We start from the raw sequence: 42929 nt of genomic DNA on the forward strand, positions 1-42929 counted from the left end.
CCCGCGGGGCCTCGGCGTTACGCCGTTCTGGACAGAAAAACGCGGGGGTTACCCGACGTTGTGTTCGTCGATGGAGAACGCCTTGCGGACGACGGCCTTCTCGATCTGGCCGCTGCGGATCAGGGCGACGGGCACCTTCCGCTTCACGACGGCGCCGTCTTCCATCACCCGCACGGTTTGCAGGTTCCGCTTGAACAGGCGGGGGGTGATGGAGCGGGTCTTCCGGCCGTTACCGCCGAGGTACTTCGGCTTACCGGATTCGACCTTGGCGTTGCCGCGGCCCGGCTTCCGGTCGCCGTACAGCTTCGTGAGCTTGGCCCGCTTGAGCCGCTTGTTTTTCTTCAAAGTGGACATGGGCGGGGGCGCAGAACCGGGTCGCGAAAGTTGGGGCGGGGAGTGTAGCGGCGAGATTACGCTCTGCAAAGCCCCGGGGGTTCCCCGTCGCCGGCAGACGGCGCGCTGCGGGAGCGAGGCGCGCCGCCTACCGGCGACGGCGAGGCGGGGGTATCGTTCCGGCGACTCGCCCCCCGTCTCGGCGAGCGACACTCGCACAGGAAGTCTCCCCGATGTCCGTCTCCGTCCGCCTGCCCGACGGCAAAACCCTCTCCGTCGGCGACGCCGACTCCGCCCTGGACGTCGCCCGGGGCATCTCCGAAGGCCTGATGCGGGCCGTCGTCGTCGCCGAGGTGAACGGCAAACTCGTCGACGCCGCCCGGCCGCTGGCCGACTTCGCCGCCGGCGACGACCCGGTCGACCTCCGGCTGGTCACCGACCGCGATCCGGAGGGCCTCGCCGTCCTCCGCCACAGCGCCGCCCACATCATGGCCCAGGCCGTGATGCGGCTGCACGACGGCGTCGGCCTCGCCTTCGGCCCGACCACGGCGACCGGGTTCTATTACGACTTCGACCTGAAGGAGCCGATCAGCGAGTCCGACTTCCCCGCCATCGAGGCGGAGATGAAGAAGATCGCCAAAGAAAAATTGGCCTTCGAGCGCTTCGACCTGCCCCGGGACGAAGCCGTCGAGCTGGTCGGCGGGATGAACCAGGAGTTGAAGGTCGAGCACATTAACACCGGCCTCGCGGAGCACCCCACGCTGGGCTTTTATCGGCAGGGGGAGTTCGTGGATCTCTGCCGCGGCCCGCACGTGCCGGACACCGGCAAGCTCAAGGCGTTCAAGCTGATGAGCGTCGCCGGCGCCCACTGGAAGGGCGACCAGTCCGGCCGCCCGCTGCAACGCCTCTACGGCACCGCCTTCTTCGACAAGAAGGCGCTGAAGGCCTACCTGTCGCAGGTGGAGGAGGCCAAGAAGCGGGACCACCGCCTGATCGGCAAGCGGATGGACCTCTTTACCATCAACCCGGAAGTCGGGCAGGGCCTCGTGATGTGGCTGCCGAAGGGGGCCACGCTGCGGTACACGCTGGAGGCGTTCCTGCGGGACGAACTGATCCGCCGCGGCTACGAGCCGGTCTACAGCCCGCACATCGGCAGCGTGAAGCTGTACGAGACCAGCGGGCATTTTCCGTTCTATCGGGAAAGCCAGTTCCCGCCGCTATACGACAATCCAGCAGTCCCGATGGTGCAGGACTTAATTCACCTGCACAGGCAGTCGCTAAAAGTGCAAGCCGCTGAGTATAGGCGTCAGAAGCTAGAGAGCCTCCTTACACGCATCGCAGCACTCTCAGATGAAGACAAAGAAGAATATGGCGTCGCCGAGCCAAACGAGGACACTTTGACTGAGGTGGGTTTAGAACAAGACAAGCTATCCATTTTTGCGATGGCAGCACTTCAGTATCTCGGGGTGGACAAGAAGAAATTCGCCAATGCGAAGTTAGATGAACGCTTCGAATTGCTGGAGGACTGGCTGAAAACGCGAGAACGCTTCCTCCTCAAGCCCATGAACTGCCCGCACCACGCGATGATGTATAAGTCGCGGCCGCGGTCCTACAAACAGCTGCCCATCCGCTTCGCCGAGTTCGGCACCGTCTATCGGCACGAGCAGAGCGGCGAACTGAACGGTCTGCTCCGCGTCCGCGGGCTCACCCAGGACGACGCCCACATCTTCTGCACGCCGGAGCAGGTCGCGCACGAGATCGAACAGACGGTCGACCTGGTCAAACTCGTCCTCGAAGCCGTCGGGCTGAACGACTACCGCGTCGAACTCTCCTTGCGCGCCCCCTCCAGCGATAAGTACGTCGGCTCCGACGAGAACTGGAACGCCGCCGAGGCCACGCTCCGCCGGGTGCTGGACGACAGCGGGATGGAGTACACGGAAAGCCTCGGCGAGGCCGCCTTCTACGGCCCGAAGCTGGACTTCCAGGTGCGGGACGCGATCGGCCGCGAGTGGCAGCTCGGCACCGTGCAACTGGACTACAACCTGCCGGAGCGGTTCGAACTGGAATATATCGGTTCGGACAACAAGCCGCACCGCCCGGTGATGATCCACCGGGCGCCGTTCGGCTCGATGGAGCGGTTCGTCGGCGTGCTGATCGAGCACTTCGCCGGGGCCTTCCCGCTGTGGCTCGCCCCGGAGCAGGTCCGCGTGCTGCCGCTCTCGGAGAAGTCGAACGACTACGCGACCGAGGTGACGGAGAAGCTGAAGTCCGTCGGTTTCCGGGCGACGACCGACCTGCAGGACGCCAAGTTGCAGGCGAAGATCCGCGAGGCCCAACTCGACCTGATCCCGTACATGTTCGTCGTCGGCCCGCAGGAGGCGGAGGCCGGGGCCGTCGCCGTGCGGGACCGCATCGACGGCGACCTCGGGGCGATGCCGCTGGACGAGGCGATCGCCAAGCTAAAAGAAGAAGTCGACGCCCGCACGATCCGCCAGATCGCGGAGAAGACGGACTTCGAAGGCTTCGAGGCGAAGAGCGACGTCGGCGGCGACTACTGAGTTGCGTAGGGTCCGCTCCGCGGACCGTCTCGTGACGTGCGGGATTACCGCTCAGGTTTCCACGTGCGGCAGTACGCGGTCCGCAGAGCGGACCCTACGCGGCCCGCTCCCTGACGGTCACGGCTCCATTTCGTAGACTGCTGATGTGACTGCCGACGACCTCACCGCCGCCCTCGCTCCCCGCCTGTCCGCCGACGCGGCGGCGTGGCTCGACGCGCAAAAGGAAAAGATCGCCGCGGGCGAGGAGCGGGCGCTGTACCTCGGCTTCGGCCTCGCCCCCCGCAAGGTGGGCAAGGCGGAGCTGAACGACGAGCGCTTTCCCGGCTGGTCCGTCGATCAGGCCGCCCGCGTCGCCCTGCTGCTGGCCTTTCCGACCGACGACGACCACCGCTGGCTGGTCGCCTTCGACAAGCTGGCCGACGCCGCCGAGGTGCGGGAGCAGGTCGCCCTCTACCGGGCCCTGCCGCTGCTCCCCTTCCCGCACGAACTGGCCGACCGCGCCGCGGAGGGCCTGCGGACGAACGTGAAGGGCGTGTTCGAGGCGATCGCCCACGACAACCCGTTCCCGCTGCACCACTTCAACGACGCCCGCTGGAACCAGATGGTGCTCAAGGCCCTGTTCATCGGCTCCTCGCTCGGCCCGATCGTCGGCCTGCGGGAGCGGATGAACCAGGACCTTCATCTCATGTTGCGGGACTACGCCGCCGAACGTCGGGCCGCCGGGCGGGACGTCCCGGCGGACCTGACCGACCTCCTCGCCGACAAAAGCTCAGGGGGCTGACGCCCCCCGCTCGCCACGCCATGTACATCGACCCCCACGTCCACTGCGTCTCCCGCACGACGGACGATTACGAAGCGATCGCCGCCGCCGGCGTGGTGGCGGTCATCGAGCCGGCCTTCTGGCTCGGCCAGCCGCGGACGAACCCCGGGAGCTTCAAGGACTACTTCTCGATGCTCGTCGGCTTCGAGCGGTTCCGGGCCGCCCAGTTCGGCGTCCGGCACTACTGCTGCATCGGTCTGAACAGCAAAGAGGCGAACCGCCCGGAACTCGCCGAGGAGGTCCTCGACCTCATGCCGCTCTATCTGGCGAAGGAGGGCGTCGTCGCCGTCGGCGAGATCGGCTTCGACGACCAGTCCGACGCGGAGGAGGACGCCCTCCGCAAACAGATCGAGATGGCGAAGGACGTCGACCTCCCCATCATGATCCACACTCCCCACCGCGACAAAAAGCGGGGCACGTCCCGCACGATGGACGTGCTGGAGGACCACGGCTTCCCGCCGGAGAAGGTCGTCATTGACCACAACAACGAGGAGACGGTGCGGGAAGTCTTGGACCGCGGCTACTGGGCCGCGTTCACGATCTACCCACACACCAAGATGGGCAGCGCCCGCATGTGCGCGGTCGTGGAGCAGTACGGCAGCGAGCGGATCATCATCGACAGCGCCGCCGACTGGGGCGTCAGCGACCCGCTGGCCGTCCCCAAGACGGCCCGGCTGATGAAGGAACGCGGCATCAGCGAGGAGGCCATCAAGGCGACGACCTACGAAAACGCCCTCGCCGCCTACGGCCAGAGCGGCCAGATGGCCGCCGACGACTGGCTCAACCCGGCCCCGATCGACCAGCGGACGCTGTACGAGGGCAACAGCGTTCTCCGCGGCGGCCAGGAGCCGCGGATCGAGAAGCCCAAGAAGCCGGACGTGGTGGAGTAAACCCCGCCGTACCCCCCTCTCCCGTGAGGGAGAGGGACTGGGGGTGACGCGCCCTCACCCGCGTCCGACGGCCGTGCAACAAGAGCGCTGCGGAGCGTGCTGGAGCGATCGGGCGTCGCTGCCCCCTCACCCCCGGCCCCTCTCCCCCAAAAGGGGGGCGAGGGGGGAAGGCATGCCGCGCTCACCCGCCCGCGGCGCGGCTCTTCTCGCGTTTGCGGGCGTTCTCCGTGAGGTGCTTTTTCCGAAGGCGGATCGCCTTGGGGGTCACCTCGACCAGTTCGTCCGGGGCGATGTACTCCAGCGCCGCCTCCAACGTCATCTGACGCGGCGGCTTCAGCAGGATCGCGTCGTCCGCCCCGCTGGAGCGGATATTCGTGAGTTTCTTTTCCTTGATAGGATTGACCACCAGGTCGTTGTCGCGGCTGTTCTCGCCGACGATCATCCCCTCGTAGACCGCGTCGCCGGGGGAGACGAACATTTCGGCCCGCTCCTGCAGCTTGAACAGGGCGTAGCCGACCGCTTTGCCGGCGATCTGAGACACCAGCACGCCGTTCTTGCGGCCGGGGACCTCGCCCTCGGCCTTGCGGTAGCCGTCGAAGCGGTGGTGGATCACGGCCTCGCCGCGGGTGGCGTTCAGCAGCTTCGTCCTTAACCCGATCAGGCCGCGGGCGGGGATGTGGAACTCCAAGTGGGTCAGTCCGCCGGCGCCGGCGGACATCTCCGACAGCTGGCCCCGCTTGTCGCCGACGAGCGTCATCACCCCGCCCACGCCCTCGGCGGGGACGTCGATCACGAGGTGCTCGTACGGTTCGTGCCGCTTGCCGTCGACCTCTTTGTCGATGACGCGCGGGGCCCCGACGGAGAGTTCGTAGCCCTCCCGCCGCATCGTCTCGATCAGGATGGCGAGGTGCAGCACGCCGCGGCCGGAGACGCTGAAGCTGTCCTTGTCGCCGGTCTCCTCCACCCGCAGGGCGACGTTGGACTGCAACTCCCGCTGGAGGCGGTCGCGGAGGTTGCGGCTGGTCACGTACTTGCCGTCCTGCCCGGCCAGCGGGGAGGAATTGATCGTGAACAGCATGCTCAGCGTCGGCTCGTCCACCGCGAGACGGGGGAGGACGTTGGGCTTCTCCGGGTCGGTGACGGTGTCGCCGATCTGCGGGTCCGGCAGGCCGGTGAGCGCGACCACGTCGCCCGCCTTCGCCTCGGGCACCTCGACGCGGCCGAGCTTGTCGAACAGCTCGACGGCGGTGATCGACGCCAGCGTGAGCGAGCCGTCGGCCCGGCTGAGCACGACCTTCTGCCCCGGTTTGAAGGTCCCGGACTGAATGCGGCCGGTGGCGACGCGGCCGACGTATTCGCTGTAGGTCAGGCTGGTGACCATCACCGTCGGCGGGCCGTCGTCGATCGCCGGGCCGGGGATGTGCTCCAGCACGGCGTCGAGGATCGGGGCGATCGTGCCGCTGCGGGCCTCCGGGTCGTCGCTGGCGTAGCCCTCCATGCCGCTGGCGAAGAGGTATTTGAAGTCCAACGTCTCGTCGTCGGCGCCGAGTTCTTCGAACAGGTCGAAGGTCTCGCTGAGCACCTCCTCCGGCCGGGCGTTGGGGCGGTCGATCTTGTTGACGACCACGATCGGCTTCAGCCCGACCTCCAGCGCCTTGCCGACCACGAACCGGGTCTGCGGCCGGGGGCCCTCGAAGGCGTCGACGAGGATCAGGGCCCCGTCGGCCATCCGCAGGACGCGCTCCACCTCGCCGCCGAAGTCCGCGTGGCCGGGGGTGTCGATGATGTTCACCCGCACGCCCTTGTAGGGCAGCGAGATGTTCTTCGAGAGGATCGTGATGCCGCGTTCCCGCTCCAGGTCGTTGCTGTCGAGCACGAGGTCGGAGCCGAGCGTGCCCTCGCGGAACTCGCCGCTCTGGCGGAGCAGCGCGTCGACCAGCGTCGTTTTGCCGTGGTCGACGTGGGCGATAATCGCCACGTTGCGGACGTCCTGCCGTCTCTCGGCCGAAACGGGGCGGGCGGTGGAAGAATCAGACACGATCACTCGGAGGGTTAGCCGCGACCGAAGGGAGCGTTCCCCGGCGGCCCTAGCAGGGTGCACCTAGACAAAGAGCCCGCGGCGACAGCCGCGGGCTCGGCGAAGCGGGAGTGTACGACCGCGCCGCGGTCGCGGGAAGGGCCGGGAGCCGTCAGTCCTCGGGGTCCTCCACCGCGACGGCGGTCGTCTTGCTGTTCCGGTAACCCAACCGGCAGGCCATCGCGTGCACGACAAGACCGGCGTCCCGTTTCACCGTGAACGGCTGGGTGTAGAGGCGGGCCGTCGGCTCCTCGTCGCCCAGTCCGTACAGGATCGAGGCGCCGGGGGTGTCGCAATCGATCGCGACCCGCAACCGCATGTCGTCCCCCTCGACCGGCTCGAAGCGGACGGTGGGCGCCTCCGTCTGCGCCCGCTCCCCGTCCGGCCGCATCTCCTCGATGACGACCGGCTCCGGCAGCATGCCGAGGTCGCCGACCTCCACCTGCCAGGCCTCCAGCTCCTCCCGCATCCGCTGCAGGATCTCCGCGTGGGCCGGGTCGGCGGCGACGTTGCGGATCTCGTGCGGGTCGGTCTTCGTGTCGTACAGCTCCTCGACCGGCTTGGTGGGTTCGAAGTACTGCTTCTGGGCCCCCTTCAGCTTGCCGGCGGCGTGCAACCGCCGCATGGCCTGCATCGTGCCGCCCATGTCCATGTAGACAAGGTTCTGCCCGCGGCTGCGCTCCGGCATGTAGTTGCGGATGTACTTGTACCGCTTGTCGCGGACGGCCCGGATCAGGTCGTAGGTCTCGTCCATCCGGTCGCGGTGGGCGAACACGTAGTCCCGCGGCTCGTCCCGGTGGGGACCGGCCAGCGCCCGACCCTGCATGTGCTTCGGCACGCCGACCCCGGCCATCGCCAGGGTGCTGGGGGCGAAATCGACGAAGCTGACCAGCTCGTCGTTGCGCGTGCCGGGCCGGATCGCGCCGGGCCAGCGGATCAACAGCGGCACCCGCAGGCCGCTGTCGTAGATCCAGCGCTTGCCCCGCGGCAGGCCCACCCCGTGGTCGCCCCAGAACACCACGATCGTGTCGTCGGCCAGCCCGTCGGCCTCGAGCCGGTCCAGCACCTTCTTCACCTCCCGATCGAGCAACGTCAGCACGTCGTAGTACTGCGCCCGGTCGGCCCGGGCCTCGGGGGTGTCCGGGATGTAGGGCGGCAGCGGGACGGTCGCCGGGTCGTGGCGGTCCTTGCCGAGCAACTCGTCCATCTGCGCCCGCAGCTTGGCGTCGCGGACCTTGCTCTCGTGGCTGATCGTGAAGTTGATCACGGAGAAGAACGGTTGCCCCTTCGCCCGGCCGGCCCAGTCGTTGTGGTCCTCCCCGTTCTCGTCCCAGGCGCTCGGCGGGGCCGGGAAGTTGTAGTCCGTCTTGGAGCGGTTCGTGGTGTAGTAGCCGGCGGCCCGCAGGTACTCCGGGAAGCACTTCACCTCCGGCGGGGGCACCACGTCGCTGCGCATGTGCTGGGAGCCCATCGCGACCGGGTACATCCCAGTGATGATGCAGCTCCGAGCCACGGCGCAGACGCCGGCGTTGGCGAAGCAGCGGGTGAACGTCGCCCCCTCGGCGGCGAAGGCGTCCAGCGTCGGCGTGGTGGCGTACTCGTCGCCATAGCAGCCGAGGTCCGGGCCGATGTCCTCGGCGCTGATCCACAGAATGTTCGGATGGGCGGCGCCCTCCCCGGCCGCGGCCGGGACCGCGGCGAGCAGCATGAGGGCGACCCACGAAAGCGACCGAGTCATTTCTTCTCCTGCGTCGAGTCCTGCCCGGTCACGGCGGCGAGGGCCTGCTCGGAGCGGTATTGCACGTGGTAGTCGTCATGGTTCCGCGCAGCCTCCCGCAGGGCGTCGGCGGCCGCTTCGGCCGTCGGACCGAGGCGGGCGAGGAAATCGGCGGACGTCACCGCCACCCCGCGGCTGGGGTGCTTCAGGCCTTCGCTCAGCACGGGCACCGCCGGCCCCGGGTCGCCCAGCCGGGCCACGGCGAAGGCCGCGGCGAGGCGCTCGGCGACGGCGCCCTCCTGCATCAATGTGCGGAGAGCCGGCAGGGCGTCCTGCGCGGCGGGGGCGGAGGGAAACATCCCGAGCCCCTCCGCGGCCCAGAACCGGACAGCTTCGTCGTCGCTGCTCAACGCCTCGGCGAGGTGCGGCGCCCCGGCCGCCCCGAACGCCCGCAGGGAGAGAACCGCCCGATTCCGCACGATGCGGTTCTCGTGGGACAGCTCCTCGGCCCAGGTCTCCGCGGTGCGACCGGCCACCGTCGGCGGGTCGCCGACGGCGAACCCCTCCGCCGGCGGCGGGCCGGGGAGCAACAGCGCCGCGGCAAGCGGCAACGAGGCGAACATGACGAATTGCGTCCCGAACGGGGCTGGTGAGAGCGCTGATGATGCCGCCGGGCACGGGTGCGGGCAAACGGGGACCCCGGGTATCCTCGCTTCTCCCGCTTGCCCCATCCGATTGTTCCGATGCCCGCGCTGCTTGCCGCCCTGCTGCTCGGGGGAGCCCCCATTTCCCCCTCGGGGACGGCCGCGGGAGCCGCCGCCGTCCCCGCCGACGGGCGGCCGAACGTGCTGGTGATCTTGGCGGACGATCACCGCTTCGACGCCCTCGGCTTCCTCGGGCACCCGTTCCTGAAGACCCCGCACCTGGACGCTCTCGCCGCCGGCGGGGCCCACTGTGCGAACGCCGTCGTCACCACGAGCCTGTGCAGCCCCAGCCGGGCCTCGATTCTCACCGGCCTCTACGCCCACAACCACGGCGTCACGGACAACTACAACCAGCCCCGCGACGGCCTCGTCTGGTTCCCGAAACACCTGCAAGACGCGGGCTACGAGACGGCGTTCGTCGGCAAGTGGCACATGGGCGACACGGACGCCGCCCAGCCGGGCTTCGACCACTGGGTCAGCTTCCGCGGGCAGGGCACGTACTACCCCGACGGCCGCGGGACGAGCCGCAAGGTGCCCCAGAACAGCGACGGCACGCTGAACGTCAACGGCGAGCGGGTGCCCCAACGGGGCTACATCACGGACGAACTGACCGACCTCGCCCTCGATTGGCTGGAGGAGCGGGGCGGGAAGAACAGGAAGAGGCCGTGGCTGATGTACGTCTCGCACAAGGCCGTGCACAGCGATTTCGTCCCCGCGGACCGGCACCGCGGGACCTATGCCGACGCCCCCTGGTCTCCGCCGCCGAGCTTCGTCCCGACCGACGCCCCCACCGGCGATCGCCCCCGCTGGCTGCGGGACCAGCGGAACAGCCGCCACGGCGTCGGTTTCGCCTACAACCTGTTCCAGTCCGACGGGGACGCCGCCGGCGAGAACGCCTTCGACCTCGCCGCCTACCACCGCCGCTACTGCGAGGCGATCCTCGCCCTCGACGAGACGACCGGTCGGTTGACCGACTGGCTGGAGGAGAGCGGGCAGGCGGAGAACACGATCGTCGTCTACCTCGGCGACAACGGCTTCCAATTTGGCGAGCAGGGCCTGATCGACAAGCGGACCGCCTACGCCGCGAGCGTCCGCATCCCGCTGATCGTCCGCTGGCCCGCGGCGATCCCGGCCGGGTCGACGGTGGAGCAGACGGTCGCCAACATCGACCTCGCCCCCACCCTGCTGGACGCCTGCGGCGTGCCGTGGCCGGCGGGCACGCCCTGCGACGGCCGCTCCTTCCTCCCCCTGCTGCGGGGCGAGGCGGCGGAGTGGCGGGACGCGGTGCTCTACGAATACCTGTGGGAGTGGAACTACCCGCACACGCCGACCACCCATGCGGTGATCGGGGACCGCTGGAAGTACGTCCGCTATCACGGCGTCTGGGACACGGACGAGCTGTTCGACCTGGCCGCCGACCCGCACGAGACCGTGAACCTCATTGCCGATCCGGCCCGGCAGGAGACGGTCGCTCGATTGCGGGCGGAGCTGTTCGATATGCTGGCGGAAACCGGCGGCGAGACGCTCCCGCTGAAGCCGGATCGCGGCGTGGCGTTCCCCTGGCGCCGCCCGGACGGCCCGCCGCCGGGCGAGTTCCCCGGCCGCTTCGACGTGCCGAGCGAACCGGCCGCCGAAACCGTCCCCGCCTGGAGCCGCGGCGTCGAAGCCGCTGAGCCGACCGCCCCCTGACGCCGCGTCCTACCTTCTTCCTTTTCCCCCGGCCTGCCGCCGTACTCACCGCCGCCCTGCCGCGGTTTCGCTACGGCGGGGGGAAGGTCCCCGACGTAGGCGGACGATCCGAGACGGGGGCAGGAGCGACCAAATGACGTCCGCGTCGCCCCGAAGGGGCCGCGACCGGCCCGGCCTCGCCGGACTGGAGAACTGAACGCGTCCGTTTCGAGCCGCTTCGCCGCGAGCCGCACGCGCTCGCACGGCGGGCCGTAAGCCTTCACGCTACGGTGGCCCCCTCCCGACGAGCGCGCCCGCCTCGCCCGCCCATCGACGAGACCTGCGAGAGAGAAGCCATGCCCGTCGCGCGTCACCGCCTCGCCTTGCTGCCGCTCCTTTTCTGTGGCGTTGTCGGGGCGGCGTCCGCCCAAGGGCAGGAGTACGCCCGCCCCACGGCAAACCCGCACCAATCCGCCAGCGTGGCGCTGGCGACGGGCGGAATGGCCGCGAGTTCCCATCCGCTCGTCACGCTGACGGCTCTCGACGTGCTGCGGAACGGCGGCAACGCCGCGGACGCGGCGATCGCAGCGAACGCGGTCAACGGCGTCGTCGAACCGATGAGTTGCGGCGTCGGCGGCGACCTGTTCGTGCTCTACTGGGACCAGAAATCGCGAACGCTGCACGGCCTGAACGCTTCGGGCAGTTCCCCGGCGGCCCTCAATCGGGGGGTGTTCGAGGAACGCGAGCTGACGGAGATCCCGCTGACGGGGCCGCTCCCCTGGAGCGTGCCCGGCTGCGTCGACGGCTGGGCGATGCTGCACGCGAAGTTCGGTCGGGCCGAATGGAGCGAGTTGATCGCCCCGGCCGCGGACCTGGCGGAACGGGGATTTCCCGTCACGGAGGTGATCGCCGCCTACTGGAAGGCGAGCGAGCCGGCGCTCTCCCGGTTCCCCACCTCCGCGAACGCATTGCTCACCGACGACGGTGACGCCCCGGCCGAGGGGGAGGTCTGGCGGAACCCGGCTCTGGCGGCCTCCCTCCGCGTGATCGCGGAACAGGGCGCGGACGGGTTCTATCGCGGTCCGATCGCCGCGGAGATTGTCCGATTCAGCGAGGCGAATGACGGCTTCCTCTCCGCGGACGACTTCGCCGATCACCGTGGAGAATGGGTCGAGCCGGCCTCGACGACGTACCGCGGCAAGCGGGTCTACGAACTCCCGCCGAACGGTCAGGGGATCGCCGCATTGCAGATGCTGAACCTGCTCGAGCCGCACGATTTGCGGGCGATGGGCCGCGGCGCCGGCTGGTGGCACCTGTTCGCCGAAGCCAAGAAACTGGCCTTCGCGGACCGCGCGAGGTTCTACGCGGACCCGGCGTTCAGCGACGTCCCCGTCGACGCGTTGATCTCGAAAGAGTACGCGGCGGCACGTCAGCCCCTCATCGACGGGCACGCCGCGGCCACGGACGTGCCGCACGGGGATCCGAAGCTCGGCAGGGCGGACACGATCTACCTGACGGTCGTGGACGAGGAACGAAACTGCTGTTCGCTCATCCAGAGCAACTACTACGGGTTCGGCAGCAAGGTCGTGCCGGGCGACGTGGGGTTCGCCCTGCAGAACCGCGGCAACCTGTTCAGCCTCGACCCGGACCACCCGAACGCCTTGGAACCCGGCAAGCGGCCGTTCCACACGATCATCCCCGCGATGGTGACCGAACCGGACGGCGAGGACGGCGAACGGCCGTGGCTCTGCTTCGGCGTGATGGGCGGGGACATGCAACCGCAGGGGCACGTGCAGATCCTCGTGAACCTGCTGGATTTCGGGCTGAACCTTCAGGCGGCCGGCGACGCGGCCCGGATCGAACACGTCGGCTCCCAAACGCCGACCGGCCGCCCGATGGACGCGGACGGCGGCACGCTGGTGGCGGAGCCGACGATCCCCGACGAGGTCGTCCGCGATCTGCGCACGCGGGGCCATCGGGTCGTTCGCGGTCGCAACGGCGGCGGCTACCAGGCCGTCCTCATCGACTGGTCCGCCGGCGAGAACGGCGTGCTGCACGGCGCGACGGAGCCCCGGAAGGACGGCGTCGCCCTCGGATACTAATTTCGTTTCCTAATCGCTTTGACTGAAGGGTTCGCATGCTCACCCCCCTGATGATCGCTCTGCTCGCCGCCCCGCAGGGGTTTAACTACGACGAGAAGAAAGTCCCCGACTACGAGCTCCCCCCCGTGCTGGCCGGGGCCGACTCGCCGGAGGACTGGCCGGCCCGCCGGGCGGAGATCGTGCGGCTGTTCGAGCAGCACGTCTACGGCGTCGCCCCGCCGGCGCCGGAGAAGGTGACGTTCGAGGAAACGGAGGAGAGGGGCCCCGGGAACGCCTGGTGGCGGGGGGTGCGGGCGGACTGCGACCTCGGCGACGGCCGGACCTTTTCCTTCCCCTTCCACATCGCCGTGCCGAACGGCACGACGAAGGAGAACCCGGCGCCGGTGATCGTGCTCATCGTGCACCCGGCCCGGGAGAAGCAACTCGGTGCGGATTGGTCCGACGAGGAATTCTTCCCGACGGAGATGCTGACCGCCGCCGGGTTCGCCGTGGCGGCCGTCCCGGCCGCGGAGCTGGCCCCGGACGACCAGCAGACCTTCGACACGAAACTGCTGAAAGCCTACGGCGTCGATCGGGCGTCGAACGACGGCGACCGCCCCGCCGACGGCTGCGGGGCCTTGGCCGCCTGGGGCTGGGGCGCCAGCCGGGTGATCGACTACGCGGAGGAAGCGGCGGACCTGGACGCGTCCCGCGCCGCCGTCGCCGGCCACAGCCGCGGCGGGAAAGCGGCCTGGTGGGCCGCGGCCCGCGATCCGCGATTCTCGATCAGCTATTCCAACAACAGCGGGTGCGGCGGAGCGGCCCTCTCCCGCCGCCAGTACGGGGAGACCGTCGCCCGCATCAACGACAGCTTCCCCCACTGGTTCTGTCCGAAGTTCCGCGACTACAACGGCAACGAGGAGGCCCTGCCGGTCGATCAGCACCAGCTCGCCGCCGCGATCGCCCCGAGGGCGGTCTACGCCGCCAGCGCCTCCGAGGACGCTTGGGCCGACCCGCGGGGCGAATTCCTCAGCCTGGTGGAGGCGAACCCCGCCTTCACGCTGTTCGGCGACGAACCGCTGAGCGCGGACGAGTTCCCGGCCGCCGGCTCCCAAATTATTCGAGGCCGCCGCGGCTACCACCGCCGGCCGGGCGGGCACAACCTGACGCGGCAGGACTGGGAGCGGTTCCTCGCGTTCGCCGGCGGGGTGTGGGCAGAAGAGGAACGCTGAGGCGGTTGCGAAGCGTCCCGGCCCCTCGGAGGGTCCGGGACGCTGTCGGCGCCGCTATGCTGCCCGCATGGCGTCCCTGAAGAAATACGACCCCCGGCTGGAAACGCTGGTGATGGAACTCCGCACCCGGTTCGACGAGGAATGCGGCGCCCTGTCGCCGGAGGATCGCCGTTGGCTGGCCGACCGGCTGCACGCGGCTCCAAACGCCGCCGCCTCATTGGAATACGTCCGCACCCCGACCGGCTTCGCCCGGGCAATCACCGCGACTCGGGCCGACGTGGAACGGCTCTACCGGGCCGCGGGGCTCGACGCGGCCCCCGCGACCGGGAGCTGACGCCCCTCCCGCTCCGCCTTCTCCGAAAGCGTCCGATGATCGCCGCGCTGCTCCTCCTCGCCGCCGGGGCCCCGCCCGCGGACGCCGCCGAGCCGTTCCCCGACCCGGCCCTCGTGGAGACGATGTCCGCCGCGACGCCCCGGTACTACTACCGGGAGGAGGAACTGCCCGAGTACACGCTGCCGCCCGTGCTGGACGAAGCGGACGCGCCGGAGGACTGGCCGGAACGCCGGACGGAGATCGTCAAACTCTTCGAGCAGCACGTCTACGGCGTCGCCCCGCCGGCGCCGGAGGAAATCGGCATCGAGAGTCGGGGCTCGGTGTCGGAGGACACTGATACTGGGGAGCGGACGTCCGAGGAATGGCGGACCGTCTCGCTCACCTGCGAGACGCCGACGGGACCGTTCTCATTCCCGTTCACGGTCGTGTTGCCGCGGGAGGCGACGCCGGGCTCTCCGGTTCCGCTGTTCGTCCTCATCGCCCACCCGGCGCGGATGAACAAACTGGGCGGCGAGGACGGGCGGACCACCTCGTTCCCCTGGGAGGACACCGACTTCTTGCCCTGGAAAGCGATCGTCGAGGCGGGGTTCGCCGCCGCCGTGCTGCCCGCGGGGGAACTGGCCCCGGACGACCGGGAGACCTTCCAAACGAAGCTGCTGGCGGCTTACGGTCGGCCCGAGGGAGTGGGCGAAGGGCGGGCCGACGACGCCCCCGGCAACATTGCGGCCTGGGCCTGGGGGGCCAGCCGGATCGTCGACTACGCGGAGCAAACGGCTGAGTTGGACGCGACGAAGGTCGCGGTGATCGGCCACAGCCGGGGCGGGAAGACCGCCTGGTGGGCGGGGGCGCGGGACCCGCGGTTCTCGGTCGTGATCAGCAATGAGAGCGGGTGCGGCGGGGCGGCGCTGTCGCGGCGGCAGTACGGGGAGACGGTGGGCCTGCTCACGGAGGTCCGGCCGCACTGGTTCTGCCCCCGCTACGCCGGCTACGGCGGGCCGAAGGGGACCTTCGAGGAGGGCCGGATGCCGGTCGATCAACACCTGCTCGCCGCCGCGATCGCCCCGCGAGCCGTCTACGCCGCCAGCGCCGCCGCCGACCTCAACGCCGACCCCTACGGCGAGTTCCTGAGCCTCGTCGAGGCGAACCCGGCGTTTGCATTGTTCGGGGACCCCGCTCTGACGCCGCAGGATTTCCCCCCGGTCGGCGGCGCCGTCGTCCGCGGTCGCCGCGGCTACCACCTCCGGCCCGGCCGGCACGACCTCAAACGCGAGGACTGGGCGCGGTTCCTCCCCTTCGCCGCGGACATCTGGGGCGCGGCCGACGCTCCCGAGCCCGATTGAGTCCGACCGTTCCTCGCCCCTATCCCTGCCCCTCTGCCGTCATGCTCGCCGCCCTGCTGCTCGCCGCCGTCGCCGCTCCACAGGAGTTCAACTACGACGAGGCGAAGGTTCCCGATTACACCCTGCCCCCCGTGCTGGCCGAGGCGGACGCGCCGGAGGACTGGCCGCAGCGGCGGGCGGAGATCGTCAAACTCTTCGAGCAGCACGTCTACGGCGTGACGCCGCCGGCACCGGAGTCGATCGCGTTCGAGACGAGTTCCGAAACGGTGCAGTGGGAGGGCTGGCCGGAGGTCGAGTGGCGGGACGTGACGATCGCCTACGAGACGCCCTCCGGGCCGTTCTCCCAAGGGGTAACCGTCGTGCTGCCGGCGGGGGCCTCGGCGGAGAAGCCGGCGCCGGTGTTCACGCTGATCCGCTACACGCCGCGGAGCCGTCCGCCGATCTCGAAAGACGAACCGGAGCGGGACTACTGCCCGTGGGGGCCGATCGCCGCGGCGGGCTGTGCCGTCGCCGTGGTCTACGTGGACGACGTCGCCCCGGACGACAAGGAGCGGTTCGACTCGAAGCTGCTGAAAGCCTACGGGCTGGACCGGGAGACGCTCGGCGAGCGGCCGGCCGACGGCTGCGGGGCGCTGGCCGCGTGGGGCTGGGGCGCCAGTCGCTTCCTTGATTACTGCGAGCAGGCCGAAGACTTGGACGCCGAGCGGGTCGCGATCCTCGGGCACAGCCGAGCCGGCAAGGCGGCGTGGTGGGCCGGGGCCCGCGACCCGCGGTTCTCGGTGGTGATCTCCAACAACAGCGGCTGCGGCGGGGCCGCCCTGTCGCGGCGCCGCTTCGGGGAGACGGTCGCCAAGATCAACGACAGCTTCCCCCACTGGTTCTGCCCGCGGTTCAGGACCTACGACAACAACGAGGACGCCCTGCCGGTCGATCAGCACATGCTGGCCGCCGCGATGGCTCCCCGGGCGGTCTACGCCGGCAGCGCCTCGGAGGACGGCTGGGCCGACCCGCGGGGCGAGTTCCTCAGTTTGGTCGAGGCGAACCCGGCCTTCGCCCTGTGCGGCGACCCGCGTCTGGCGCCGGAGGACATGCCGGAGCCCGGCGGAGTGGTCACGAAGGGCCGCCGCGGCTACCACCTCCGGCCGGGCGGGCACAGCCTGAAGAAGTACGACTGGGAGCGTTACCTGCAGTTCGCCACGGAACAGTGGAAGAACGCGGCGGACTGACGCTCCCCTCCCGGCCTCCGGGGGCGGGCGTCGACGTTTGCCCGCAGGGCGCTGACGCCCCCGCTCGCCTCACCCTTGGTCGGCGAGCTTCGTGAGGCGGTCGTTGGCGTCGCGGTAGCCGTAGTCGACGCCCAGCACCTCGCTGTAGTGCTTCTCCGCCTCGCGGATCTCCTTCGCCTCCTCGGCGAGGCGGCCGAGGGCGTAATGGCACTTGCAGAACAGGTCCGCCTGCTCGTGGACGTCGATCGTCTCCAGCGCGTTCAGGAACTGCCGCTTGGCCAGCGGGCGCTTGCCGTCCAGCAGGAACGCCTCGCCGAGACTCACGCGGGCGTCGCTCTCGAGGCGGTTGTCGGTGGTGGCCTGTTGGAGCATCGGGATCGCCTTGGCGACCTCCCGGCGGGCCAGCAGGCGGGTGCCGAGGTCGTACTTCACCCGCATGTTCTTCGGGTGGTTCTCCGCCCGGCGGGTGAGGATGTCGATCTCTTTTTCGGTCAGCTGGGCCTCGTACTTCTTGGCCCGCTCCATCCGCTTCTCGTCCTTGAGCTTGCGGGCCTTCTGCTTGGAGGCGTCCACCTCGGCCCGCAGATCGGCCAGCATCATGTCCTCGTAGCGCTCCTTGATGGAGAGGTCGCCGGAGAGTTCCGCGGCCTCCTTCATCGTGGCGGCGGCCTCCTTCAGCTTGCCCTTCTTGAACAGCAGGTCGGCCAGCCGGACGCGGGGATTGGGGTCGTCCGGCTGCTTGCGGATCTGGCGCTGGAGGTCGGCGATCGGATCCTGCCCCGGGCCGTCGGCCCCGCCGCCCAGACCGCTGGCTTCGTCGTAGGCGGTCGCCGCCTGCTGCATCGCCCGGGTGCCCTCGCCCTCGTCGGCCTGGGTCTTGTTGATCATCTTGCTGGTGTGCAGCTGCGTCATCTTCCGGTCGATGTTCGGATCGTCCGGCGTGAGCTTCTTGATCTGCCCCCACAGCACGAGGGCCGGTTCGAACTCCTCCAGTTCCTCCAGAAGGTTCGCGTACCGGGTGAGCAGCTTGACGTCCTCCTTATTGCGCGCGAGGGCGGCGTCGACGGCGAACTTAGCGACCTCGTAGTGCTCCCGAGCCTCGGCCGCGTCGGCGACGGCGAGGTTCATCTCCGTGTCCCAGGGGTCGATTTTGAGCCCCTCCTCGGCGGCGCCATCGAGGGCGGCCCAGTCGCTTTTGCTGCGGGCTTTCTTGATGCGGCCCTTCACGCCCATCAGCTTGACGCCCTTCATCGAGGCGCCGGTGCCGTTGTCGCCGTATTTCTTCCGCTCCGCCCCGCGGAGGCTCTGGCGGTACAGCAGGTTGCCGGGGTCCTTCTGGGCCGCCTGGTAGTACATCTGGATCGCCAGGTCGAAGTTCTGCTTCGACAGCGCGCCGTTGCCGTGCTGCCAACTCTTCTTGGCGATCTCTTTGTCACGGTCGGACGCCATGGTGCGGCACGATTTCTAAACAACAGGACGGGCGGCCACGAATCGTACCACCCGGCTCGCGGCCGGACCAAGACAGCCGGCGCCGCGGATTTCCCCGCGACGCGTCCTCAGCGGGCAGCGAGCGCCGGTCCGGCGGGCGGCCGGGGGGCGGTCGACGTCGGGAAGCGGAGGTGCGGCTCCAGCCGGGCGAACGTCTTCGGGCCGACGCCCTTCACCGCCAGCAGGTCCGGCGGCGCCCGGTACGGGCCGCGATCGACGCGGTCCCGCACGATGCGCTCCGCCAGCACCGGGCCGACGCCCCGCAGCAGGGCCCACTCCGCCGGGGCGGCGTCGTTCACGTCCAACCGACAGGCCGCGGCGGCGTGCGGCGTGGGGTCGTCGCCCGGCCGGGCGGCGAACCCCGCGGCAACCAGCATCGCGGCGGCCAAAACGGCGACCGCCCCGCCCTCCGCCCGGGTCGGGGCGAAGGCGGGGCGGTCGCGGTTCGGGGGCGAAGCGGCGGCGGGCGGTGCGACCGGCATGGCCGGAGCACGTTAGGTCGCCCGCAGAACCGGCGCCGCTGTTCAGATCGGCACTGACCGGCCGTTCCCCGGGGAGAACCTCATTCGGCGGCGGCGGCCTGGCGGATCGCCGGGGCGGCGACCCAGATCTTCAGGCCGACGGTCTGGCCCGCGGGGACCTCCTTGCCGGGCTCGTATTGCTGAACCTGCACCTTGCCGACAAGGGCCCGGGTCTCGGTCGGATCGCCGGCGTATTTCTTCACCACGTAATTGCGGGCGGTCAGCACCTTCTCCGCGGCGGCGTGGGGCAGGCCGACGACGGCCGGCACGACCTGCGGCATCGGCGTGGGGGCGACGCCCGGGCCCTGCTTCGGCACGTTCCCGCCGGCCGGGGCGGGCCCGCCGGCGACGTTCTGCACGATCGACTTGTATCCCCGCAGGTTCGGCTTGAACGGGTCCCCCTGGCCGAAAATCTTGCCGAGCAGGCCGCCCTCGTCGTTCGTTTTCAGGTTGCTGAACTCGTAGACGGTGTCGCTGTCGCCGCTGGGGGCGAACAGCTTCACGCGGACCGGGAGGAAGTCCGGCTTGGACAGTTCGACGTAGGCCCTGCTCCAGTTCTGAGCGTCCTGGGCCTGCAACGGCAGAACCACGAGCATCACCGTACTGCTCGGGTCGGCCAGCCAGCCCCGCACGTTGTCCGCCGGCGGCTCGAACTTCGGCCCGGGGAAGCTGACGCGGAACCGCCGCTTGACGTCCTCCGGCGGCATGCCGAGCAGGAACGGCAGCGGGCCGTTCATGATGTTCTTGCCGCGGTGCTCCGGCGGCAGCGCCGTGACGACGACCTCTTTTTTCGCCTCGTCGATCTGCATCAGCTTCGTGCCGTCGCAGACCCACTTCTTGACGGGGCCGGCGTTCACCTCGAAGGGCGCCTGCCCGGGGCGAGCCCGCGGCACCATCTGGCTTTCCGGGCGGGGATCGAGGTCGATCCGGCCCTTGTCCGGGGCCTCGTAGAAGAACTGGCCGACGCTGTGCGTTTCGGAGCGGAAAGCGTCGTCGGAGAGGACCTGTGTGTGGCGCCCCTCCAGCTTCTGGATGTCCTTCGTCGCGTCGTACCAGGCCTGCAGGGTGGCCTCGAGCGCCGGGGAGAGAGCCTCGACCCGCATCGCCTGCGGGGCCGGCCGGTCCTCCTGCGCGGGCAGCGCGGCGGAGCAGACCGCGACGCAGGCGACGCCCAACGCCGACCGCACGACGACGGAACGACCGGCGGTGAACCGTCCGGCAGAGAACGGCGGGGCGGGCGGGCGGGTCGCGGGGGGCATCGGGCGCGGGTCCTTCGCGGGGGGGCGCCGGGTCATAGGACGCATCCCCGTCCCGACGCCAGCCCCGTTCCCCGCGCCCAAAGCGATCGCCCCCGGCAACTTCGCTCCCCGTCAGTCCCAGGCGCCCGGAACGTGCCGGTTCTGGTTCACGGACTCCACCCGCGGGGCCTGGCCGTCGACGTGAGTGATCACGTTCACGCAGGCGTTGCTCTGCCGCAGGTCCGCGGCCCGGTCCAGCGGCATCCCCAGCAGGGCGGCGAGGTACGCCCGGTTCACCACGTTATGGGCGACGACCGCGAACCGCTCCCCGGCGTGGCGGACCAGCAGTTGCGCGAACGCCGGCGCCGCCCGGGCCAGCACCGCGGCGTAGCTTTCCCCGTGCAGATAGGCGACGTGCCCGGGGTTCGCCCGGAAGGCGGCGTACTCGGCGGGGTGCTCCGCCTCGATGTCGCCCCAGTTCATCCCCTCCCAGCGGCCGACGTTCACCTCGTGGATGCCCTCCGCGGTTCGCACCTCCAACCCGTGCGGCTCCGCGATCGCCGCGGCCGTTTCGTTCGCCCGCACCATCCCGCTGGAGTAGACGGCCGTCAGCGGCACGTCGGAGAGAAACTTGCCCACCGACGCCGCCTGCGCCCGGCCGGTCTCGGAGAGCGGCAGATCGATGCCGTTCCCCTGCAAAATGTAGGGCACCCGCTCGTTCGCCTCCGTGGCGCCGTGACGGATGAGGAGCAGGGTGGTGGCGGGGGCGTCAGACACGGGGGAAGTTTCTCAGAACGGAATTTCAAGGGACAAAACACAAGAAACAGAGGCCCGGACGCGGCGCCGGTCAGTGCGTTTCTTGTGCCTTGGTCATTGATCCTTCGACCGTCGCGAGCTTCGCCGCCACCTGGACGGCCCCGATCATCCCTTCCGGATCCGCCTCACCGGTCCAGGCGATGTCGAAGGCGGTGCCGTGGCTGGGAGAGGTGCGAACGATCGGCAGGCCGAGGGTCACGTTCACCGCCCGGCCCCAACCGATCAGCCGCAGGGCGATGTGGCCTTGGTCGTGGTAGATCGCGGCGACGGCGTCGAAAGCCCCGGCGGCGGCCTGACGGAACAGGGTGTCCGCGGGGATTGGGCCGTGCACGTCGCGTCCCTCCGCCCGCAGCCGCTCCACGGCGGGGGCGATCGTCTCCTCTTCTTCCCCCCCGAACAGCCCGCCCTCCCCGCCGTGGGGGTTGAGGGCGCACACGCCGATCCGCCGGCGGGACGCGGCGATGCGGGTCAGGAACTCGTCCAGCAGGCGACCGGTGCCGGCGACGCGGTCGACGGTGAGCAGGCCGGGGACGGAGGCGATCGAGGTGTGCAGCGTGGCGTGGGCGACCGTGAGGCCGTCCGGGCCGAGCGGGAAGTCGCGGAGGTTCGCCGGGCCGGGGGGGAGGTGCAGCGTCATGCGGACCTCCGCCGGTTCGCCGGGGCGGCCGCAGCGTTCGGCGAGAATTTCCGTGTGTCCGGGGTGCGTCACGCCGCCGGCCGCGAGGGCGGCCTTGTTCAGCGGGGCGGTGACGATCCCCTCGGCCGCCCCGGCGAGGCAGAGGTCCGCCGCCGCGACGAGCCAGTCGTGGGCCGCCTTGCCCGCGGCGCCGCTGACTTGGCCGGGCGGCGCCTCGCGGGCCAGCCCGCCGGTCGGATCGAAGCACCGCACCACGCCCGGCGGGCCGTCGAACAACCCCGCGGGGTTGTTCGCCGCTTCGACCCGCACCTCTTTATTACTCTTTGCCCCGCTCGGGCCGTCCGCGTGCCGCGAGTTCGGGGGGAGAAGATCGAGGGCGCGACGGAGGACGGCGGGGTCGCCGATCACCGCGGGTCGGCAGCAGGCGGCGGTGCGGGCGTCGCAGAGGGCGCCGGCCGCGACCTCCGGGCCGACGCCGGCCGCGTCCCCCAGCGTGAACAACAACCGCGGACGAGCCATCGGGCCGGGCGAAACGGGGGCGAAACCAGCCGGAACCCTAGCCGCGGGCGGCGGCCCCCTCAACGTCCCGGTTCAGGACGGACGTCGGCCGGCGGAGGCTTCGCGCGCGAGGGCGGATCGGAAAATTCCCACGCTGGGGAGGGCGGATCCGAGCGGACGACCCGCGTTCCCGAGGAAAACCGGACAACCGTTACAGAACGCCGGCCGGAGCGGCCGATACGACCCTCACACCCCCCCCGCGCTGCGTGGGGCCGCGTCGGTGGTTCGGAGTCGCGTGGTGCGACACCGACCGACGTGGACCTCGGGCTTTCAGCCGGGGGTTCGCCGGGAATCGAGTCAGGGACGAATCGATGCGGAACAGACTCCGGGGCACACTGCTGTCGGCTGCCGCGGGCCTCGCCGCCGCCGCCGCCCCGACCGGCGTGGCCTTCGCTCAGAACTACCCCGCCGTCACCCCGGGCGTCGAGCCGACGCCGGGACAGCGGTACTCCGTGCCGGCCGGCATGATTCCGCCGGCCGGCCCCGCCGAAATGGCGGAAGCCCTGCCCCCGGGCATGCTCCCCCCGGCGAACGCCGGCGGGACCGGCGGACCGGGCCGCGTGCCGATGGGGCCGGGCGGCCCTATGGGCCCGGGCATGGCGCCCCCGCCGGGTTACGGCGGTCCGCCGGCCGGCCCCAGCCTGCTGCCGGACTCCCTGCGGCCGTACCCGCGGATCAGCCCGTACGACCACAGGTTCGACCAGTTCTTCCACGACGGCGAGCTGTGGAAGCGGACGGCGAACAACGCCCCCCGCCGGTACTTCGGCGGCGCCAGCTATATGCAGGGGAAGTTCCGCGACGCCAACCGCGTCACCATCGGCTCCCGGCGGACGCTGGACGAGGTGATTAACGAACTGTTCAGCCCGCGGGTCTCCGGGGAAGGGTTTAACAATCCTACGACGGCGATCGATACGATCGAGCCCGTCGGACCGCTGGTCATTCTGCCCTGGGTGAAAGAAGCCTTCCTCGTCAACGGGGACGATCTCGAGTACTTCGGGCTCGCCGTCATCCAAGAAGCCGATTCGACCGTGACCGGCTTTCCCGCGAACCGGCCCCGGCTGGTGCCGTTCTACGACAACGACATTGACGAAGAGCTGGACCAGCCGACCAGTACGATTTTCGTCTCGTTCGACCCCGCCACGATCGGCGACCTGGAGGGGATTGACTACGCCCTCGGCGACAACGGCGTTTTCCTGGACCTCCTCGGCTATGAACCCCTGACCGGGGAGGTCTTTTCCAACGAGGATTATCGGGCCCTTCTCCCGAACTACGACCTGCTGATCGGAACGCAGTACGAGGATGCGGACAACCCCGGCATCCGCTTGCGGTTCGGTTGGGAAGAGGCCGACGGCAGCGGCTTCGAGTGGACCGCGGACTGGCTGGCAGAGGACGCGGACGTCTACCACCGCGGCGACGAGGGCAACGCGCGTCGGTACTTCGAGCGACTCGACAACTTCTTCCCCGTCGCGGGCTTTGGCACGCAGGACCAACGTCCCAACCTCGAAACTCGACCGACGCCGCTGGGCGTCATCGTGGTCGACGCGAACCCCGACCTGTTCAACGCCTTTTTCGGACCGGTCAATCGGCCCGTGAACGTGAACGGGATCGTGAACCCCTCCATCGAAAACACGCTCGCCGCGTTCACCTACGACCTGCTGTACGAACTCGAATTCTCCGGCGAACAGGCCGGCACGGATTTCTCCTACGTCTTCACCCCGATGGTCCGTAAAGGTCCGCTGCGGATTCGTCCGTCAGCCGGTCTGCGGTTCAACTACCTCAACGAAGAATTCCGCTTCAACGGCATCGATAGCGGCACCATCTACGTCCAAGACACCCTCGGCGAGTACCAGGCCGTGGGGCCGAACGGAGAATTCTTCCCGACGCCCTCGATCATCGTCGATCCGACGGACGCTGTGAATTTGGTGAACAATGTGAACCTGGCCGGCCAGACCACGAACCTCCCGTACAGCAGCCGATTGGAAAACCAGGTTTCCACCTACCTGTTCGGGCCGCAGTTCGGTCTGCACGGGGACGTCGAAGGGAAGTTCCTCAGCGTGCGGAGCCACGTGAAGGCCGGCGTCGCCGTGCTGCACGAGGAGATCAGCGTGGAGGGTTACGGCTTCAACCTGAATCAGAACGCCACCGGCGAGCTGATGCCGTTCGACGACCAGCAGGAGCACGCCCGGTTCAGCCCCTTCGTGGACGCCAATGTCCGCGGCGAGTTCAACGTCTTCCCCTACGTGCCGGTCCTCAACCGCTTCGGCTTCCTGAAGCGGGCCCGGTTCACGGCCGGCCTGGGCGTGACGAGCTTCTGGGAGGTCAGCCGCCCGCTGGACTCGGTCATCTGGCGGGAGGCCAACAGCGGCAACCCGTTCGTGAACAGCGACCCGGACGACCGCAGCAAGCTGTACTTCACCAACTGGGACCTCGGCGTCACCTGGCGCTACTGAGCCTGACGGAACCGAGGCGGACCCGCCGCCCGGCCGCCCGCCTCCGACACCGCAACCCCGCCCGCGGCCCCGTGCCGCGGGCGGGGTTTTTGGTTGATTGCGTTCCTCCCGCCCGACGCGGGGCCGGTCGGATGCACCCCGCCGCCGGCCGACGTAGACTCCCCCCTTCCCCCCGCCCAACTGAAGACCCAAGCGACCGGAGCCGACCCCTGATGCGTTTGAAAGACCAGGTGGCCGTGGTCACCGGCAGCAGCACCGGCATCGGCCGGGCCGTCGCGGAGCGGTTCGCCCGGGAGGGGGCGGACGTGGTGATCAACTACCGGAAAAGCGCCGACGAGGCCGCGGAGTGCCTGAAGGCCGTCGAGGCCGCCGGCCGCCGCGGGCTCGTCGTGCAGGCGGACATGCAGGACGTCGAGGCCGTCCGCGGGCTGGTCGATCAGACCGTGGAGGAATTCGGCCGGATCGACGTGATGGTCGCCAACGCCGGCGTCGAGAAGGAGACCCCCGTGCTCGAGATCGACGAGGCGCACTGGGACTGGATCATGGACGTGAACCTCAAGGGCGCCTTCTTCGCCGCCCAGTTCGCCGCCAAGCACATGGTCAAGCGGTTCGACGCGGAGGGCGTCGGCGGCAAGATCATCTTCATGTCCAGCGTGCACGAGGAGATTCCCTTCCCGCTGCACGCCGCCTACTGCGCCAGCAAGGGCGGGCTGAAGTTGCTCTGCCGCGGCCTCGCCGTGGAGCTGGGGCACAAGCAGATCACCGTCAACAACGTCTGCCCCGGGGCGATCAAGACCCCGATCAACGCCCCGCTGCTGTCCAACCCGGAGCGGATCAAGGACCTGCTCGCCCAAACTCCGCTGGGACGGATCGGCGAGACGGACGACGTCACCGGCGTCGTCACCTTCCTGGCCAGCGACGAGGCCCGGTACGTCACCGGGAGCAGCTACTTCGTCGACGGCGGCCTGACCTGGCACTACGAAGAGTAGGGTCCGCTCCGCGGACCGCGTCCTGCAGCCGACGATCGCCCCGCACGGTCCGCAGAGCGGACCCTACGAAGCATGTCCGACCGCACCGTCTCCCTGCTGCTCCGGGCGGCGGGCTGTCTGAACCTCACGGCCCTGCTGTTCGCCTTCGGGCCGCGGCGCTGGCTGGAAGGGGGCCACGAACTGTTGCTGGGCAGCTCCTTTCCGGAGGAGCCGGTCGCGGAGTACCTCGCCCGCAGCGCCAGCCTGCTGTACGCCTTCCACGGCTTCCTGCTGATCTACGCCGCCGGCGACGTGCGCAAGTTCGCCGGCTGGCTGCGGCTCTACGGCGGGCTGGCGCTCCTCGCGGGGCCGGCGTTCCTGGCGATCGACCTGTTCAGCGGAATGCCCCCCTGGTGGGCCTGGGGCGAGGGGACGACGCTGGTCCTCGGCGGGGCGCTCGTGCTCTGGCTGATGCGGGGGCGGTAGGGTCCGCGGTGCGGACCGGTCTTCTCAACGACCGTTCTCGCGGATCGCGGTTCTCCGCACACGGTCCGCGGAGCGGCCCCTACGATGGGCGTTCCCGATCCCCTCCGCCGAGCGTGCGTCCATGCCCCTCGTCAACCTGTCCATGAAGCACGGCACCACCCTCGCGGAGGCCGAGGAGCAGCTCTCGCAGACCGTGGCGGAGGTGACCTCCAAGTTCGGCGGGTTCGTTCGAGAGGTGGAGTGGGGCGAGGACCGCCGGAAGGTGAAGCTGACCGGGCCGGGCGTGTGGGTGACGATGCGCGTCGACGCGGAGCACGTGCACGCCGAGGGCGACATCCCGGCGCTGACGGGCCTGTTGGGCGGGGGCGTGAAAAAGGCGTTGGAGGGCGCGATCCGGCGGAAGTTTCCGAAGGCTCTGCCGGAGAAGTGACGCGTCCGGCGGGAAGCGCCCCGTCCCGGGGAGAAGCGAACGCCGGAGGCGGGTATCCTCGGCGACGCGTCGCACCGTTTTCCCCACGTCCCCCGACCGCTTCCCCGATGGCCGACCCCCAACCCTCCGCCGGAGAGTCCCAGAACAAGCCGATCCGGAAGCTGCTGGTCGCCAACCGCGGCGAGATTGCGATTCGCATCTTCCGCAGCGCCACCGAATTGGGCCTGCGGACGGTCGCCGTCTACACCCACGAGGACCGCTTCGCCCTGCACCGCTTCAAGGCGGACGAGGCGTATCAGGTGGGCAAACCGGGCGAGCCGCTGGCCGCCTATCTGGACGTGCCGAACCTCGTCGCCCTCTGCGTCCGCGAGGGTGTGGACGCGGTGCACCCCGGCTACGGATTCCTCTCGGAGAACGCGGAGTTCGCCCGCCAGCTGGAAGCGGCCGGCGTGCGGTTCATCGGTCCCACGGTCGACGTGCTGAAAGGGCTGGGCGACAAAACCAGCGCCCGCGCCCTGGCGAAGCAGGCGAACGTCCCGGTGCTGGAGGGCACCGACGCCGTCACCGACGTGGAGGAGGCGAAGAAGCTCGCCGACGAGATGGGCTACCCGGTGATGCTGAAGGCCGCCCACGGCGGCGGCGGCCGCGGCATGCGGATCGTCCGCAAGCCGGAGGAACTGGCAGACAACTTCGAGGGCGCCCAGCGGGAATCGCAAACGGCCTTCGGCAGCGGGGAGATCTTCCTCGAACGCTTCATCGAGCGGGCCCGGCACATCGAGGTCCAGCTGCTCGGCGACGGACACGGCAACCTCGTCCACCTGCGCGAGCGCGACTGCTCCGTGCAGCGCCGCCACCAGAAGGTGGTCGAGATCGCCCCGGCTCCCAACCTGCCGACGAAGGTCCGCGACGGGCTGTGCGACGCCGCCGTGGCGATCGGCGCCCAAGTCGACTACCGCAGCGCCGGCACCGTGGAGTTCCTCTACGACGCCGACCGCGAGGAGTACTACTTCATCGAGGTGAACCCCCGCATCCAAGTGGAGCACACCTGCACGGAGCAGGTGACGGGGATCGACATCGTCAAATCGCAGATCCTGATCGCCGGCGGGGCGAAGCTTTCCGACGAGGATATCGGCCTGCCCTCGCAGGAGGCGGTGAAGTGCGAGGGCTTCGCCATTCAGGTCCGCGTGACCACGGAGGATCCGGCCAACAAGTTCGTGCCGGACTACGGCCGCATCTCCCACTACCGCAGCTCCGGCGGCCCGGGCGTGCGGCTGGACGCCGGCAACGCCTTCAGCGGGGCGGTCGTCAATCCGTTCTACGACTCCCTGCTGGTCAAGGTGATCGCCTCCGGCCGGCGGTACGAGGACGCCATCAGCAAGCTGATCCGCACGCTGATGGAGTTCCGCATCCGCGGCGTCAAAACGAACATCCCCTTCCTGCTGAAGGTCCTCGACCACCCGACGTTCCGGACCGGCGAGACGACCACCCGGTTCATCGACAGCACCCCGGAACTGTTCGAGTTCCCCGAGCGGAAGAACCGGGCCACCAAGCTGCTGCGGTACCTCGGCGAGACGATCGTCAACGGCAACGAACTGGTGAAGGACCGGCCGCCCGCCCTGCGGCGGGAGCCGGCCCCGGCGCCGACCTTCGACCCGAACGAGGAGATGCCCAAGGGCACCCGCGACAAGTTCAAGGAGCTCGGCCCGGAGAAGTTCAGCGCCTGGATCCGCGAGCAGGACCGCCTGCTGATCACGGACACCACCTTCCGCGACGCCCATCAGTCCCTGCTGGCGACCCGCGTCCGCACGAAGGACATGCTCAACGTCGCCGACGCCTACGCCCACCGGCTCAGCGGGCTGTTCAGCATCGAGATGTGGGGCGGGGCGACCTTCGACGTCTCGATGCGGTACCTGAAGGAGTCCCCCTGGCAGCGGCTCGCCGACCTGCGGGAGGCGGCGCCGAACATCCTGTTCCAGATGCTCCTCCGGGCCAGCAACGCTGTCGGGTACACCAACTACCCGGACAATGTCGTCAAGGAGTTCGTCAAGGAAACGGCCGACGCCGGGTTAGACGTCTTCCGCGTGTTCGACGCCCTGAACTGGACGAAGAACATGCGGGTGGCGATGGAGGCCGTCCGCGAGACCGGCGCCATTTGCGAGGCCTGCCTCTGTTACACCGGCGACCTGCAGGACCCGTCCCGGACGAAGTACGACCTCAAGTACTACGTCGGCCTCGCCAAGGAGCTGGAGTCCCTCGGCGCCAACATTCTGGCGATCAAGGACATGGCCGGGCTCTGCAAGCCGGAGGCGGCCCGGATGCTGATCGAGGCCCTGCGGAACGAGACGGACCTGCCGATCCACTTCCACACGCACGACACTGCCGGCATCCAGGCGGCCTCGCTGTGGGAGGCGGCCGGAGCCGGGGTGGACGTGGTCGACGCGGCGATGGCCCCGCTCTCCGGCGGGACCGCCCAGGTGAACCTCAACACTCTCGCCGAGGCGTTCCGCGGCCGGCCCCGCGACACCGAACTACCGACCGCCGCCCTCACCGAGGTCGCCACCTACTGGCGGGCCGTGCGGGAGTTCTACCGCCCGTTCGAGGCGGACGTGCTCCCGTCCACCGGGGACCTGTACGACCACGAAATGCCCGGCGGACAGTACACCAACCTGTTCCAGCAGGCCCGGGCCCTGGGTCTGTCGGACCGCTGGCAGGACGTGTGCCGGATCTACGCCGACGTGAACCGGCTGTTCGGCGACATCGTGAAGGTCACGCCCACCAGCAAGGCGGTCGGCGACATGGCCCTGTTCCTCGTCGCCAACGAGATGGAGGCCGACGAGGTCCTCACGACCGAACGCGAATTGAGCTACCCGCAGTCGGTGATCGACCTGATCGGCGGGGCGATGGGCCAGCCCCCCGGCGGCTTCCCCGAAGCCGTGATGAAGAAGGTGCTGCGGGATCAGGAGCCCTTCACCGAACGCCCCGGCGCCAGCCTGGAGCCGGCCGACTTCGCCGCCGCCAAGGCCGCCGTGGAAAAGATGGTGCCCGGCGAGGCGACCGACCGGGACACCCTCAGCCACCTGCTCTACCCGGCGGTCTTCAAGGACTTCGCCGCCCACCGGCGGGAGTTCGGCGACACCAGCGGCCTGCCCACCCCCAACTTCTTCTACGGCTTGGAGCCGGGAGAAGAGGTCGCGGTGGACATCGAGCCGGGCAAACGGCTGATCGTGAAGTTCCTCGCGGTCGGCTCCCCGCATCCCGACGGCACCCGCACGGTGTTCTTCGAGCTGAACGGCCAGCCGCGGGACGTCACCGTGCAGGACCGCAGCCTGGAGGCGGACACCGCCGCCGCCGTGAAGGCCGACCCGGCCGACCCGAACCAGATCGGCAGCCCGATGCCGGGCATGGTCGTGACCGTCGCGGTCCAGCCCGGCGACCGGGTCAAGCCGGGCCAGAAGCTGCTCACGATTGAGGCCATGAAGATGCAGACGAACCTCGCCGCCGAGGCCGAAGGCGTGGTGAAGTCCGTCAGCGTCTCCGCCGGCTCCCAGGTCGCCGCCGGCGACCTGCTGGTCACGTTGGAGTAAGGGCGCCACCAGTGCCCGTAAACATCGGCAGGTGGACTCACGACGGCCGCGAACACCTCACGACGTTGGCGGAGGATTCGTGGGACCTTCGTGAGCAGATCGAGGCTCTGGAAGCGTGGCTCGCAGCGCTTCCAGAGCCCCTCGATTCGCCCAGCGGCCACGTGGCGGATATTGGTTTCCACATTCGCCGTGAACAGTCAGGCGGCGGGCCACCCATCACCCTGTGTTTGATGGAACTGTGCTTGGCGTCCAGCATGGAGATCTTTCTTTCGCAGTATGCCGGCGGCGATGAGGAGTGACGGAGCGGACTTCCCCCCCGACGCCGCCGCCCGGCTGCGGAGCGAGACGTTCATTCGCGTCGTCGAACTGCACGCCGAACTCGGCAGCACGAACGATCGGGCGCTGGAACTCGCCGCCGACGCCGACCTCGCCCTGCCGGCGCTGGTCGTCGCCGGCCGGCAGACCGGCGGCCGCGGGCGGGGGGCGAACCGCTGGACGGCCCCCCCGGGGTGCCTGACGTTTACCCTGCTGCTCGAACCGCCGCCGGGCGGAACCGACGCGGCTCTGCTGGCGCCGGTCACCGGGCTGGCCGTGGCGGAGACCGCGGCCGAGCTGACGGACGCGCAGGTCGGGGTGAAGTGGCCGAACGACGTGCTGCTCCGCCCCGCCCCCCCGGTTCCCGGGGCGGAGGTCCCTTGGGGCAAGCTGGCCGGGATCCTCTGCGAGCGACCCCGGCCCGACCGGGTGGCGGTCGGCGTCGGTCTGAACCTGAACTGCGACCCCGCCGCGTTCCCGCAGACCCTCGCCCGCCCCCCGGCGACGTTGCGGGGCGAGCGCGGCCCGCACGACGCCGTCGCCGTGCTGATCGATTTGCTGGTACGGCTCGAAGCGGCGTTCGCGGATCTCGCCGAGGGCGGCCGGCTGGACCCGGCCCGCTGGGCGGCCCGGGACGCGCTGGCCGGGCGGGCGGTGAGCGTCGCCGCCGGAGCCGGGCGGGTGTCCGGGACGGCCTGCGGGGTGACCGCCGACGGCGCCCTGCGGGTCTTCGACGGCCACGCCGCCCGGGAGGTGCGATCGGGAACGGTCGATTGGTGAGGGTGGTCCGCGGCGACATTGATTTTCCCTCGGGAAGGTCTTCTTTTTCTGGCCGGATTCGGCCTCCCCTTCGGCGGGCCGTTGTGCGAAGACGGCCGCACGCCATCCTCGAGGAGCTTGCCATGTCCGTCGCCGTCGCCACCCCGCCGTCCGCCATGGGCGCCGCCGATTCGCCCTCCGCCGCGGGACGATCGGAGGCCCGCAGCTCCTCCTGGCGGAGAAGCGATTCCGCCCAGCGGGGCTGGTGGATCGCCGCGTTCCTGATCCTGTCCGGTCTGGCGGCGGTGCTCGCCTGGGACGCGGTGAAGTACGACTTCATCGCCAAGCGGTTCGGCGTCGTCGAGGACGGCGGCCTGTTCCGCAGCGGGCAGATCTCCGCGGCAATGTTCGTGCCCACGATCGAAGAGCACGAGATCGACACCGTCATTTGCCTGATGGGCAACGACAAGACCGAGCCGGACCACCAGGAGGAGGTCGCCGCCGTCGAGGCGATGGAGGACGTGAAGTTCGAGCGCTTTCCCCTGCGGGGCGACGGCACCGGCGACTTTGAGACCTACTTCAACGCGCTCGCCTCGCTGACCAGCGCCCGCCGGGCGGACCGCAAAGTACTGGTGCACTGCGCCGCCGGCTCCCAGCGGACCGGCAGCATCGTCGCCGCCTACCGCCTGCTCGTGCTCCGGGACGACCCGGCCGACGTCTACGCCGAACTGGGCCGCTACGGTTGGGAGCCGGAGGACGCCGCGATGCTGGACTACCTCAACCAGCACCTCCCCGAGTGCGCCCGCCGCCTGTACGAGCGCGGCCTGATCTCCGAGATCCCCGACCCGATGCCGGTGCTCGGCCCGTAATTCGCGGCGTTCGACCAATCCGCCAGCGTCCCGGCCCCTTCCAAGGGTCCGGGACGCTTCGCTGCGCCGTCAGGGCAGAGCCCCGAACACCTTCGGACGTCGCAGGTCGGCCCACGTGCCCCGCAGCGCCCGGCCGGGGGCGACCCGCAGCACGCCGCTGGCCCGCACGAAGTCCGCCGCCTGCCGCACCGTCACCCGCGGCTTGCCGCAGGCGTAGAGCGGTTCGAGCGTCGGCCGGAACCGGGACTTGAAGTGCCAGAGCCCGCGGGCGTCGAACACGCCGTTGCCCGCCCGAAACCACGCCCGGACGCCCCGCAGCACGAGCGGGTTCTCCCCCGGCAGCGCTGCCCCCGTCACCACCGCCGGGGCGGGGCCGAGGGAGACGGTCCCGATGCCCTCCGCCGCGAGGGCGTCCAGCAGCCCGCGGACCAGCGCCGCGGCCGTGCCGGGAGGGGCGTCCGGCCGCGTGTGGAACGCCCCGAGCGTCCACCGGCGGGAACCGTCCGCCTCCCGTCGCCCCAGCGGGTGGGCGGTGGCGAAGCCGACGATCCGTCTGCCGGCCTCCGCGATCCAGACCCGCCGCGCCTCCGTCGACTCCCGCGGCGGGGGAGCGATGAACGGCCCGGCGGGTCGCCGCTGCGGCTTCGCGGCGAGGTGGGCGGCGAAGACCGCCGGCAGGTCGCCCCACGCCGGTTCGCCGCCCTCCAGCTCCCGCAGCGCGAGCCCGGCCCGCTCCGCCCGCGCGCAGGCGGCCCGAACGGCCCGATATCGCGACCCCGCCCATTCGCCCGGATGCCGGACGACGCATTCGGAGCCGGTCCGCGTGGGCCGGTAGCCGGCGGCGCGGAGCGGGGGCAACTCGGCGTCCGTCACGTTCAACCACAGCGGCGTCACGCCGAACGCCGCGCACCACGAACCGACCGCTGCGATCAGCGTCGGCGCCTGGCGCGGTTCGCACAGCGGTCCGCCGGGGATCAACGCCGTCCCGCCCCCGATCACCAGGCCGACGGCCCCCGGGAGGTCGGCCCGCCACAGCAGTCGGCGGCCCGGTTCTCCGACGAGCAGACCGTCGGCGGTGCGGGCGTGATCGAGGGCCAGCCGGCGGGCCGGCCCGACCGGGTCCTCGCCGCCCCGCGGGTCGGCGTCGCAGACGGCGGGGCGGGCTCGAATCACACGCGCTTCAGGTAGGTCAGACGACCGGTCGGCACCCACTCGGCGACGAGCAGGTCCCCGCCGTTGACGAACGCCGCGTCGTGCGGGCAGACGAACTTGCCGTCCTCCCATTTGTCGACCGCCCCCCGCATCCCGCGGATCGCCCCGACGCCTTTCTTACGCCACGCCGAGTCTCCGCCCAGTTCCGCGACGATCTGATTCTCGGTATCCAGCAGCGTGACCTGGGCGTCGAGGTCCGGCACGACGCGGAGCCCGGACTCGTGCACGTCGGCGAAGTCGCAGGGGCTCGGCACGGTGTTCGCGGCTTCGACCCGCAGGAAGTTGCCGTCCAGGTCGAAGTAGCTGATGCGGTGGTTGGAGCGGTCCGCCACGGCGAGGGCCGGCTCGCGGCCGGGGCGGTCGTCCCACAGCAGGCCGTGGGGGCAGTTCAACTGGCCCGGCTGGCCGCCCTTCTCCGCGAACACGCCGACCAACTCGCCGGCGGCGTCGTACTTGATCAGGTGGCTGGAGCCGTAGCCGTCGCCGACGAAGAACCCGCCGTCCGGGGTGAAGGCGACGTTCGTCGCCATGTAACGCTGGCCGTCGCCGTACTCGTCGGCGTCCGGCTTGGTCCAGCGGCGGACCTCCTCGCCCTTCAGCGTGAACTTCACGGTGCAGGGCTGGGACAGGTCGGTGAGGTACAGGAACTCCTCGCCGCCTTCCTCACGCAGGTCGAGGCCGTGGCCGCCGCCGTGGAACTCCTCGCCCCAGGACCGCAGGAACTTGCCGTCCGGATCGAAGGCCAACACAACCGCGCGCTTCGGGCCGCCCTCCGCCTGGTGACAGACGAAGATCGTGCCGTCCGCGGACTGACAGACGCCGTGCGTGTTGCCCCAGGCGAAGCCGTCCGGCAGCTCGCCCCAGTTCCCGTGCCACTCGTAGACGTACTCGCCGGAGCCGACGGTGACGGACTTGGAGCCGGCTTTGTCGTCCGCATGGACGAACGGCGCCCGAAGCAGGGCGGCGCCGGCGACGGCGGCGGCCCCGGTTTGCAGAGCGGTGCGACGGGAGACGGAATCGGACATACGGCGAGGCGGGCGGAACGGGATCGGGCGAACGCCGGGCCAGCGTAGCGGGGGCTTCGCCGGGGCCAAAGCCGGCCGCGTCGTTCCGACGACCGTTACTTCTTCCCCAGCGCCCGCTTCGCCCGGAAGAAGTCGGTGAGGATCGCCCCGCACTCGCCGGCCAGGACGCCGCCGAGGACGGCGCTGCGGTGGTTCAGGCGGGGGTCGTCGGTGAGGCGGTACAGGCTGTCGCAGGCGCCGGCCTTCGGGTCGGCGGCGCCGTAGACCACCGCGGGGACGCGGGCGTTTACGATCGCCCCGGCGCACATCGGGCAGGGCTCCAGCGTGACGTAGAGGGTGCAGTCCTCCAGCCGCCAACTGCCCAGCGCCTCGGCGGCCTGGGTGAGGGCGATCATCTCCGCGTGGGCGGTCGGGTCGGAGAGCGTCTCCCGCTGGTTGTAGCCCTCGCCGATGACCCGTTCGGTGGTCAGGCCGACGTCCTCCTCCTCCGGGCCGACCGGCGGCGCGTAAACCACCAGCGCCCCGACGGGGACCTCGTCCATCTCGCCGGCGGCCGCGGCGAGGTCCAGCGCCCGCCGCATCCAGCGTTCGTGCCGCGACGGCCGACCGGGGTGGAGCGGTTCGTTCAAAGCGTCTTCTCGTCGGCGGGCGGATGAAGGGGCGGAGTTCCGGCGGGGCGAACCAGCAGCGGGCCGAGCAGGTCCGGCGTGCGCAGCGTCGCCCCGGTCCAGAGCAGCGCCTGCAACACCGCGGCGGGGATCGCCTCCGGCAGGCCCGCCGTGGCGATGCTCGCCGCCATCGCCCCGCCCAGATAGGCCGTGCAGAGGAGGAGGCCCAGCCGGTGCGTCAACGGGACGAGCAACAGAATCGCCGACGCCAACTCGACGGCGCCCAACGGCACGATCAGCCCGGCGAACCCGCCGGCGTCGCCGCTGTCCCCCGCAACGCCGCTGAACTTCACGACGGCGCTGGCGGCCAGCGCCAGGCCGACGAGCCAGACCAACACTAACCCGGCGACGCGGCGAACTTTGGGAGACACGGGCGAACGGTCCAAAACGGGGGGAGCGGCGGGGAGGACGGGGCAGTGTACCGACCCTCACGCCCCGCCCCCCCGCCGTCGACCCCGCAATCCGCAAACAACGGCGGCGTCACCCCGGGAGCGGCGTTTGCAGACCGTTGGCGTAACGCTTGAAGCCCGGTTCGGCGCCGGCGGGGGGAACGCTGAGGATCGTCGCGGACAAGGCGTGCCCCTCAACCTGCCCCACCAGCGTCAGCGCCGCGTCGACGCGCTCCCCGGCCTCGTCGGTCGGGGGCGGAGCGACTTCCAATCCGACGGAGGGCGGCGCGTCGAACAGCGCCGTCAAACCGGCCGCGTCAAAGCGGAACCGGGCGGGGGCGATGGCGCCGTCGCCGGGCCCGCCGACGATTTCCGTGGCGCCCAGGAACAGCGCCACGGCCCAGCCGTCCTCGTTCGGTTCGCTGCGAAAGCCGACGCGGCCGAGCCCGCTGAGGGGGTCGAACAATTCCGCGGCGGCGTTCACAAAGCGTCCCAACCAAGCGGGCCGGGAGGGCGGACGCTCGCGCTCGGCGAGGTCCAATAGATCCCCGACGGGGAGGTGGGAACGCAAACGAGGGTTCGGCATAAGGGCGGTCCGGCGGGCCGTCCTTGGCCGGGCGCTGGCTGGGGGGGAACGAGGAGGAAGCGGTGCGGGACAGGGCCCGCGTCGGAGAGAACATCGACCGTTCGCCCGCTCCGCCGTCGGCTCAGTCGCCCGACCGCGTCGGGTTCCCGCGGGGCCGTTGGGTTCCCCGCGGTCGAATCGCGGAGTCCGGCTGTGACGGCGACGGCGGGCGGAAGAAACTTCTGCGAAGTCTCCCCGGCCCGGCGCCCGGGACGGCCCCGACGGTTTGACCGCGTCCCCCGCCCCGTTCACAATCGCCCCTTCCCCGCTGTTTCCGCCCTCGCCGCCTCTCTGAATCGTGCCGCCGGCGAACCCTCCCGACGCCGGCTCCCTGGCGCTTCGTCCCGCCCCCGACGCGGCCGAACTCCGCGAGCGAGCCATCCGCGACGCCGAGACCCTGTTGAGCGCCGGCGAGTGGATCCGGGCCTTCCGCGGTCGCTACGTGGTGGTGAAGCTCGGCGGCAGCGCCCTGGAGAACGAGGAGGCCGTCGACTGCCTGCTGGCCGACGTGCGGTTCATGGAAACGGTCGGCCTGAAGCCCGTCCTGGTGCACGGCGGCGGCAAGGCGATCAGCGCCGCGATGGCCGAGGCCGGGCTGGAAACGAAATTCGTCGCCGGCCGCCGCTACACCGACGCCGACTCGCTGGCCGTCGTGGCGAAGACCCTCGCCGGCATCAGCCGGTCGCTGGCCGCGGGGATCGAACGGCAGGGGGGCAAGGCGGTGGCGTTGTGCGACTTCGATCTGCACGCCCCGAACGCCCTGGCCCTCTACGGCCGGCCGCTGAGTTTGCCGGGGGAAGACGGGCAGCCGCTGGACCTCGGTTTGGTCGGCGAGGCGATCGGCGCGAACCACCGGGCCATTGAGGACGTCCTGAAGGAGGACCGCATCCCGGTGCTGCCCTCCCTGGCCCGCGACCGCCGCGTGCCGGGGCCGGCGGGGCTGTTGAACGTCAACGCCGACACCGCCGCGGCCGCCCTCGCCCGGCTGCTGGGGGCGGAGAAGCTCGTGTTCCTCTCCGACGTCGCCGGGCTGTACGCCGACCCGAACGACGAATCCTCCCTCATCCAGCACCTCACCGCCGAACGCGCCGGGGAATTGATCCGCAGCGGGGCGATCTCCGGCGGGATGATCCCGAAGGTCGAGGCGGCGCTGGAGGCGCTGCTGGCCGGCGTGCACAAGATCCACTTCGTCGACGGCCGCACGCCGCACAGCGTCCTGTTGGAGATCTACTCCGACAGCGGCGTCGGCACCGAAATCGTCGCCGACGATCCGCACTAAAGCGGAGGCCCTGCCGGACCTCCGCGTTCCGAATTCTCGCTTTTTCGCTTCGCTCCGCCGCATGCCCGCCCTCGCCGATTCGCCGACGTTTCGCTCCAGCGCGGAGACCGCCTCGCTATTCGAGCGGGCCGTGATCCCCAATTACCCCCGGCTGCCGATCAGTCTGGTGCGGGGCGAGGGGTCGCGCGTCTGGGACGCCGAGGGGAACCGCTACCTGGACCTCTTTCCCGGGTGGGGCTGCAACGTGCTGGGCTACGCCCCGCCGCGGGTGGTCGAGGCGATCCGCGAGCAGGCCGGGCGGCTGATCCACGTGCCGAACACCTGGCTGATCGAGGAGCAGGCGGCGTTCGCCGACTTCCTCACCCAGCGGAGCTTCGGCAAGGCGTTTTTCTGCAACAGCGGGGCGGAGGCCGCCGAAGCCGCCCTCAAACTCGCCCGGCTGCACACGCCCGAAGAAAAATACCGGGTCGTCACCTTCGAGAAGGGCTTCCACGGCCGGACGTTCGCCGCCGTGACCGCGACGGCCCAGCCGAAGTACCACGCCGGGCTCGGCCCGCTGATGCCGGGCTTCCGCTACGCCCCGCTGAACGATCTCGACGCGGTCCGCGAGTTGGTCGACGGCGAGACCGCCGCGGTCATGATCGAACCGGTGCAGGGCGAGGGCGGCGTGAACGTCCACCCGCCCGGCTTTTTGCAGGGACTGCGGGAAATCTGCGACCAGGCCGGCGCCCTGCTGATCTTCGACGAGGTGCAAACCGGCATGGGCCGCACCGGCCATTGGTTCGCCTCGGAGACCTTCGGCGTGCAGCCGGACATCTTCACCCTCGCCAAGGGGGTGGCGGGGGGCGTGGCCTGCGGGGGGATCGTCTGCAAGGACGAGATCGCCCCGTCGCTGCGGCCGGGGATGCACGCCAGCACCTTCGGCGGCAACCCGCTGGCAATGGCCGCCGGCCTCGCCACCGGTCGCACCATCGAGGAGGAGGGCCTGCTGGAACATTGCCGCGAGATGGCGGAGCGGTTCCGCGGGGCCCTCGAACCGCTGATCGAGTCGAACCCGATCGTCGAGGCGGTGCGGGTCTGCGGGATGATGATCGGCGTGCAGCTGACCGTCCCCGCCGCCCCGGTGCAGGACGCCTGCCTGAAGCGCGGGCTCATCATCAACAGCACGCAGGGCAGCGTGGTGCGTTTGTTACCGGCCCTGAACGTCACTCCGGAGGAGGTGGACGAGGGCTGTGCGATTCTCATCGACTGCCTGTCCGACGCCGCCGACCAGACGGCGGGCGAACCCGCCGGGGGAGAGTGAACGTGTCCGAAACCCTGACCTTCCCGGGCGCCGCGATCGACGGCGCCGCCGGGGCGCCCTTCGTCGCCCCGGAGAACTGCCTGCTGACCCTGTTCGACTGGTCGGCGGAGCGGATTGAAGCCCTGCTCGACGCGGCCGCGACGCTGAAGGCGCAGTACCGGGCCGGCGAGTGCCCGCGGCCGCTGGTCGGCCGCACGCTGGTGCAGATCTACGACAAGCCCAGCCTGCGGACCCGGCTGAGCTTCGCCACGGCGATGACGCAGCTCGGCGGGAACGACCTGTTCCTCACCTCCAAGGAGGCCGGGCTGATGGGCCGGGAAGACCCGTCGGACGTCGCGCGGGTGCTCGGGCGGATGGCGGACGCCGTCGTGATGCGGACCTTCGGGCAGGAGCGGGTCGAAGCCCTCGCCGCGGACGCCGGCGTGCCGATCGTCAACGGCCTGACCGACGAGTTTCACCCCTGCCAGGCCCTCACCGATCTGCTCACGCTGCGGGAGGCATTCGGCGAGGACCTCTCCGGCCGGCACGTCGTGTTCGTGGGCGACGGCAACAACGTTTCCCGCAGTCTGGCGATCGCCTGCGCCAAACTGGGCGTGCGGTTCACCCTGTGCAGCCCGCCCGGCTACGAGTTCGACGGGGCGTTCCTGGATCGCCTTGCCGAGGCCGTGCCCGGCGCCCGCGTCGACCACGGGGCCATGCCCTCCCGGGCGGTTGCGGGGGCGGACGCGGTCGTCACCGACGTGTGGGCCTCCATGGGCCAGGAAGCCCAGAGGGAAGAGAAGCTGCGGGCCTTCGCCAACTATCAGGTCGACGCCTCGCTGCTGAACGCCGCCGCGGACGACGCCGTGTTCCTGCACTGCCTGCCGGCCCACCGCGGAGAAGAGGTGACCGCTGAGGTGATCGACGGCCCGCGGTCCCGGGTGTTCGATCAGGCCGAAAACCGCATGCACCTCGCCCGGGCGCTGTTCGTGGAACTGCTGGGATAGTCGCGGGATGCGTTTCTCTCGGGGCGACGTTCTGCGTCGCCCCGCAGGGGACGCGGAGCGTCCGGCCGCTCCGCGGCCCGTGCGTTCCGACGCGGAGCGTCGGGACGAGAAGGGGGCGTTACGCGAAGCCGTGCTTCGCTTTGAGGGCGGCGAACTCCTCGCGCAGCTCCGGCATCGCCCCGTCGCGGCTGGCGACGAGGCCGCCGACGGCGTTGGCGAAGCGGCCGCAGCGCTCGCCGTCGGCGTCGGCCAGCAGGGCGCAGATCAGGCCGGCGGTGAAGGCGTCGCCGGCGCCCACGGTATCCGCCACCTGCACCGGCTCGGCGGGGACGTCGACCGGCTCGTGCCCCGCCTTCAGCACCCGGCAGCCGTCGGGGCCGCGGGTGACGCAGGCGGCGTCCAACCGCCAGCGGTCCGCCGCCCGCAGCAGGAACTCCGCCGGGTCGGCCGGCAGGTCGAGCAACCGGGCGACGACGGGGACCTCCGCGTCGTTCAACTTCAGGACGTTCGCCCGCTTCAGCGACTCGCGCAGCAGGTCGGCGGTAAAGAAGTTCTGCCGCAGATTCACGTCGAATACCGCCCGCACGGTCTGCGGCCGGCCGGAGATCAGCTCCCGGATCGCCACCCGGCTGCGGAAGTCGCGCTGGGCCAGCGAACCGAAGCAGAGGGCCGCCGCCCCGGCGAGGGCCTCCCGGCCGGCGTCGGTCGCCTCCAGGGCGTCCCAGGCGACCGGCTGCTGGATAACGTACTCCGGCCCCGCGTCGCCGTGGGTCACGGAGACGTGGCCGGTGGGCAGGTCCGCGTCGGTCTGGATCAGGTCGGTCGACAGCCCCTTTCCCTGAAGGAAGGCGACGAGGTCGCGGCCGGCGGCGTCGTCGCCCACGCGGCTGAGCACGCGGCCGGTCAGGCCGAGTTGGTGGCACTGGAAGGCGACGTTCGCCGGCGCCCCGCCGGGGCGGCGGGTGGTCTCGCCGTTCTCGCCCGGAAATTCGTCCCACAGCAGTTCGCCCAAGCCCACCACCGCGTGGGAAAAACCGTCGGCGGGCGGGGCGTTCGCGTCGTCGCTCATGCGGTCACGGTAGGGACCGCTCCGCGGACCGTGAAGGAAAGCGGAAGGTTTTCGGAGACGGTCCGCGGAGCGGACCCTACGCTGTGCCGCCATGCCCCACGTCGCCTTCCTCTACGCCACCGCCCCGGACGCGCAAACCGCTGCGACCCTCGCCCGCACGCTGGTCGAGGAACGGCTGATCGCCTGCGGCAACGTGCTGCCGACGATGCGGAGCGTCTACCGCTGGGAAGGCGCCGTGACGGAGGCGGCCGAGGCGGCGCTGATCGCCAAAACGACCGCCGACCGGGCCGACGCCGCGACCGCCCGCCTCGCCGAGCTGCACCCCTACGAGGTGCCCGCGATCACCCGGTTCGACGCGGCGAGCGCCCTGCCGGCGTTCGCCGCGTGGGTCGCCGACGAGGTCGCGTAGGGTCCCCTGTGCGGACCGCCGGAACCTTCGGGCGTTCTCGGAACGGTCCGCGGAGCGGACCCTACTGACCGAAGTTCTCCGCGAGCCGGACGAGGGTGCGGACGCCGACGCCGGTGGCGCCGCTGGCCATGTCGGCGGCGCCCTTTTCCCGAAACGCGGGGCCGGCGATGTCCAGGTGCACCCAGGGCTTGTCGCCGACGAAGTGCTCCAGGAACTTCGCCGCCGTAACCGCGCCGCCGTAGCGGGGGCCGACGTTTTTCACGTCCGCCACGTCGCTGTCGAGCAGGCTCTTGAAGGAGTCGGCCATCGGCATCCGCCAGACCTCCTCGCCGGCGGCCTCGAAGGCGGCCTGCACCTCGGCCCACCAGGCCTCGCCCCCGTCGCTGTTGACGCCGGGGAAGCCGCCGACGATCCCCTCGCCCAGCGCCACCACGCAGGCGCCGGTGAGCGTGGCGAGGTCCACCAGCCGGTCGGCCGGCTCCGCCCAGGAGCCGCCGGTCACGGCCATGTCGAGGACGTCGGCCAGCACCAGCCGGCCCTCGGCGTCGGTGTTGAGCACCTCCACGGTGGTACCCTGCCGGGTCTGCAACACGTCGCCCAGCTTGTAGCTGTTCCCGGAGACCATGTTCTCCACCAGCCCGGCGTACCCGACGACGTTCACCGGCAGGTTCAGCCCGGCGATCGCGGCCATCGCGCCCAGCACCGCGGCGGAACCGGCCATGTCGCACTTCATGTCCTTCATCCCCTCGTTGGGCTTGAGGGACAGACCGCCGGAGTCGAACGTGACCCCCTTGCCGACCAGCGCCAGCGTCGGCCCGTCGCCGCCCTTGAGGTGCGAGAGCACCACGACCCGCGGCGGCCGGGCGCTGCCGCGGGCGACGGCGAGCAGCGACCCGCAGCGCTCCGCCTCCAGTTCCTCCGGGCCAAGGATCGTGCAGCCGAGGCCGACGTCCTTGGCGAAGGCGGCGGCCCGTTCGGCGACGCTTTCGGGGTGCACGTCCTCCGCCGGACGATCGACCAGTTCCCGGGCGAGGTTCACCGCGGCGCCCAGTTTGATGCCGCGTTCCAGCGCCTCCTCGGCCGGCTGCACGTCGGCGGTGTCGGCGAGGATCGCGGTGAGCGCTTCCAACGGGCTGCGGTCCGGCTCCGACTTGTAGAGCCCCGGGCCGGCGCCGGCGATCGTCGCGGCGCAGGCCAACTCCTCGGCGGCCCGGCGGAGGCCGACGGCCTCGGCGACCTCCTTGGTCAGCAGGACGGCGGCGGTGCGGCCCGGCTTGCCGGTCGCCTTCCGCACGCCGGTCCGCACCGCCTTGGCCCAGGCCGCCGGCGACAGCGCCCCCGGCTCGCCCAGCCCGACGCAGACCGCCCGGTCCGCGGCGACGTGGGGCAGGTCCGGCAGCACGAGGCACTCGCCCGTTTTGCCGGTGAGGTCCCCGCGGGACCGCAGCCGGGCGAACAGGCCGCCGGTCGCGGCGTCCAGATTTTTCAGCTCGGCGCCGGGCTCGCCCCGCTTCCAGACGGGGATCAGCAACAGGTCGGCGGAGACGTCGCGGGCGGCCTCCGCGGTGGCGAGGACCTTGGGAACGCGACCGGCGGGGGAGACGGGCATCGGCGGAGGGGTGGGCGACGGAGCGACGACGGACGGACGGGCGGGCGACCCCGCGAACGCCGCGACCATCGCCGAAACCGACGCGTCTGCCAACCGCTGCGACCCTCCCAACCCGCCCCCGCGCCCCTTCGCCGCGTCGGCCCGCCCCGCGGGACGACGGCCCGGCCGGCTCAGTTCGCCCCCCGCTCGATGCGGTGCGCCAGCGATTCCAGGTCCGCCAGCAGCGCGTCGACCCGGGCGAGGGCGGCCTCGCCGG

General features: G+C 70.6%; 36 protein-coding genes. 20 read left to right on the forward strand and 16 right to left on the reverse strand.

Features of this window, described 5'->3' with window-relative positions; all coding sequences use genetic code 11:
- Positions 1-48: 48 nt before the first annotated feature.
- The gene (locus ACG2DA_RS06790) at positions 49-354 is read right to left on the reverse strand and encodes a 50S ribosomal protein L28 (protein ID WP_395254739.1); all 306 of its coding nucleotides are present in this window, start codon (positions 352-354) and stop codon (positions 49-51) included.
- A gap of 212 nt (positions 355-566) precedes the next feature.
- Between ACG2DA_RS06790 and thrS the strand changes: the two genes are divergently transcribed.
- The 3 genes from thrS to ACG2DA_RS06805 all read left to right on the forward strand — a co-directional run bounded on the left by thrS (position 567) and on the right by ACG2DA_RS06805 (position 4601).
- Positions 567-2891, forward strand: coding sequence for a threonine--tRNA ligase (gene thrS, locus ACG2DA_RS06795; protein ID WP_395254740.1), 2325 nt, complete (start codon positions 567-569; stop codon positions 2889-2891).
- 145 nt (positions 2892-3036) lie between these two features.
- Positions 3037-3672 (forward strand): EboA domain-containing protein, encoded by a 636-nt coding sequence (locus ACG2DA_RS06800; RefSeq protein ID WP_395254741.1) that lies wholly within the window; start codon positions 3037-3039, stop codon positions 3670-3672.
- Between the two features lie 20 nt (positions 3673-3692).
- Positions 3693-4601 carry a TatD family hydrolase gene (locus ACG2DA_RS06805; protein WP_395254742.1) on the forward strand — a complete coding sequence of 303 codons (909 nt, stop codon included), beginning with the start codon at positions 3693-3695 and terminating at the stop codon, positions 4599-4601.
- A 181-nt stretch (positions 4602-4782) separates the two neighbouring features.
- Here the strand turns inward: ACG2DA_RS06805 and typA are convergent, their stop codons facing one another.
- The 3 genes from typA to ACG2DA_RS06820 form a co-directional block, all read right to left on the reverse strand.
- Entirely contained in the window at positions 4783-6639 is a 1857-nt protein-coding gene (gene typA / locus ACG2DA_RS06810) for a translational GTPase TypA (protein WP_395254743.1), read from the reverse strand.
- Between the two features lie 151 nt (positions 6640-6790).
- The gene (locus ACG2DA_RS06815; protein WP_395254744.1) at positions 6791-8416 is read right to left on the reverse strand and encodes a sulfatase-like hydrolase/transferase; all 1626 of its coding nucleotides are present in this window, start codon (positions 8414-8416) and stop codon (positions 6791-6793) included.
- A complete protein-coding gene (locus ACG2DA_RS06820; RefSeq protein ID WP_395254745.1) occupies positions 8413-9018 on the reverse strand; it encodes a HEAT repeat domain-containing protein in 606 nt (201 codons plus the stop codon). Before ACG2DA_RS06820 ends, ACG2DA_RS06815 begins: the two co-directional genes overlap by 4 nt.
- A gap of 120 nt (positions 9019-9138) precedes the next feature.
- Here ACG2DA_RS06820 and ACG2DA_RS06825 point away from each other — a divergent pair, with 120 nt between their 5' ends.
- The 6 genes from ACG2DA_RS06825 to ACG2DA_RS06850 all read left to right on the forward strand — a co-directional run bounded on the left by ACG2DA_RS06825 (position 9139) and on the right by ACG2DA_RS06850 (position 16980).
- Entirely contained in the window at positions 9139-10788 is a 1650-nt protein-coding gene (locus tag ACG2DA_RS06825; RefSeq protein ID WP_395254746.1) for a sulfatase, read from the forward strand.
- Between the two features lie 335 nt (positions 10789-11123).
- A complete protein-coding gene (gene ggt, locus ACG2DA_RS06830; RefSeq protein ID WP_395254747.1) occupies positions 11124-12869 on the forward strand; it encodes a gamma-glutamyltransferase in 1746 nt (581 codons plus the stop codon).
- A gap of 35 nt (positions 12870-12904) precedes the next feature.
- Complete coding sequence (locus ACG2DA_RS06835) at positions 12905-14080, forward strand: acetylxylan esterase (RefSeq protein WP_395254748.1); 1176 nt, start codon at positions 12905-12907, stop codon at positions 14078-14080.
- A gap of 67 nt (positions 14081-14147) precedes the next feature.
- Positions 14148-14414 carry a hypothetical protein gene (locus tag ACG2DA_RS06840; protein WP_395254749.1) on the forward strand — a complete coding sequence of 89 codons (267 nt, stop codon included), beginning with the start codon at positions 14148-14150 and terminating at the stop codon, positions 14412-14414.
- 35 nt (positions 14415-14449) lie between these two features.
- Positions 14450-15754: an acetylxylan esterase gene (locus ACG2DA_RS06845; protein ID WP_395254750.1), complete on the forward strand. Its 1305-nt coding sequence runs from the start codon at positions 14450-14452 to the stop codon at positions 15752-15754.
- A 41-nt stretch (positions 15755-15795) separates the two neighbouring features.
- A complete protein-coding gene (locus ACG2DA_RS06850) occupies positions 15796-16980 on the forward strand; it encodes an acetylxylan esterase (RefSeq protein WP_395254751.1) in 1185 nt (394 codons plus the stop codon).
- Positions 16981-17049: 69 nt separating this feature from the next.
- Here ACG2DA_RS06850 and ACG2DA_RS06855 read toward each other — a convergent pair whose 3' ends face one another.
- The 5 genes from ACG2DA_RS06855 to pdxA form a co-directional block, all read right to left on the reverse strand.
- Positions 17050-18429: a tetratricopeptide repeat protein gene (locus ACG2DA_RS06855; RefSeq protein WP_395254752.1), complete on the reverse strand. Its 1380-nt coding sequence runs from the start codon at positions 18427-18429 to the stop codon at positions 17050-17052.
- A 107-nt stretch (positions 18430-18536) separates the two neighbouring features.
- Positions 18537-18950 (reverse strand): ComEA family DNA-binding protein, encoded by a 414-nt coding sequence (locus tag ACG2DA_RS06860; RefSeq protein ID WP_395254753.1) that lies wholly within the window; start codon positions 18948-18950, stop codon positions 18537-18539.
- Positions 18951-19030: 80 nt separating this feature from the next.
- Positions 19031-20248 (reverse strand): hypothetical protein, encoded by a 1218-nt coding sequence (locus tag ACG2DA_RS06865; protein ID WP_395254754.1) that lies wholly within the window; start codon positions 20246-20248, stop codon positions 19031-19033.
- Positions 20249-20359: 111 nt separating this feature from the next.
- On the reverse strand, positions 20360-21004 hold the full coding sequence (locus ACG2DA_RS06870; RefSeq protein WP_395254755.1) for a histidine phosphatase family protein: 645 nt from the start codon (positions 21002-21004) through the stop codon (positions 20360-20362).
- A gap of 70 nt (positions 21005-21074) precedes the next feature.
- A complete protein-coding gene (gene pdxA, locus ACG2DA_RS06875) occupies positions 21075-22199 on the reverse strand; it encodes a 4-hydroxythreonine-4-phosphate dehydrogenase PdxA (protein ID WP_395254756.1) in 1125 nt (374 codons plus the stop codon).
- A 350-nt stretch (positions 22200-22549) separates the two neighbouring features.
- Here pdxA and ACG2DA_RS06880 point away from each other — a divergent pair, with 350 nt between their 5' ends.
- From ACG2DA_RS06880 to ACG2DA_RS06910, 7 genes are all read left to right on the forward strand, one after another.
- Positions 22550-24688 carry a hypothetical protein gene (locus ACG2DA_RS06880; protein ID WP_395254757.1) on the forward strand — a complete coding sequence of 713 codons (2139 nt, stop codon included), beginning with the start codon at positions 22550-22552 and terminating at the stop codon, positions 24686-24688.
- Between the two features lie 212 nt (positions 24689-24900).
- A complete protein-coding gene (locus tag ACG2DA_RS06885; RefSeq protein ID WP_395254758.1) occupies positions 24901-25677 on the forward strand; it encodes a glucose 1-dehydrogenase in 777 nt (258 codons plus the stop codon).
- Between the two features lie 72 nt (positions 25678-25749).
- On the forward strand, positions 25750-26142 hold the full coding sequence (locus ACG2DA_RS06890; RefSeq protein WP_395254760.1) for a hypothetical protein: 393 nt from the start codon (positions 25750-25752) through the stop codon (positions 26140-26142).
- A 121-nt stretch (positions 26143-26263) separates the two neighbouring features.
- Positions 26264-26572 (forward strand): polyhydroxyalkanoic acid system family protein, encoded by a 309-nt coding sequence (locus tag ACG2DA_RS06895; RefSeq protein WP_395254761.1) that lies wholly within the window; start codon positions 26264-26266, stop codon positions 26570-26572.
- A gap of 107 nt (positions 26573-26679) precedes the next feature.
- On the forward strand, positions 26680-30156 hold the full coding sequence (locus ACG2DA_RS06900; protein ID WP_395254762.1) for a pyruvate carboxylase: 3477 nt from the start codon (positions 26680-26682) through the stop codon (positions 30154-30156).
- A gap of 288 nt (positions 30157-30444) precedes the next feature.
- On the forward strand, positions 30445-31251 hold the full coding sequence (locus tag ACG2DA_RS06905) for a biotin--[acetyl-CoA-carboxylase] ligase (protein WP_395254763.1): 807 nt from the start codon (positions 30445-30447) through the stop codon (positions 31249-31251).
- A 122-nt stretch (positions 31252-31373) separates the two neighbouring features.
- Positions 31374-32099 carry a dual specificity protein phosphatase family protein gene (locus tag ACG2DA_RS06910; protein WP_395254765.1) on the forward strand — a complete coding sequence of 242 codons (726 nt, stop codon included), beginning with the start codon at positions 31374-31376 and terminating at the stop codon, positions 32097-32099.
- Positions 32100-32168: 69 nt separating this feature from the next.
- Here the strand turns inward: ACG2DA_RS06910 and ACG2DA_RS06915 are convergent, their stop codons facing one another.
- The 5 genes from ACG2DA_RS06915 to ACG2DA_RS06935 all read right to left on the reverse strand — a co-directional run bounded on the left by ACG2DA_RS06915 (position 32169) and on the right by ACG2DA_RS06935 (position 35964).
- Entirely contained in the window at positions 32169-33272 is a 1104-nt protein-coding gene (locus ACG2DA_RS06915) for a phosphatidylglycerol lysyltransferase domain-containing protein (RefSeq protein ID WP_395254766.1), read from the reverse strand.
- The gene (locus ACG2DA_RS06920) at positions 33269-34336 is read right to left on the reverse strand and encodes a peptidase (protein WP_395254767.1); all 1068 of its coding nucleotides are present in this window, start codon (positions 34334-34336) and stop codon (positions 33269-33271) included. The genes ACG2DA_RS06915 and ACG2DA_RS06920 overlap by 4 nt, the downstream gene beginning before the upstream one ends.
- A 95-nt stretch (positions 34337-34431) precedes the next feature.
- Complete coding sequence (gene tadA, locus ACG2DA_RS06925; protein ID WP_395254768.1) at positions 34432-34965, reverse strand: tRNA adenosine(34) deaminase TadA; 534 nt, start codon at positions 34963-34965, stop codon at positions 34432-34434.
- Complete coding sequence (locus ACG2DA_RS06930; protein ID WP_395254769.1) at positions 34962-35375, reverse strand: hypothetical protein; 414 nt, start codon at positions 35373-35375, stop codon at positions 34962-34964. Before ACG2DA_RS06930 ends, tadA begins: the two co-directional genes overlap by 4 nt.
- 109 nt (positions 35376-35484) lie before the next feature.
- Entirely contained in the window at positions 35485-35964 is a 480-nt protein-coding gene (locus ACG2DA_RS06935) for a hypothetical protein (RefSeq protein WP_395254770.1), read from the reverse strand.
- 385 nt (positions 35965-36349) lie between these two features.
- On the opposite strand from ACG2DA_RS06935, the gene argB reads away from it, so the two are divergent.
- The 3 genes from argB to argF all read left to right on the forward strand — a co-directional run bounded on the left by argB (position 36350) and on the right by argF (position 39586).
- On the forward strand, positions 36350-37297 hold the full coding sequence (gene argB, locus ACG2DA_RS06940) for an acetylglutamate kinase (protein WP_395254777.1): 948 nt from the start codon (positions 36350-36352) through the stop codon (positions 37295-37297).
- A 61-nt stretch (positions 37298-37358) separates the two neighbouring features.
- Positions 37359-38600: an aspartate aminotransferase family protein gene (locus ACG2DA_RS06945; protein ID WP_395254771.1), complete on the forward strand. Its 1242-nt coding sequence runs from the start codon at positions 37359-37361 to the stop codon at positions 38598-38600.
- Between the two features lie 2 nt (positions 38601-38602).
- Complete coding sequence (argF, locus tag ACG2DA_RS06950; protein WP_395254772.1) at positions 38603-39586, forward strand: ornithine carbamoyltransferase; 984 nt, start codon at positions 38603-38605, stop codon at positions 39584-39586.
- A gap of 118 nt (positions 39587-39704) precedes the next feature.
- Here argF and ACG2DA_RS06955 read toward each other — a convergent pair whose 3' ends face one another.
- Positions 39705-40655, reverse strand: coding sequence for a carbohydrate kinase (locus tag ACG2DA_RS06955; RefSeq protein WP_395254773.1), 951 nt, complete (start codon positions 40653-40655; stop codon positions 39705-39707).
- Between the two features lie 91 nt (positions 40656-40746).
- Here ACG2DA_RS06955 and cutA point away from each other — a divergent pair, with 91 nt between their 5' ends.
- A complete protein-coding gene (gene cutA, locus ACG2DA_RS06960) occupies positions 40747-41064 on the forward strand; it encodes a divalent-cation tolerance protein CutA (RefSeq protein WP_395254775.1) in 318 nt (105 codons plus the stop codon).
- A 61-nt stretch (positions 41065-41125) separates the two neighbouring features.
- Here cutA and ACG2DA_RS06965 read toward each other — a convergent pair whose 3' ends face one another.
- Complete coding sequence (locus tag ACG2DA_RS06965; RefSeq protein ID WP_395254776.1) at positions 41126-42673, reverse strand: leucyl aminopeptidase family protein; 1548 nt, start codon at positions 42671-42673, stop codon at positions 41126-41128.
- Positions 42674-42929 lie beyond the last annotated feature (256 nt).

This window comes from Alienimonas sp. DA493, from assembly GCF_043951915.1.
Lineage (GTDB): Bacteria > Planctomycetota > Planctomycetia > Planctomycetales > Planctomycetaceae > Alienimonas.

Excerpts from the sequence above, each read along its gene's own strand:
- ACG2DA_RS06815 (WP_395254744.1), bottom strand. The coding sequence starts at position 8,416 with ATGACTCGGTCGCTTTCGTGGGTCGCCCTCATGCTGCTCGCCGCGGTC.
- ACG2DA_RS06835 (WP_395254748.1), top strand. The coding sequence starts at position 12,905 with ATGCTCACCCCCCTGATGATCGCTCTGCTCGCCGCCCCGCAGGGGTTT.
- ACG2DA_RS06825 (WP_395254746.1), top strand. The coding sequence starts at position 9,139 with ATGCCCGCGCTGCTTGCCGCCCTGCTGCTCGGGGGAGCCCCCATTTCC.
- cutA (WP_395254775.1), top strand. The coding sequence starts at position 40,747 with ATGCCCCACGTCGCCTTCCTCTACGCCACCGCCCCGGACGCGCAAACC.
- ACG2DA_RS06965 (WP_395254776.1), bottom strand. The coding sequence starts at position 42,673 with ATGCCCGTCTCCCCCGCCGGTCGCGTTCCCAAGGTCCTCGCCACCGCG.
- ACG2DA_RS06840 (WP_395254749.1), top strand. The coding sequence starts at position 14,148 with ATGGCGTCCCTGAAGAAATACGACCCCCGGCTGGAAACGCTGGTGATG.
- ACG2DA_RS06900 (WP_395254762.1), top strand. The coding sequence starts at position 26,680 with ATGGCCGACCCCCAACCCTCCGCCGGAGAGTCCCAGAACAAGCCGATC.
- ACG2DA_RS06955 (WP_395254773.1), bottom strand. The coding sequence starts at position 40,655 with ATGAGCGACGACGCGAACGCCCCGCCCGCCGACGGTTTTTCCCACGCG.
- ACG2DA_RS06805 (WP_395254742.1), top strand. The coding sequence starts at position 3,693 with ATGTACATCGACCCCCACGTCCACTGCGTCTCCCGCACGACGGACGAT.
- ACG2DA_RS06855 (WP_395254752.1), bottom strand. The coding sequence starts at position 18,429 with ATGGCGTCCGACCGTGACAAAGAGATCGCCAAGAAGAGTTGGCAGCAC.
- thrS (WP_395254740.1), top strand. The coding sequence starts at position 567 with ATGTCCGTCTCCGTCCGCCTGCCCGACGGCAAAACCCTCTCCGTCGGC.
- ACG2DA_RS06890 (WP_395254760.1), top strand. The coding sequence starts at position 25,750 with ATGTCCGACCGCACCGTCTCCCTGCTGCTCCGGGCGGCGGGCTGTCTG.
- ACG2DA_RS06920 (WP_395254767.1), bottom strand. The coding sequence starts at position 34,336 with ATGTCCGATTCCGTCTCCCGTCGCACCGCTCTGCAAACCGGGGCCGCC.
- ACG2DA_RS06905 (WP_395254763.1), top strand. The coding sequence starts at position 30,445 with ATGAGGAGTGACGGAGCGGACTTCCCCCCCGACGCCGCCGCCCGGCTG.
- ACG2DA_RS06860 (WP_395254753.1), bottom strand. The coding sequence starts at position 18,950 with ATGCCGGTCGCACCGCCCGCCGCCGCTTCGCCCCCGAACCGCGACCGC.
- ACG2DA_RS06880 (WP_395254757.1), top strand. The coding sequence starts at position 22,550 with ATGCGGAACAGACTCCGGGGCACACTGCTGTCGGCTGCCGCGGGCCTC.
- ACG2DA_RS06945 (WP_395254771.1), top strand. The coding sequence starts at position 37,359 with ATGCCCGCCCTCGCCGATTCGCCGACGTTTCGCTCCAGCGCGGAGACC.
- ACG2DA_RS06865 (WP_395254754.1), bottom strand. The coding sequence starts at position 20,248 with ATGCCCCCCGCGACCCGCCCGCCCGCCCCGCCGTTCTCTGCCGGACGG.
- ACG2DA_RS06910 (WP_395254765.1), top strand. The coding sequence starts at position 31,374 with ATGTCCGTCGCCGTCGCCACCCCGCCGTCCGCCATGGGCGCCGCCGAT.
- ACG2DA_RS06845 (WP_395254750.1), top strand. The coding sequence starts at position 14,450 with ATGATCGCCGCGCTGCTCCTCCTCGCCGCCGGGGCCCCGCCCGCGGAC.
- ACG2DA_RS06790 (WP_395254739.1), bottom strand. The coding sequence starts at position 354 with ATGTCCACTTTGAAGAAAAACAAGCGGCTCAAGCGGGCCAAGCTCACG.
- ggt (WP_395254747.1), top strand. The coding sequence starts at position 11,124 with ATGCCCGTCGCGCGTCACCGCCTCGCCTTGCTGCCGCTCCTTTTCTGT.
- ACG2DA_RS06895 (WP_395254761.1), top strand. The coding sequence starts at position 26,264 with ATGCCCCTCGTCAACCTGTCCATGAAGCACGGCACCACCCTCGCGGAG.
- pdxA (WP_395254756.1), bottom strand. The coding sequence starts at position 22,199 with ATGGCTCGTCCGCGGTTGTTGTTCACGCTGGGGGACGCGGCCGGCGTC.
- ACG2DA_RS06850 (WP_395254751.1), top strand. The coding sequence starts at position 15,796 with ATGCTCGCCGCCCTGCTGCTCGCCGCCGTCGCCGCTCCACAGGAGTTC.
- ACG2DA_RS06885 (WP_395254758.1), top strand. The coding sequence starts at position 24,901 with ATGCGTTTGAAAGACCAGGTGGCCGTGGTCACCGGCAGCAGCACCGGC.
- ACG2DA_RS06820 (WP_395254745.1), bottom strand. The coding sequence starts at position 9,018 with ATGTTCGCCTCGTTGCCGCTTGCCGCGGCGCTGTTGCTCCCCGGCCCG.